The 56960-nt window shown below is 58.0% G+C and carries 56 protein-coding genes and 1 pseudogene (1 of these 57 running past the window's edge); 28 read left to right on the top strand and 29 right to left on the bottom strand.

The features are described from left to right. Positions 1–101: the 3' portion of a benzoate/H(+) symporter BenE family transporter gene (locus tag ACR0JB_RS19640; protein ID WP_170398880.1), read on the top strand. The gene continues 1063 nt to the left of window position 1, outside the view; the window shows 101 of its 1164 coding nt (coding positions 1064–1164); its start codon lies beyond the left edge, outside the window; it ends in the stop codon at positions 99–101. 33 nt (positions 102–134) lie between these two features. After that, the gene (locus ACR0JB_RS19635; RefSeq protein ID WP_170398883.1) at positions 135–467 is read left to right on the top strand and encodes a DnaJ family domain-containing protein; all 333 of its coding nucleotides are present in this window, start codon (positions 135–137) and stop codon (positions 465–467) included. On the opposite strand, the gene ACR0JB_RS19630 is transcribed toward ACR0JB_RS19635, so the two are convergent. Beyond that, on the bottom strand, positions 468–1250 hold the full coding sequence (locus ACR0JB_RS19630) for a crotonase/enoyl-CoA hydratase family protein (RefSeq protein ID WP_170398886.1): 783 nt from the start codon (positions 1248–1250) through the stop codon (positions 468–470). It lies immediately after the preceding gene. 130 nt (positions 1251–1380) lie between these two features. On the opposite strand from ACR0JB_RS19630, the gene ACR0JB_RS19625 reads away from it, so the two are divergent. Beyond that, on the top strand, positions 1381–2487 hold the full coding sequence (locus ACR0JB_RS19625; protein ID WP_170398889.1) for a pyridoxal phosphate-dependent aminotransferase: 1107 nt from the start codon (positions 1381–1383) through the stop codon (positions 2485–2487). Here the strand turns inward: ACR0JB_RS19625 and ACR0JB_RS19620 are convergent. The 6 genes from ACR0JB_RS19620 to ACR0JB_RS19595 all read right to left on the bottom strand — a co-directional run bounded on the left by ACR0JB_RS19620 (position 2420) and on the right by ACR0JB_RS19595 (position 11304). Further along, complete coding sequence (locus ACR0JB_RS19620; RefSeq protein WP_170398892.1) at positions 2420–3694, bottom strand: pyridoxal-phosphate-dependent aminotransferase family protein; 1275 nt, start codon at positions 3692–3694, stop codon at positions 2420–2422. The two genes, ACR0JB_RS19625 and ACR0JB_RS19620, sit on opposite strands and share 68 nt — an antisense overlap. Positions 3695–3745: 51 nt before the next feature. Further along, on the bottom strand, positions 3746–4378 hold the full coding sequence (eda, locus tag ACR0JB_RS19615; RefSeq protein WP_170398895.1) for a bifunctional 4-hydroxy-2-oxoglutarate aldolase/2-dehydro-3-deoxy-phosphogluconate aldolase: 633 nt from the start codon (positions 4376–4378) through the stop codon (positions 3746–3748). A 5-nt stretch (positions 4379–4383) separates the two neighbouring features. Continuing rightward, positions 4384–6189, bottom strand: coding sequence for a phosphogluconate dehydratase (gene edd, locus ACR0JB_RS19610; RefSeq protein WP_170398898.1), 1806 nt, complete (start codon positions 6187–6189; stop codon positions 4384–4386). Positions 6190–6191: 2 nt separating this feature from the next. After that, positions 6192–7637 (bottom strand): glucose-6-phosphate dehydrogenase, encoded by a 1446-nt coding sequence (gene zwf, locus ACR0JB_RS19605; RefSeq protein WP_170398901.1) that lies wholly within the window; start codon positions 7635–7637, stop codon positions 6192–6194. A gap of 138 nt (positions 7638–7775) precedes the next feature. Then, complete coding sequence (gene ptsP / locus ACR0JB_RS19600) at positions 7776–10019, bottom strand: phosphoenolpyruvate--protein phosphotransferase (RefSeq protein ID WP_170398904.1); 2244 nt, start codon at positions 10017–10019, stop codon at positions 7776–7778. A gap of 46 nt (positions 10020–10065) precedes the next feature. Then, the gene (locus tag ACR0JB_RS19595; protein WP_170351389.1) at positions 10066–11304 is read right to left on the bottom strand and encodes an aspartate kinase; all 1239 of its coding nucleotides are present in this window, start codon (positions 11302–11304) and stop codon (positions 10066–10068) included. A gap of 163 nt (positions 11305–11467) precedes the next feature. Here ACR0JB_RS19595 and ACR0JB_RS19590 point away from each other — a divergent pair, with 163 nt between their 5' ends. Then, positions 11468–11821 carry a hypothetical protein gene (locus ACR0JB_RS19590; RefSeq protein WP_170351390.1) on the top strand — a complete coding sequence of 118 codons (354 nt, stop codon included), beginning with the start codon at positions 11468–11470 and terminating at the stop codon, positions 11819–11821. On the opposite strand, the gene ACR0JB_RS19585 is transcribed toward ACR0JB_RS19590, so the two are convergent. From ACR0JB_RS19585 to ACR0JB_RS19565, 5 genes are all read right to left on the bottom strand, one after another. Continuing rightward, on the bottom strand, positions 11815–12453 hold the full coding sequence (locus ACR0JB_RS19585) for an SDR family oxidoreductase (RefSeq protein WP_480790212.1): 639 nt from the start codon (positions 12451–12453) through the stop codon (positions 11815–11817). The two genes, ACR0JB_RS19590 and ACR0JB_RS19585, sit on opposite strands and share 7 nt — an antisense overlap. Positions 12454–12456: 3 nt before the next feature. Beyond that, the gene (locus ACR0JB_RS19580) at positions 12457–12912 is read right to left on the bottom strand and encodes a DUF1178 family protein (protein WP_170351392.1); all 456 of its coding nucleotides are present in this window, start codon (positions 12910–12912) and stop codon (positions 12457–12459) included. Between the two features lie 71 nt (positions 12913–12983). Continuing rightward, positions 12984–13448, bottom strand: coding sequence for an NUDIX hydrolase (locus ACR0JB_RS19575; protein ID WP_170379122.1), 465 nt, complete (start codon positions 13446–13448; stop codon positions 12984–12986). Between the two features lie 119 nt (positions 13449–13567). Further along, positions 13568–14311: an EcsC family protein gene (locus ACR0JB_RS19570; RefSeq protein ID WP_226689806.1), complete on the bottom strand. Its 744-nt coding sequence runs from the start codon at positions 14309–14311 to the stop codon at positions 13568–13570. 53 nt (positions 14312–14364) lie between these two features. After that, positions 14365–14859, bottom strand: a complete 495-nt coding sequence (locus tag ACR0JB_RS19565; RefSeq protein WP_226689807.1) for a GNAT family N-acetyltransferase — start codon at positions 14857–14859, stop codon at positions 14365–14367. Positions 14860–14931: 72 nt separating this feature from the next. On the opposite strand from ACR0JB_RS19565, the gene ACR0JB_RS19560 reads away from it, so the two are divergent. Then, the gene (locus tag ACR0JB_RS19560) at positions 14932–15537 is read left to right on the top strand and encodes a flavin reductase family protein (RefSeq protein ID WP_170414317.1); all 606 of its coding nucleotides are present in this window, start codon (positions 14932–14934) and stop codon (positions 15535–15537) included. Positions 15538–15672: 135 nt separating this feature from the next. Here ACR0JB_RS19560 and ACR0JB_RS19555 read toward each other — a convergent pair whose 3' ends face one another. Continuing rightward, on the bottom strand, positions 15673–17307 hold the full coding sequence (locus tag ACR0JB_RS19555; protein ID WP_170351401.1) for a SulP family inorganic anion transporter: 1635 nt from the start codon (positions 17305–17307) through the stop codon (positions 15673–15675). Between the two features lie 206 nt (positions 17308–17513). Here ACR0JB_RS19555 and ACR0JB_RS19550 point away from each other — a divergent pair, with 206 nt between their 5' ends. Next, positions 17514–18386, top strand: coding sequence for an S-methyl-5'-thioadenosine phosphorylase (locus ACR0JB_RS19550; protein WP_170398917.1), 873 nt, complete (start codon positions 17514–17516; stop codon positions 18384–18386). Between the two features lie 6 nt (positions 18387–18392). Here the strand turns inward: ACR0JB_RS19550 and ACR0JB_RS19545 are convergent, their stop codons facing one another. Beyond that, the gene (locus ACR0JB_RS19545) at positions 18393–19256 is read right to left on the bottom strand and encodes an alpha/beta hydrolase (RefSeq protein WP_367648210.1); all 864 of its coding nucleotides are present in this window, start codon (positions 19254–19256) and stop codon (positions 18393–18395) included. Between the two features lie 227 nt (positions 19257–19483). On the opposite strand from ACR0JB_RS19545, the gene ACR0JB_RS19540 reads away from it, so the two are divergent. Together ACR0JB_RS19540 and ACR0JB_RS19535 are read left to right on the top strand one after the other, a co-directional pair. Next, positions 19484–20500, top strand: coding sequence for a DUF418 domain-containing protein (locus ACR0JB_RS19540; RefSeq protein WP_170398919.1), 1017 nt, complete (start codon positions 19484–19486; stop codon positions 20498–20500). Between the two features lie 51 nt (positions 20501–20551). Next, a complete protein-coding gene (locus ACR0JB_RS19535; RefSeq protein ID WP_170351407.1) occupies positions 20552–21181 on the top strand; it encodes a LysE family translocator in 630 nt (209 codons plus the stop codon). A 4-nt stretch (positions 21182–21185) separates the two neighbouring features. On the opposite strand, the gene ACR0JB_RS19530 is transcribed toward ACR0JB_RS19535, so the two are convergent. After that, positions 21186–21350, bottom strand: coding sequence for a hypothetical protein (locus ACR0JB_RS19530; RefSeq protein ID WP_170351409.1), 165 nt, complete (start codon positions 21348–21350; stop codon positions 21186–21188). A gap of 308 nt (positions 21351–21658) precedes the next feature. Between ACR0JB_RS19530 and ACR0JB_RS19525 the strand changes: the two genes are divergently transcribed. Continuing rightward, on the top strand, positions 21659–22198 hold the full coding sequence (locus ACR0JB_RS19525; RefSeq protein WP_170351410.1) for an adenine phosphoribosyltransferase: 540 nt from the start codon (positions 21659–21661) through the stop codon (positions 22196–22198). Between the two features lie 48 nt (positions 22199–22246). On the opposite strand, the gene ACR0JB_RS19520 is transcribed toward ACR0JB_RS19525, so the two are convergent. From ACR0JB_RS19520 to coxB, 11 genes are all read right to left on the bottom strand, one after another. Beyond that, positions 22247–23665, bottom strand: coding sequence for an FAD-binding oxidoreductase (locus ACR0JB_RS19520; protein WP_170398922.1), 1419 nt, complete (start codon positions 23663–23665; stop codon positions 22247–22249). 38 nt (positions 23666–23703) lie between these two features. Next, positions 23704–24522: an MBL fold metallo-hydrolase gene (locus tag ACR0JB_RS19515; RefSeq protein WP_170398925.1), complete on the bottom strand. Its 819-nt coding sequence runs from the start codon at positions 24520–24522 to the stop codon at positions 23704–23706. Between the two features lie 101 nt (positions 24523–24623). Beyond that, positions 24624–25208 carry a GNAT family N-acetyltransferase gene (locus ACR0JB_RS19510; protein WP_170351416.1) on the bottom strand — a complete coding sequence of 195 codons (585 nt, stop codon included), beginning with the start codon at positions 25206–25208 and terminating at the stop codon, positions 24624–24626. Then, positions 25208–26470: a M16 family metallopeptidase gene (locus ACR0JB_RS19505; protein ID WP_170398928.1), complete on the bottom strand. Its 1263-nt coding sequence runs from the start codon at positions 26468–26470 to the stop codon at positions 25208–25210. The genes ACR0JB_RS19510 and ACR0JB_RS19505 overlap by 1 nt, the downstream gene beginning before the upstream one ends. Continuing rightward, positions 26467–27855, bottom strand: coding sequence for a threonine synthase (gene thrC / locus ACR0JB_RS19500; protein WP_480790211.1), 1389 nt, complete (start codon positions 27853–27855; stop codon positions 26467–26469). Before thrC ends, ACR0JB_RS19505 begins: the two co-directional genes overlap by 4 nt. Further along, on the bottom strand, positions 27852–28529 hold the full coding sequence (locus ACR0JB_RS19495; protein WP_170398931.1) for an SURF1 family protein: 678 nt from the start codon (positions 28527–28529) through the stop codon (positions 27852–27854). Before ACR0JB_RS19495 ends, thrC begins: the two co-directional genes overlap by 4 nt. 169 nt (positions 28530–28698) lie before the next feature. Continuing rightward, entirely contained in the window at positions 28699–29514 is an 816-nt protein-coding gene (locus ACR0JB_RS19490) for a cytochrome c oxidase subunit 3 (protein WP_170351424.1), read from the bottom strand. 22 nt (positions 29515–29536) lie between these two features. Next, positions 29537–30112, bottom strand: a complete 576-nt coding sequence (locus ACR0JB_RS19485) for a cytochrome c oxidase assembly protein (protein WP_170351425.1) — start codon at positions 30110–30112, stop codon at positions 29537–29539. After that, positions 30112–30273: a hypothetical protein gene (locus ACR0JB_RS19480; RefSeq protein ID WP_170351427.1), complete on the bottom strand. Its 162-nt coding sequence runs from the start codon at positions 30271–30273 to the stop codon at positions 30112–30114. Before ACR0JB_RS19480 ends, ACR0JB_RS19485 begins: the two co-directional genes overlap by 1 nt. Then, positions 30270–31226 carry a heme o synthase gene (gene cyoE, locus ACR0JB_RS19475; protein ID WP_170398933.1) on the bottom strand — a complete coding sequence of 319 codons (957 nt, stop codon included), beginning with the start codon at positions 31224–31226 and terminating at the stop codon, positions 30270–30272. The genes ACR0JB_RS19480 and cyoE overlap by 4 nt, the downstream gene beginning before the upstream one ends. A 76-nt stretch (positions 31227–31302) precedes the next feature. Beyond that, the gene (gene coxB, locus ACR0JB_RS19470) at positions 31303–32214 is read right to left on the bottom strand and encodes a cytochrome c oxidase subunit II (RefSeq protein ID WP_170351431.1); all 912 of its coding nucleotides are present in this window, start codon (positions 32212–32214) and stop codon (positions 31303–31305) included. 176 nt (positions 32215–32390) lie between these two features. Here coxB and tldD point away from each other — a divergent pair, with 176 nt between their 5' ends. The 5 genes from tldD to ACR0JB_RS19445 all read left to right on the top strand — a co-directional run bounded on the left by tldD (position 32391) and on the right by ACR0JB_RS19445 (position 39380). Then, positions 32391–33812, top strand: a complete 1422-nt coding sequence (gene tldD / locus ACR0JB_RS19465; protein WP_480790210.1) for a metalloprotease TldD — start codon at positions 32391–32393, stop codon at positions 33810–33812. A 228-nt stretch (positions 33813–34040) separates the two neighbouring features. Beyond that, positions 34041–35168, top strand: a complete 1128-nt coding sequence (gene dprA / locus ACR0JB_RS19460) for a DNA-processing protein DprA (protein ID WP_480790209.1) — start codon at positions 34041–34043, stop codon at positions 35166–35168. Positions 35169–35329: 161 nt separating this feature from the next. After that, on the top strand, positions 35330–37948 hold the full coding sequence (gene topA / locus ACR0JB_RS19455; protein WP_480790208.1) for a type I DNA topoisomerase: 2619 nt from the start codon (positions 35330–35332) through the stop codon (positions 37946–37948). Positions 37949–38049: 101 nt separating this feature from the next. Then, a complete protein-coding gene (locus ACR0JB_RS19450) occupies positions 38050–38754 on the top strand; it encodes a CoA transferase subunit A (protein WP_170362511.1) in 705 nt (234 codons plus the stop codon). Further along, positions 38754–39380 (top strand): CoA transferase subunit B, encoded by a 627-nt coding sequence (locus ACR0JB_RS19445; RefSeq protein WP_170362510.1) that lies wholly within the window; start codon positions 38754–38756, stop codon positions 39378–39380. Before ACR0JB_RS19450 ends, ACR0JB_RS19445 begins: the two co-directional genes overlap by 1 nt. Before the next feature lie 41 nt (positions 39381–39421). On the opposite strand, the gene ACR0JB_RS19440 is transcribed toward ACR0JB_RS19445, so the two are convergent. Next, positions 39422–40288, bottom strand: coding sequence for a lytic transglycosylase domain-containing protein (locus ACR0JB_RS19440; protein ID WP_170351443.1), 867 nt, complete (start codon positions 40286–40288; stop codon positions 39422–39424). Positions 40289–40640: 352 nt separating this feature from the next. Here ACR0JB_RS19440 and ACR0JB_RS19435 point away from each other — a divergent pair, with 352 nt between their 5' ends. From ACR0JB_RS19435 to pdeM, 14 genes are all read left to right on the top strand, one after another. Further along, the gene (locus ACR0JB_RS19435; RefSeq protein ID WP_170351445.1) at positions 40641–40859 is read left to right on the top strand and encodes a Flp family type IVb pilin; all 219 of its coding nucleotides are present in this window, start codon (positions 40641–40643) and stop codon (positions 40857–40859) included. A gap of 455 nt (positions 40860–41314) precedes the next feature. Then, positions 41315–42190: a Flp pilus assembly protein CpaB gene (gene cpaB, locus ACR0JB_RS19430; protein WP_170362506.1), complete on the top strand. Its 876-nt coding sequence runs from the start codon at positions 41315–41317 to the stop codon at positions 42188–42190. A 192-nt stretch (positions 42191–42382) separates the two neighbouring features. Further along, entirely contained in the window at positions 42383–43789 is a 1407-nt protein-coding gene (locus ACR0JB_RS19425) for a type II and III secretion system protein family protein (RefSeq protein WP_170398943.1), read from the top strand. A gap of 16 nt (positions 43790–43805) precedes the next feature. Continuing rightward, positions 43806–44435 carry an OmpA family protein gene (locus tag ACR0JB_RS19420; protein WP_170398946.1) on the top strand — a complete coding sequence of 210 codons (630 nt, stop codon included), beginning with the start codon at positions 43806–43808 and terminating at the stop codon, positions 44433–44435. Positions 44436–44630: 195 nt separating this feature from the next. Then, positions 44631–45863 (top strand): CpaE/TadZ family protein, encoded by a 1233-nt coding sequence (locus ACR0JB_RS19415; RefSeq protein WP_170351455.1) that lies wholly within the window; start codon positions 44631–44633, stop codon positions 45861–45863. Positions 45864–45888: 25 nt separating this feature from the next. Beyond that, positions 45889–47322: a TadA family conjugal transfer-associated ATPase gene (locus tag ACR0JB_RS19410; protein ID WP_170351457.1), complete on the top strand. Its 1434-nt coding sequence runs from the start codon at positions 45889–45891 to the stop codon at positions 47320–47322. A gap of 11 nt (positions 47323–47333) precedes the next feature. After that, positions 47334–48302: a type II secretion system F family protein gene (locus ACR0JB_RS19405; RefSeq protein WP_170351459.1), complete on the top strand. Its 969-nt coding sequence runs from the start codon at positions 47334–47336 to the stop codon at positions 48300–48302. Positions 48303–48312: 10 nt separating this feature from the next. Next, positions 48313–49293: a type II secretion system F family protein gene (locus ACR0JB_RS19400; RefSeq protein ID WP_170398949.1), complete on the top strand. Its 981-nt coding sequence runs from the start codon at positions 48313–48315 to the stop codon at positions 49291–49293. 49 nt (positions 49294–49342) lie between these two features. Further along, entirely contained in the window at positions 49343–49882 is a 540-nt protein-coding gene (locus ACR0JB_RS19395; RefSeq protein WP_226689821.1) for a tetratricopeptide repeat protein, read from the top strand. A 30-nt stretch (positions 49883–49912) separates the two neighbouring features. Then, a complete protein-coding gene (locus ACR0JB_RS19390) occupies positions 49913–50764 on the top strand; it encodes a tetratricopeptide repeat protein (protein ID WP_170362504.1) in 852 nt (283 codons plus the stop codon). Between the two features lie 3 nt (positions 50765–50767). Beyond that, a complete protein-coding gene (locus tag ACR0JB_RS19385) occupies positions 50768–51313 on the top strand; it encodes a prepilin peptidase (RefSeq protein ID WP_480790207.1) in 546 nt (181 codons plus the stop codon). A 117-nt stretch (positions 51314–51430) separates the two neighbouring features. After that, on the top strand, positions 51431–52738 hold the full coding sequence (locus tag ACR0JB_RS19380) for a P-loop NTPase family protein (protein WP_170351466.1): 1308 nt from the start codon (positions 51431–51433) through the stop codon (positions 52736–52738). A gap of 40 nt (positions 52739–52778) precedes the next feature. After that, positions 52779–55190 (top strand): ligase-associated DNA damage response DEXH box helicase, encoded by a 2412-nt coding sequence (locus ACR0JB_RS19375; protein ID WP_170398953.1) that lies wholly within the window; start codon positions 52779–52781, stop codon positions 55188–55190. Between the two features lie 41 nt (positions 55191–55231). Further along, positions 55232–55894, top strand: a complete 663-nt coding sequence (gene pdeM / locus ACR0JB_RS19370) for a ligase-associated DNA damage response endonuclease PdeM (protein ID WP_170507554.1) — start codon at positions 55232–55234, stop codon at positions 55892–55894. A 6-nt stretch (positions 55895–55900) separates the two neighbouring features. Here pdeM and ACR0JB_RS19365 read toward each other — a convergent pair whose 3' ends face one another. Then, on the bottom strand, positions 55901–56650 hold the full coding sequence (locus ACR0JB_RS19365) for a LytTR family DNA-binding domain-containing protein (RefSeq protein ID WP_170398960.1): 750 nt from the start codon (positions 56648–56650) through the stop codon (positions 55901–55903). Positions 56651–56857: 207 nt separating this feature from the next. After that, positions 56858–56960: pseudogene (locus ACR0JB_RS19360) on the bottom strand (bifunctional methylenetetrahydrofolate dehydrogenase/methenyltetrahydrofolate cyclohydrolase); the annotation flags it as partial.

Raw genomic sequence — 56960 nt, 5'->3', positions numbered from 1 at the left:
CCATCACCGCTTCAGGTATCTCGGTCTTTGGTCTGGGCGCGGCAGTCTGGGGTTTGCTGGCTGGTGGCATTGCGTATCTGGTCACGAAGCGAATTCGCTAGCGGTGCTCACTCGACTTGGGATATAGTTTGACCATGCTCGGATCGCTTGGAAAACTGATCGAACGCCAGATCAAAAAGGCACAGGCCGAGGGCCAGTTGCAGGGGCTCGAGGGTGAAGGCAAACCTTTGCCGGATCGGTCGGGTGAGGCGCAGAGTGATCCGGCCATCGCCGCTGGGCACCGGATCATGGCGCAGGCCGGTGTGCTGCCGGAAGAGTTCGAGATCAGGAAAAAGCTTGATGCCGCCCGAAAGGATTACGCCGAGTTGACCGATGCAGATGCACGTAAAGCTGCCATGGCGCGCATCGCCGAGTTGGAGATGCGGTACAACATGGCCCGAGATGCACGACGGGCCTTTATGCGCTAGCTACTTGAATTCAGGTTTTCGCCCCTGCATCTGCGCCATCACAACCTCCATCTGATCAGGTTTTCCGATCAGTTCGACCTGTTCGGCGGATTCTTCCAACAGAACCTCGGCGCGGGTCTTGGTTTCGGCCACTTCGATCAGACGCTTGGCGGCGCGAATGGCCGAGGGGCTTTTGCCCGCGATGTCTTCGGCCAACGCCAATGCCTCGGTCAGTGGATCGTCTGACAGTTTCGTCACCAACCCCCAGTCCGCCGCCCGCTGCGCGCCGATGGGACGCGCGGTGTAGGTCAGCAGGCGCAGTACGTCCGAGCGCACCAGATGTGGCAGTAAAACCATCCCACCCATGTCGGGGATAATGCCCCACTTCATCTCCATCACCGCCAGCTTGGCGTCGGGGTGTGCGATGCGAATATCCGCGCCCAGCGCGATTTGCAGCCCGCCACCATAAGCAACACCCTGAATGGCGCAGATCACCGGAACTGGCACACGCCGCCAGATCAGGGCAAGTTCTTGCATTTCATTCGCATCCCCGTGGCTGCGGGTCATCAGCCACTCAGTCGGGTCCATATGCGCCATCTTGGCAAAGCTGGCCATATCAAGCCCGGCGCAAAAGCTCTTGCCCTCGCCCGACAGGACCACGGCGCGTGCGTCCGAGGCTGCGACCTCTTGCCCGGCAGACAGCAACGCCTTGATCATCGCGTCGTCCAGCGCGTTCATCTTGTCGCCGCGCGTCAGCGTGACATGGGCGATGTGGTCTTTGTACTCGACGGATACGCGGGTCATGCGGGCCTCCTGATCTTGTTGACCCAACCATGCCCGGAAGGTCTGCCAAGTTCCACCTCAACGTTGGGGCACTTCTGGCTGCGCGTCGCAGATGGTTGCCTGACGAGTGGGTATGGGGTTATCTCGCACCATGACTGACCCACGCTATACTCCGCTTGCCCTGTCACTGCCTGCAACCGTGCCCTTTGTCGGGCCGGAAACGCAGGAACGTCAGCGCGGCGCGCCCTTTGTCGCCCGGCTGGGGGCGAATGAAAGCATCTTTGGCCCCTCCCCCCGCGCTATCGAGGCGATGGCAGCAACGGACATATGGAAATATGGTGACCCCGAAAGCCACGACCTGCGACATGCACTGGCCGATCATCACGGTGTAAAGCCGGAAAACATCGTGGTCGGAGAAGGCATTGATGGCCTGCTGGGTTACCTCGTGCGGTTGCTGGTTGGCCCCGGCGATACAGTTGTGACCTCGGACGGGGCGTATCCGACCTTCAACTACCACGTGGCCGGGTTTGGCGGCGCGTTGCACAAGGTGCCCTATCGTGACGATCACGAGGACCCCGCGGCGCTGTTTGCCAAAGCCGTCGAGGTGGACGCAAAACTGGTCTATCTGGCGAACCCCGACAACCCAATGGGCAGTTGGCATAAAGGCGCGGATATCCTGGCCGCGATGGAGGCCCTGCCTGCGGGATGCCTGCTGGTGCTGGACGAAGCCTATGTGGAATGCGCGCCAGAAGGCACCGCAGCCCCGGTTTCAGCCGATGATCCGCGTGTGATCCGGATGCGCACATTTTCCAAGGTGTATGGCATGGCCGGGGCGCGGGTTGGCTATGCGATCGGCGCGCCGGGATTGATCGAAGCTTTCAACAAGGTCCGCAACCATTTCGGAATGAACCGGGCTGCACAAGCGGGGGCCTTGGCGGCCTTGCAGGATGCCAACTGGCTGTCGCAAGTTCAGGCACAGATCGCTAAGGCACGCGACCGGATCGGCCAGATCGCACGGGAAAACGGCTTGGTACCCTTGCCCTCGGCCACCAATTTTGTGGCGATTGATTGCGGTGGCGATGGAGCGTTTGCCAAAGCGGTGCTTGAGGGGTTAGTGGCACAAGGGATATTTGTGCGCATGCCCTTTGCCGCTCCGCAGAACCGCTGTATCCGCGTCAGTTGTGGTACGGTTACGGATCTGGATGCCTTTGCTGCAGCTCTGCCAAAGGCGCTGGCCACTGCGAAGGCCACGATTTGACCCGGGATTTGGAGGGTTCAGCGGCCAACGCGGCAGCAGCGGCCTCAAGCGCACCCGAGCCGCGCGGGATGTTCAGGGCGGCCATGGCGGTTTCCACCCCTCCCAGCATCGCCATGACCATCTGGCCGTTCACGTGGCCCATATGCCCCAGACGGAAACAGCTGTTCTGATCCTCCATGCCCAGCCCAATGCCAAGGGTCAGGCCCAGCTGGCGCTCGGTATACTGGCGCAGTGGTGTTCCCCGCCCATCGGTCAGACGCAAGGCGGTAACCGCGTGGCTGCGATGGGCGGGGTTGGCTACGTTTATCTCAAGCGCGCCACCTTCTGCCCAGACCTCGCATGCCGCCCAGATGGCCTTGGCGAGGTGATCATGGCGAGCCCAGACATTCTCGATCCCTTCAGCATGGATCATGTCGAGCGCTGCCCGCAGACCATACAGATGATGCGTCGGCGCTGTGCCGTTGAAGTATTGGTAAAACACCTGCGGGTTCACACGCGGCTGCCAGTCCCAGTATTGCGAGACGCGCGGCATCGTTGCCCGTTTGGCCTGTGCTTTGTCATTGAAGAACACAAAACCCACGCCCGCCGGGGTCATCAACCCCTTTTGGCAGGCCGACACCATGACATCGACGCCCCAGGCATCCATCTCGAACCGATCACAGCCCAGCGAGGCGATACAGTCCGCCATCAACAACGCCGGGTGGTTCAGATCGTCCAGCAACGCCCGCAGCCCCGGGATATCGTTGCGGATCGAGCTGGACGTGTCCACGTGAACCGCCAGCACGGCCTTGATTTGATGAGCCGTGTCAGCACGCAGGCTATCGGCGATGCGATCCATATCCCAAGGCGAGGATGCACCGAAATCGATCAGCTCGACCTCGGCGCCAACTCCGCGCGCCATCTCGGCCCATCCGTGGGTGAACAGGCCCGAGGCCGGGGCAAGCACCGTTTCCCCCGCTGCAATAACGTTGGACAGGGCGGCTTCCCAAGTGCCATGGCCGTTGGCAATATAGATGGCGACGTTGTGATCCGTGCCCGCCACGCGTTTCAGATCGCGTGTCAGGGTCGGCACCATCTCGATCAGCTCGCCGTCATAGATGTTGGGTGACGGGCGGTGCATGGCCTGAAGCACAGCGTCAGGCATGACTGAGGGTCCGGGAATCGCCAGATATTCGCGCCCCTGCGCAAGAGAGAGATGGTTTGTCATGGGATCAACCTGTTTGAATTGACGCCCAACCTAGCGCAGCAAAAAGCCGCGTCAATCCATCAGCTTTGAGGCGTCACGCGCAAGGGCTTCGATCCCGGCCCAATCACCGCTCTGCACCATCTGTTTGGGCGCAACCCAGCTGCCGCCAGCGCAGGCGACATTCGTCAACGACAGGTAATCGCTGGCATTGGCTGGCGAAACACCACCCGTCGGACAGAACGTGATCTGCGGCAGCGGCGCGCCGATGGCTTTCAACGCGGGCGCGCCGCCAGACGCCTCGGCGGGGAAGAACTTCAGCATGTCATAGCCTTTTTCCAGCAGGCGCATCGCCTCGCTGGCCGTGGCCGCGCCGGGCAGCAGAGGCAGGCCTTCGGCCTCACACGCCGCAATCAATACGTCTGTTGCGCCGGGCGAAACACCGAACTGCGCGCCCGCCTCTTTTGCGGCGCGTACGTCTTCGGGGGTGACCAGCGTGCCTGCGCCCACCACCCCACCGGGCACCTGCGCCATAGCCCGGATGGCATCCAGTGCCGCCGGAGTACGCAAGGTCACCTCCAGGGCGGGCAAGCCACCTGCCACCAACGCCTCGGCCAAAGGCCGGGCTTGCGCGGCATCATCGACGACCAGAACCGGAACGATAGGTGCAAGCCCGCAGATATCGCGGGTTCGTTGGGTTTTTGACATGAAGATTACACTCCGAAAATGCTAGCACCGGCGTCGGCGGACCCGACATTGTTGCGGAAAGCAGCGAACAGATCCCGTCCGACCCCGTGCTGATTGGCGGACAGATCCGCAGTGACCGGGGCGCGGTCCAGCACACCCGGAGTGAGGATTTCCAATTCGCCTTTCACTGCGTCAACGCGCAGCACATCACCATCCTGGAGATAGGCAATTGCACCACCCTCCAGCGCCTCGGGGCAGACATGGATCGCGGCGGGAACTTTGCCCGAGGCACCTGACATACGGCCATCCGTGACCAACGCCACCTTTTGGCCCCTGCCCTGGAGGATCGCCAGGATTGGCGTCAGTGAATGCAATTCGGGCATGCCATTGGCCTTTGGTCCCTGGAAGCGGACCACAACGATCACGTCCCCGGTGAATTCGCCCGCCTTGAAGGCCGCCTTGACCTCGGCCTGATCATGGAAAACACGCACGGGTGCTTCGACGATCTGATGTTCGGGCGCGACTGCGGAAACCTTCATTACGGCGGTGCCCAGATTGCCAGTCAGGCGTGACAGTCCACCTGTAGGCTGGAACGGGTCCTTGGCGGGGCGGACGATCTTGTCGTTCAGACTGTGGCCCGCGCCCTCTTCCCAAACCAGATCGCCGTCTTTCAGCTTGGGTTCCTTGGTGTAATTGTGCAGGCCCTGCCCTGCGACTGTCAGGGTGTCCGGGTGCAAAAGCCCATCGTCGAGCAGCGTGCCGATGCAATACCCCAAACCACCAGCCGCGTGGAAATGGTTCACATCCGCCAAACCGTTGGGATAGACCCGCGCGACCAGCGGGACAACGGCGGAAATGTCAGAAAAATCTTGCCAATCCAGCATGATACCACCCGCCCGCGCCATTGCGATCAGGTGGATCAGCAAGTTGGTCGAGCCACCGGTGGCCATCAGCCCGACGATGCCATTCACGAAGGCCCGCTCATCGAGAATCTGATAAACCGGTGTGTAATTGTTACCCAGCGCACTCAGCGACAACGCCCGGCGCGCACCCTCTTCGGTCAAGGCATCCCGCAGCGGCGTGTTCGGGTTAATGAAGCTAGAGCCCGGCAGGTGCAGGCCCATGAACTCCATCAGCATCTGGTTGGTGTTGGCGGTACCGTAGAAGGTACAGGTGCCGGGGCCGTGATAAGCAGCCATTTCGGCGGCCATAAGTTCATCGCGGCCAATTTCTCCGGCAGCGAATTTCTGGCGCACCTTGGCCTTTTCATCATTGGGCAGGCCGCTGGTCATCGGGCCTGCGGGCAGGAACACGGCGGGCAAATGGCCGAAGGCCTGCGCCCCAATTATCAGACCGGGAACAATCTTGTCGCAAACGCCAAGGAAAACAGCTGCGTCGTAGGTATTGTGGCTCAGCGCGACGCCCGTGGCCAACGCAATCACATCGCGCGAAAACAGCGACAGCTCCATCCCGGCCTCGCCTTGGGTGACGCCGTCGCACATGGCAGGTACACCACCTGCAACTTGCGCAGTGCCACCGGCAGTGCGGATCGCATCCCGGATCAGGCCAGGGTAGCGTTCAAACGGCTGGTGAGCTGAAAGCATGTCGTTATAAGCGGTAACAATACCAAGGTTTCCGGCGGCGCCGGTCGCCATCGCCTGTTGATCTGTCCCCGCCCCAGCATAAGCATGGGCCTGACCGCTGCAGGACAGATGCGCGCGAGCCGGGCCTTTGGATTTGGCCTGTTCCATCCGTTCCAGATGCGGGCCACGCAGGTCGGCGCTGCGGTCGATGATCCGCTGGGTGACGTCAGTGATAACAGAATGAACCATGGTTAACCTCCGATCTGACGCCAGCGACGTCCGTCGCGGTGCATCAGCATCAATGCTTCTTCGGGGCCCGAACTGCCCTGATCATAGCGTGCCGGGCGATCGCCGCGATCTTCCCAGCCTTGAATGATGGGATCGACCCAGGCCCAGGCGGCCTCGGCCTCGTCTCCGCGCATGAACAGGGTCTGGTCGCCACGTATGACGTCCATAATCAGCCGCTCATAAGCATCCGGCGCGCTGGCCTCGACGCCCAAAGCGTCGGCAAAACTCATGTCCAGCGCCACATCAGACAGGCGGAACCCGCCTGGGCCTGGATCTTTGATGGTGGTGCGTAGGGTGATGCCCTCGTCCGGTTGCAGGCGGATCACCAACACGTTCCCGTGCAGCGGGCCAACATTCGGAAAGATCGTATGCGGCGGGTCACGAAAGAACACGGCAATCTCGGATTCCCGCGCCCGCAGCCGCTTGCCGGTGCGCAGATAGAACGGAACACCCGCCCAACGCCAGTTGCCCAGATGTACCTTCAGCGCGATGAAGCTTTCCGTACGACTGCCGGGGTTGCCAACGTGATCGACATAACCACCCTGCCCGTGTTCGGCGCGGTATTGGCCGCGCGCGATATCTTTCTGCTCAACAGGCTCCAACGCTTCGATCACCTTGACCTTTTCATCGCGCACAGCGTTGGGCGCAAATTTCGACGGCGGCTCCATCGCCGTCAGACACAAAAGCTGTACCAAGTGGTTCTGAATCATGTCCCGCATGGCACCGGACTGGTCATAATAAGCGCCGCGCCCTTCAACACCCACAGTTTCAGCAACCGTGATCTGTACGTGGTCAATATGGGTCGAGTTCCATAGCGGTTCGAACAGGGAATTGGCAAAACGCAGGGCCATCAGGTTCTGAACCGTCTCTTTACCCAGATAGTGGTCGATCCGGTAAATCTGGTGTTCTTCGAAGCAGGTACGCAGCCCCTCGTTCAACGCTTTGGCGGATGCCAGATCATGACCAAAGGGTTTTTCCACCACGATGCGGCTGTCTGATGTGGCCAACCCGTGTTGGTTCAGCCGGTGCGCAATGCCCGAAAACAAGCCAGGCCCCACCGACAAATAGAACGCACGAACGACGTCAGGGCGCAATGCCTTGGCCAAATTCGACCAGCCGGCATCGCCTGACGCATCAACAGGGACATACGAGACGTGGCTTAGAAAGCGATCCAGAACGTCCTTTTTGAATTCCGGCGCAAACTCCGCCATCGAGGCGCGTATCTGATCGCGAAACGCATCACTGTCCATGTCCGATCGCGCCGAGCCGATGATGCAGGCGTCCTCGGGCATCTGCCCGACCTCAAAGCGGTGATATAGGCCCGGTAGAATCTTGCGTTGCGCCAGATCGCCGGTCGCACCGAACAGCACCAGATCGAACGGGTTAACCGGAATTACGCGTGAAACCATCGAAGGGCTCCTTCAGTTCTACCTCTGCCAACATAGCACCAGAAAGTCGCAGCACTTGTGGTTTGAGCGATGTTAACGCTAACATTTGCAAATGGCATAGGCAATGCAGATGCAGAAAGCAAGCCCGGATTTGGGATGTCAGCCCTGATTGCGCAGCCACTCCATGACGGCGGGGCGCACCGATTGCTCACCCCGGTGCCGCGCATCCGCGATGATCTTGCGCAAAGATTGCAGATCGGCCCGCAGCAACACGCTTTTGACCGGGCCGATCGAGGCCGGACGCATGGACAGTGTCCGAATACCCATCGCGGCCAGGCACAGCGCCTCAACCGGGCGACCGGCATCCTCGCCGCAGAACGAAAGCGGCGTATTGGAGGAGTTGCAGCGCTCAACGATCTGCGCGATGAAACTCAGAAAGCTGACATTCAGCGTGTCATAGCGACGACGCACCAGTTCATTTTCACGGTCAGCAGCAAAGAAGAACTGCTTCAGATCATTGCCTCCGACCGAGACAAAATCGACCTCGTCAAAGAACTTTTGGGGCGCAAAGGCCAGCGATGGGGTTTCCAGCATCGCCCCAACCTCAAGCGTTTCGGGCAGGATATGACCCAGACGTTTTTCACGCTCGATGGTTTTATTGACCTCCCAGCGGGCCTCGTAAAACTCGTCGGCTTGCGCCACGAAGGGGAACATGATCGACAAGGGGCGGCCATTGGCGGCACGCAAGAGGGCCTGCAACTGCATCCGCATCACGCCGCGTTTGTCCAGACCGACGCGGATTGCGCGCCAGCCCAGCGCCGGGTTCGGTTCCGCCACGTGCTTCATGTAGGGCAAAACCTTGTCGGACCCGATATCCAACGTGCGAAAGATCACGCGCTTGCCTTCAGCAGCGTCCAGAACCCGTTGATATTGTGTCACCAATTCTGACCGCTTGGGCATCTGGTTGCGGATCAGGAACTGCAGCTCGGTTCGGAACAGGCCCACGCCCTCGGCCCCTGAATTATTTAATGAGGGTAGATCGGCCATCAGCCCTGCATTCATTACCAGATTGATCCGCTCCCCATCCCGCGTCACTGTCGGGGTTTCACGGATTGAGGCATAGCGTTCCTGCGCCTTGGCCTGCATCGCGATTTTATCTCGCACAGCGTTTGCCACGGTGTCTTCGGGACGCAGATGGACAATGCCCTGATCCCCATCTACCAGGATATGGTCGCCGTTCAGCGCCTCGGTCGTGATCCGGCCCACATGTACCACCAACGGAATAGCCAACGCACGTGCCACGATAGTGGCATGACTGCCGACCGAGCCTTCCTCAAGCACGATGCCTTTCAGTGATCGTCCGTATTCCAGCAGGTCTCCGGGACCGATATTGCGGGCGATCAGGATCGGATCAGGTGGCAGGTCAGCGCCATTTGTATTGCCTTGGCCTGTCAGAATGCGCAGCAACCGGTTGGACAGGTCATCCAGATCAGCCAGCCGTTCACGCAAATACGGATCGGTTACCTGCCCCATCCGCGCGCGGGCCTGCGATTGTTCTTTTTCAACCGCTGCCTCGGCGCTTAGGCCCAGGGCGATGTCCTCTTCCATCCGGCGCATCCAGCCTTTGGAATTGGCAAACATGCGATAAGCCTCAAGGACTTGAAGCTGTTCCTTGTCGCCGCCCTGCGAGATTTCAAGCATCTTGTCGACTCCAACGCGCAGCTCTTCGACCGCTTCATTCAGGCGTTCACGTTCGCGATGTGGATCATCGGCAATCGGGTTGGTGACCACGACGCGGGGCTCATGCAGCCAGACATGACCTTCGGCGTATCCTTCCTGTGCGGGACCACCGCTCAGCTGTACTGATTGCTGGTGCAGGGGCGACAGGGCCGCACCCTCGCCGATAAAGGCGCCCAGCTCGGCCATCTCGGCCAGAACCATGGCGACGACCTCCAGCGCATAAACCTCATCCGCCGAAAACTGGCGCGCCTCGCGGGATTGCACCACCAGAACGCCCAGTTTTTCACCCAGCCGTTGAACCGGCACGCCCAGAAAGGACGAAAACCGTTCTTCGCCGGTTTCCGGCATATAGCGGAAGCCTTTGGCCGACGGCGCGTCAGGGGTATTCACGACCTTGCCAGATTGGGCGACGCGGCCAACCAGACCTTCGCCCATACGCATCCGGGTCTTGTGCACCGCTTCGGGTGCCAAGCCTTCAGTGGCGCACAGCTCCAACGTGTCTTCGTCGCGAAACAGATAGACCGAGCAGACCTCGGCCCGGATGCTGTCGGCGATCAGATGCGTAATCCGGTCAAGACGTTCCTGACCGGCGGCTTCGCTCGCCATTTCTTCGCGCAGCCGCCCCAGCAGCTTGCGGGATTCTGTTTCGGTGCCGTCCGCCATGGCCCAACCAAATTATTGTGTCAGGCGAAATCCTTGGCTGAAATGCTCAGGCCGCCTTGTCCAGTTCAAAGGCATCATGCAGTGCCTGAACCGCAAGTTCCATGTATTTCCGATCCACAAGGACGGAAATTTTTATCTCAGAGGTTGTAATGACCTTAATGTTGATCCCCTCATCCGAGAGTATCTTGAACATTTTGGCCGCAACACCCGACTGAGAACGCATTCCGATGCCCACCACCGAGACCTTGCAGACATCTTCGTCCGCAACCAGTTCGGCATAGTTCAGCTCACCCGCGTCCTTGATCGCCAACAACGCTTTCTCGGCACGCGCGACCTGATCGGTCGGGCACGAGAAGGTCATGTCGGTGCGCCCCTCGTCCGAAATATTCTGAACGATCATGTCCACGTTCACGCCCTCATCGCTGAGCGCGGTAAAGATGATCGAGGCGATACCGGGTCGGTCCGCCACCGAAACGACGGTCATCTTAGCCTCGTCACGGGAATAGGCCACACCGGCCACAACATTGGATTCCATGATATCCTCCTCGTCAACGACCAGCGTACCAGCCTCGTCGGATTGTTCCTCGAAACTTGAGAGAACGCGCAGTTTCACCTTATACCGCATCGCCAACTCGACCGAGCGGGTTTGCAGCACCTTGGCCCCCAACGAGGCCAGTTCGAGCATCTCTTCGAACGAAATACGGTCCAGTTTGCGCGCTTTTTCACAGATGCGCGGGTCGGTGGTATAGACGCCGTCTACATCCGTATAAATATCGCAACGCTCGGCGCCGAACGCGGCGGCAAAGGCCACGGCGGTGGTGTCCGAACCGCCCCGGCCCAGCGTGGTGATGCGCCCTTCGGGGCTGATGCCCTGAAAGCCTGCGACAACGGCCACTTTCATGCCTTCGTCGAATTTTTGGGTCAGATTTTCGGTCGGAATTTCTTCGATCCGGGCCTGACTGTGGGCACTGGTAGTCATCAGCGGCACCTGCCAGCCCTGCCAGCTGCGCGCGGGAATATCCATTTCCTGCAACGTCAGCGCCATCAGACCAGCGGTCACGTTCTCGCCCGAGGACACCACGGCGTCATATTCACGCGCATCAAACAGGGGCGAGGTTTCGTTGACCCATCCCACCAGCTCATTGGTCTTGCCCGACATTGCCGAGACAATGACGATCACGTCATAGCCCTTGGCCACCTCAACACCGATGCGTTTCGCCGCGCGGCGGATACGGTCAAGGTTGGCAACCGACGTGCCACCGAATTTCATTACGAGTACGGGCATGGGGGTGGTCTCTCCGCGCCTTGGAATTCAGGTTCCGTGCGTCTTATGCGAGGGGGGCCGCAAGGGCAAGGGTTCAAAACCGCTCCGAATGCCGCATGGGGCTGCTTTACATCCGGCAGCGAGGCTGTCAGCCTTAGTCATCGAATTTTCCAAGAGGTTTTCCATGTTCCGCCTTGCCCTCGCAGTTGTCCTGCTGTCTTCCCCTGCCCTTGCACAGGTTTCAACTCTGGCCGCAACTGACGGCAAGAATGCTTTGGGCACTGTGCCCTGCGCCTCGGGCGGCGCACCGCTCGACAGCTGCCATGCCGAATTGCGCCACCATGACGACGGCACGACGACGTTGGCTGTGTCATTGGGCGGCGGTGAAGTGCGCAGCATCTATTTCACCGATGGCGTGCCGAATTCCAGCAGTTCACCTGCCAAGATCAGCCATGAAACACGTGGCGACCTGACCGTGATTTTCATCGACCCGGATGAGGTCTACGAAATCCCCACCGCAGCGTTGATACGTCAGTAAGCGTGGGGGCGACCGTCCCAGTTTTCGAAACAACCCGTTGTTTCCAGTGACAACGCATCGAACCTTTCAATCAGGCCCTCTGCGGCCTGATCCAGGGTGATATCGGCTTCGGGCCCGCCCATATCGGTCTGCACCCAGCCCGGGTGATAGATACCTACGGCGATTCCATCATCGCGCAAATCCGTGGCCAGATTGCGTCCCAGACTCAAGGCTGCGGCCTTTGATGCGCGGTAGATATAGCTGCCCCCCGGCGCGCGGGTGTGCGAGGCCATCGTCGATGAAATAATCGCAATCTTTCCTCGTGCGGCCCGCAAGTTTGGCAACAATGCCTGAACGGTTAGAAACACGCCTGTCACGTTGATGGCAAAGCTTTGCGCCCACATGTCGGCGGGATAGCCGTCAATGCTTTGCCCTTTGTCCAGATATACCCCGGCGTTGCAGATCAGCAAATCGACGGGTTGATTTGCCAGATACGTGGCCACGTCGGAATGTTGCGAAGGGTCGGTAACATCCAGAACCACCTGCGCACTGCCATCCCGCGCGGTGCCGGTCAGCTTGTCCCCGCGGGCCCGGTAATTGTCGGCCAGCGTTCGGCCAATGCCACGATTGACCCCCGTAATAACTACATGCACGGCTTAATTTGTCTTTCTGCTGGGAACAAAAGGCAAAGGTGCCACTGGAACCCCATCGTCGATCAGGGCCTGCGCTTCGTCCGGCTTGGCCTCACCATAGATCGCACGCTCGGGCGCATCACCAAGGTGGATTTTGCGCGCTTCGCTGGCAAAATCCTTACCCACATAGTCCGAGTTCTCTTCGACCTTGCGGCGCAGCTCGGCCAGCACCTTTTCAATGTCTGGCGCAGGGGCGGCCACATCTATCGTTTCAGCCTCGGGCATGGGGGCGATGGTCTTTGCCACGGCCTCACGGGCCGGGCGGACACGTGGGGTCATGATAGCCTTTTCAACATCCGCACATCCACACACAGCGCAAGTCACCATGCCCGTGGATGCCAGTTTGTCGTAAGCGGCGGCCGATTGGAACCAACTGTCAAATGTATGGCCGTTGCTGCATTTCAATGCGTATTGAATCATGATCCGTCCAAATGTCGGTTGTCGAATTGATAACCACAGACATGGCAATATCAAGCCCTACCAGAGGCATCTTAGCGCATGATTGGCTCAAGTTTTTGAAACATTTGCCCAAGTTCGGGGAAATTGACGTGAACTGCGGCTTTTTTCGGCACAAACCATTGTCTCTGCCGCTGTTTGAATTCGGGAAAACACGCAGCAACCGATGTCACCAATAACGGAAAGACATCCACGACGCACAATACTGCGCCTTTTTTCTGATGACGTTTTCGATAGCAAAACTGCCCCATTGCCTGCGTGTCACACTCTCCTCGAATACCGGCCTCTTCCCACGCCTCCTGGCCTGCGGTCTGAGACGCAGTCAGCCCATCAATCAACCACCCTTTGGGAATGATCCAACGGCGTGATTTGCGCGTTGTGATCAACAGCACTTCTGGTTGCCCTTGCTCGACACGATAGCACAAAGCCGCCGATTGCTGCAGCACCGGCAGGTGCCGGGCATTGTTGGAAACATGAGGCGAAAGCCTTGCGTCAATCACGCCGAGCCGCCTTTCATATGGATATTTGCCTGTTTGCCCGCGTTGTTTTCGCTTATATGGCGGACCCTCAGACCATCAATACCATATGCGGTGAAATTCTCCAAGCCTTTGAAGAAAAATCACATTCGGGCGGCCAGTTTCCGCACCAGTTCATCGTGGGGAATATCGGCATCGACCGCCAAACGGCGCAGGCCGAAATGCACGCGGGCAATCTGCTGGTAATACCGCGTGTAGACATAGTTGGTGCCGCCTCCGGCGATGGCACCCAACACGGGCACGGACTGCGCCGCCAATTTCTGCCCCAACACAACTGACAACCGCGGAGCGACCGCTGCGATCAGTTTTTGCATGGCAGGTCCTGTCAAGGTCAACCTGACCGAGAAGAACCCCAGATCGGCGCCGTCGTCATTGGACAAAGGCCCGGCGGCGGACAGGACACGCACGCAATCAAATTTCACACCATCTTCCGACGGATCAAACCCTTCGCGCGCAGCCGCACCCTGTATGGCACGCAGCAGCATCGCGGTCGTCGCAGGTAGTTCCATCAAAGCAGTGGACATGCCGCCCAACCCTCCGGCTGCACCCATGGCCGTTGTTACTGCGGTGTTGACCCAGGGATGCTGGTCCGGAACAGCCCGTCGTGACCCTTCGGCGGCTCGCATCGCCAGCCACAGGGCCTGTTCCGTCGCGCCCGTCAGGCCCTGCCTGATCGGTTCTGGCAATTGCTCCAACAAGGATTCCGCCGAACCACCCAAATTATTCAACAGCTTGACGCCCGGCCCTCCGGCCGTTCGGTAATACCTAGCCAATCGGTCCAGTTCCGCCTCGGCATCCAGCTTTTCAACAAGAACCACGTCCTGCATAAAAACCCTCCTGCCCATAAGACATCGGGGTTTATAGCCAAGGTTTCAATAGTTCAGCGGGTCCAACGGGTGACAAGCCCATCCACTCCGTCCCAAACACCCGAGGATAATTCCAGCCCCAGAATTCGGTCCGGGTTGGTCGGAGGGGGCATTTCAACCCCATTCAGACGGGAAAACCCGAACCGGGCATAATAAGGTGCATCACCAACCAACATGACCCGATCCCAGCCCATCACCCGGCCAGCTTCGATACCTTCGTGGATCAGAAAGCCCCCAAGACCCTCGCCTTGATGGGTCGGGTGTACGGCTACCGGCCCCAGCAGCAAGGCATCGTGATCACCCACGTGCACCGGCCAGAACCGTATGGCCCCAGCCAGAATGCCCTGCCCGTCACGCGCAACCAGAGACAAGCCTGAAACCGGCGGCACATCATCGCGCAGACGATAGGAAGACAGCGCTTCGCGCCCGGGCGCAAAGCACAGGTCATAGAGGGCTTCGACCTCCCACCAATCATCCGGCTCTTCCGGCCTGATCCCGAACTGCTGCACCTCAGCCCTCTTTTCCTTGCTGGCATTCGCCCTAGCACTTCGCTACGCCTTGGGCAAACGCTTGGAGTAGAGATGTTCTATCGACCCGAAGACGGCCACGGTCTGCCGCACAATCCATTCAACGCTGTCATTACCCCCCGTCCGATCGGTTGGATATCCACCCGCAGCCCCGATGGGATCAACAATCTGGCACCTTATTCCTTCTTCAACGGGGTCGCCTACACGCCCCCACAGGTGATGTTCGCTTCAACGGGCACCAAACACGATCAGGACGGTGGCAAGGACAGTGTTTCGAACATCGAAGCAACCGGAGTGTTCTGCGTGAACGTGGTGGCACACGCACACCGCGATGCGATGAACGCCAGTTCCGCAGGCCTGCCCAAACATCACGACGAATTCGAACATGCTGGCCTGACGCCGGTTGAATGCGAAACCATCCCCTGCGCTCGAGTCGAGGGCGTTCCGGCTGCTCTGGAATGCAAATTGACCAAGATTGTCGATCTGCCGGGCGAGGCAAATCGGGTTGTTTTCGGAGAAGTAACCGGTGTCCACCTGCGAGACGATTGTTTGAGGGATGGAATATTCGACGTGACGACCTTCAACCCGCTCGCCCGGCTTGGATATCGGGACTATTCAGTCGTAACCGAGTTGTTCTCGCTTAGTCGCCCAGACGATTAGGAATTACAGGGGGGGCGCTGCCCCGCCGCCCTTTGGGTGCCTCCCCCGAGATATTTTCAGCCAGATGAACCAGGGGATCCTGTATTCATCTGGTCACAAATACCTCGGAGCGCGAGGCAGAGCCTCGCAAAATACTCAGTGGCCGCCCAGAATGCCGGTGCGAACAGAATAATCCACCGCCAGTTGGTAATCGGGGTCATCATCGCTGTCGACCATCAGATGCCCTGCTTTGTTCAGCAGCTTGTGGCAATCGCGGCTGAGGTGGCGCAGCATGACGCGTTTGCCTGCGGCCTCGTATTTCGAAGCGACGTTTTCGATGGCCTGCAAGGCCGACTGGTCGACAACCCGGCTTTCTGCAAAATCCACGATCACCGTGTCAGGATCGCTTGGCACATCGAACAACTCGACAAAACCCTCGGAGGAACCAAAGAACAGAGGCCCTTGGATTTCGTAGACTTTTGCGCCTTTTTCGGTTTCCGATTCACGCGTGATGGCATGGATACGCTTGGCGTTGTTCCACGCATAGGCCAGCGCGGAGACGATGACACCAACCACAACCGCGACCGCGAGGTCTTCCATCACCGTCACCACAGTCACCAGAACGATAACGAATGCGTCCGTCAATGGCACCTTGCGCATGATCTTGAACGAGTTCCAGGCGAATGTACCGATCACCACCATAAACATCACCCCAACCAGTGCGGCCAGCGGGATTTGCTCGATCAGCGGTGAGGCAAACAAGATGAACACCAGCAGGAACAGCGCCGCCGCGATACCGGCGATACGGGTCCGGCCACCGGACTTTACGTTGATCATCGACTGACCAATCATTGCGCAGCCGCCCATGCCACCGAAGAAACCGGTGGCGACGTTAGCAACGCCTTGCGCGATGCATTCCTGCGAAGCCCCGCCGCGCTTACCGGTGATCTCTCCAACAAGGTTCAACGTCAGCAGGGATTCGATCAGGCCGATTGCGGCTAGAATGACGGCATAGGGCAGGATGATTTCAAAAGTTTCCCAGGTCAGCGGCACCATCGGGATGTGGAACGGCGGCAAACCTCCCTCGATAGACGCCAGGTCACCGACGCGAGGCACGTCCAAACCAAAGCCAATCACCAGCGCGGCAACAACAAAAATACCGGCCAGCGGCGCAGGAATGATGCGCGTGATACGCGGCATGACCCAGATCACCGCCATGGTCAGAGCGACCAGGCCCAGCATCGTGTAAAGCTGCAGACCCGAAAGCCATTCGCCGCCACCGACGCCATGGCCGGTGTTTTCCATGGTGCCAGGCACTTTGAACTGACCCAACTGCGCCAGAAAAATCACGATAGCCAGACCATTCACAAAGCCCAGCATCACCGGATGCGGCACCAGCCGGATGAACCGGCCCCAATGCATGGCCCCGGCGATCACTTGCAGGATACCCATCAAAACCACGGTCGCGAACAGGTATTCAACCCCGTGTTGGGCCACCAGCGCCACCATCACAACGGCCAACGCCCCGGTCGCGCCCGAAATCATGCCCGGACGGCCACCGATCAGCGCCGTGATCAGACCGACCATAAAGGCCGCGTACAGACCAACCAGCGGATGCACCCCGGCAACAAAGGCAAAGGCCACTGCTTCGGGCACCAACGCCAGCGCCACAGTCAGACCGGACAGCAGTTCGATCCGCAGGCGCGAGGCAGTCAGCCCTTCGTCCGGCACCCAACGAAGATCGGGTTTAGCTATACGATTGGCAAAGCTTGCCAGCATGGCTCGGGGCATGGGACGGTCCTGTTGGTATTTTGGGTTCGCGCGAAAGGGGTCTTTTAGCGGTCAATCCCCGCAGGAGATACCGCGCCAGGTGGGACCCAGATATGCAACAGACGCATACCGCGCCTTCAGCCAACACAAACCGTTGAACCCACTTGCCAAATCCTCCGCTGCCCCTCAGACAGTCTGCATCGTATTTTTTCATTCGGAGCGCAGCCATGACCCAGACGAAAATCGCAATCATCGGCGGATCAGGTATCTACGATATCGACGGGCTGGAAAAGGCGGAATGGGTTACGGTTGAAACGCCGTGGGGTGCACCTTCGGACCAGATTCTGACGGGGGCTTTGAATGGGGTCGAAATGGCCTTCCTGCCCCGTCACGGGCGTGGCCACGTTCATTCACCGACCGAGGTGCCCTATCGCGCCAATATCGATGCGCTGAAACGGCTGGGGGTTACGGACGTGATCTCGGTTTCCGCCTGCGGGTCGTTTCGCGAGCATATGGCGCCGGGGGATTTCGTCATTGTCGACCAGTTCATTGACCGGACATTTGCGCGCGAGAAGAGCTTTTTCGGCACTGGTTGCGTCGCCCATGTCAGCGTGGCGCATCCCACCTGCCCGCGCCTGTCGGACGCTTGTGAGAGCGCAGGCAAGGCGGCAGGTATCACCATCCATCGCGGTGGCACCTATCTGGCGATGGAGGGGCCGCAGTTCTCATCTCTGGCCGAATCCAAGATGTATCGCGAGCATTGGGGATGTGACGTGATTGGCATGACTAACATGCCCGAGGCGAAACTCGCCCGCGAAGCCGAACTTTGTTATGCCTCGATCGCCATGGTGACCGACTATGACAGCTGGCACCCGGATCACGGCGAGGTCGACGTAACCGCCATTATCGCCACCCTAACCGGGAATGCGGAAAAAGGCCGGGCGCTGGTCAAGGGCCTGCCCGATCTGTTGGGGGCTGAACGCGCGCCCTGCCCGCATGGCTGCGATCGGGCATTGGAGTTTGCGATCCTCACTGCGCCCGAAAAACGCGATCCGGCGTTACTGGCCAAGCTGGATGCGGTCGCAGGCCGGATTCTTTAAACCACGCTACTGCGCAAGGGTCTGCTGCACCTCGTCCCACAAGCCATACGACCAGAGGTCGTTGTGGGTGCCGTTGTGGATGACATGAAGTTTGGCGGTGTCGCCCGACATCGCCGCCAGCGCTTGGCCGTGATGCACCGGAACGGTTTCATCCTCGGTTCCGTGGAAGATCAGCGTTGGCACCGTAACATCGCCGATAAAGTCACGGGTTGCGAACTGATCCTTCATCAAGGCCGAAACCGGCAGAAACGGATAGCGCTCGGACGCGACATCCACAGTCGCGGTGAAGGGGGCCTCTAGCACCAGTAACTGTGCATTCGGACGCTGTTGGGCGACAGCAGCCGCCACGCCGGTGCCAAGGCTTTGACCGTGCAGGACGACGGCTGCACCCTCAGAGTCCAGTTGGTCAAACATGTGAACCCCATCTGAGATCAGCGCCAGTTCCGAGGGCTCGCCGCCACTGCCTGGAAAACCGCGATAACTGGGGGCGAGCAGGCCAAAACCACTGTTCAGGATTTCCCGCAGCCGGTCGGCCCGTTCACCCAGATTGCCGCTTTGACCGTGGAAAAAAAGAACGGTCGGCGCATCTTCAGTGGCCGGTGGCGCGGACCACGCCGTCAGCACAACCCCGTCGGACATGGGCAGAGAGATCACGTCGACATCGGCCAGCCCAACATCATTGGGGGCGGGCAATTCTCCGGACGGTTTGTATAGCAGCTCATCCTGATTAGCGTACATGTACCCCACGATCCCGGCGTAAATCACGACGCTAATCAGGATCAGAAGGATCAGCACACGTTTCAACCGCCCGTCGTTTGAGCGGGACATGTCCTTGAACGCTTTTGTATAGTCGGGATGTGTCTGCGTCACCTTCGCCTCCGATCCTTTGATATGCCCTAGGTTGTAGGGCCAGACCGGCGTTTCAAGGACGGTACGCACGCTTTAACGCAATCTTTAACTTACTCAACCCGGGTACATTGTGACCGTTGGGGGTGGTAAGGACACCCAGACCCTCGCAAATTGTTTATTTCAAACACGCCACTGAACCGCATTTGTGCCAAAAATTCATTTCAGTACGCCCCAAACAGAGGAGCACCATGAAACGACTCGAAGCCCTAGACGCCGCCCGCTTTTTTGCTTTCTGCGGCATGGTGCTGGTGAACTTCCGCATCGCGGCGCAAGTTGCGCCGGGCCAAGACTGGGCGTCAAACCTTGTCGACGCATTGGAGGGGAGGGCCGCCGCACTGTTCGTCATTCTGGCCGGTGTAGGATTGGGTCTGTCGAGCATCCCCGCTGGTGTGCTGCTGCGGCGCGCGGCCTTTCTGTTCGTTCTCGGCCTGATCAACATGACCGTGTTCGACGCTGACATTCTGCATTTCTACGCATTGTACTTTGTGGTGGGGGCTGTGTTTCTTTCGGCCTCGGGACGCATGTTGTGGCTGGGGGCGTTGGGGATTGTTGCGCTGGCCGTTTTGGCCAACCTTATCTTTGACTATGAGCGGGGCTGGGATTGGTCCACGCTCAGCTATACCGACCTCTGGACCCTACCCGGCTTTTTACGAAATGCAATTTTCAACGGTTGGCACCCGGTTTTACCTTGGGCTGCTTTCCTGCTGATCGGTATGGCCATCGGGCGATCACAGCTTCACACGATCTGCATTCAACACCGCCTGATCATGTGGGGATTTGGCGCTGCCGTGTTGGCCCTGTTTCCACAAAGGTTGGTGTCCGAACCGGAATTGGTTGCCTATCTGGGCACTGCGTCGATTCCGCCAGGGCCGTTCTATATCCTGGCCAGCACCGGATCGGCGTGCGTGGTGATCGGACTGTTGCTGAAGCTATGGCCAAAGATCGAAAAACTGCGCCTTGGCTCTGCCCTGACCGCTCCGGGACGGCAGAGCCTGACCCTCTATGTGGCGCATATCCTGATCGGGATGGGATTGCTGGAGGAGCTTGGTTTGCTGAATGGCACACTCAAACCAACACAGATCGTGGTTTACGCGCTTGGGTTCTGCGCTTTGTCCTCGGGTTTTGCCCTGTTGTGGTTCCGCCGGTTCAAGCGTGGCCCACTTGAGGCATTGATGCGTCGCGTCACCGAGCCACGAAAGGCTTGACCTCACCGTCGCGGCGGGGCTTGGTGAGGGCGAAACCAAACGGGTAACCCCATGTCTTTTGAACTTTGGCTGGCTTTCGTGGCCGCATCGACCGCCTTGCTGCTTATCCCCGGCCCGACTGTGTTGCTGGTGCTTAGCTATGCCTTATCAAAAGGGCGCAGCGTCGCCGTGGCCTCGGCCACAGGGGTGGCGGTAGGGGATCTGGTTGCAATGACCGCTTCGCTACTGGGGCTGGGGGCGCTGGTGCTGGCCTCGGCTACTTTGTTTTCTGTGCTGAAATGGGTGGGTGCGGCCTATCTTGTGTGGCTGGGAATCAAGCTGCTGCGCAGTGCGCCCTCGGGCGGGTTAGAGGCGCCAGCGACCGGGCGAAACGTCACCGCACAAAGTGTCTTTGGCCATGCCGCCGCCGTTACGGCGCTGAACCCGAAATCCATTGCCTTTTTCATCGCCTTCGTACCGCAATTCCTGCGTCCGGCGGACCCATTGGGCCCGCAATTCGCTATCCTGATCGCGACTTTCGTGGGTCTGGCCTGGCTGAACGCACTGGCCTATGCGCTGCTGGCTGACCGGCTGCGCCGGATGATCGGACGCGCCGAGGTAATCACTGCGATGACCCGGTTCGGAGGGCTGACTTTGATTGGAATGGGGGTTGCAACCGCTGTGCTGCGCCGCCCGGCCTGAGGGTTCAGCTCGCTTCGTGTTCTTTCATGAACCCACGGATAAAACGTCGTATTTCGCGAGCGGCTGATGTATCCAGTTCCCTGCACAATTCAACAAATGCGTCCCGTTCATCCTTGTCCAGGCGCAGGACCAACTGGCTGTTTTTCTTGGCAGATACCTTGCTGTCCATCTTTCCCGCACACCCTGTTCAATGCCTAAATCCACAAGCGATACACTGCATATACAATGCATAGCAATTTCAGGTACCGGCGACCTACCAACAAAACAGAGTTTTGGCAATCAACCTTCCCGCGACTCAGGCATTCCATTTACCAGTCCGGCGCGTCCATCGTGGCCACCTACCGCACAGCATCGCTATTTCGTATTATCAAAGCTCAATTCCGCTCCCTGTCGGGAAGTCAGCGATAATCTTTCCTTGCAAGGCTGTCCCCAATGGGCCAAATACGCCCGCGTGTTTTGACGTCAGAGGGATTGGCAATGTCCAGAAACAAGTCGGTCAAGGATTACATCCGAACCATCGTCGATTTCCCGCATGAGGGGATCATGTTTCGCGACGTCACCACACTGTTCGCTGATCCGCGCGGTTTTCGTATGGCAATCGACCAGATGTTGCACCCCTACGCGGGTGAGCAGATCGACAAAGTCGTGGGCCTCGAGGCGCGCGGCTTCATACTGGGCGGTGCCATCGCCCATCAGCTGAGTGTTGGCTTCGTGCCGATCCGCAAAAAGGGCAAACTGCCCGGCACCACCATCAGCCAGGATTACAAACTGGAATATGGTGAGGCCATCGTCGAGATTCACGATGACGCCATTCAACCGGGCGAGAAAATCCTTGTCGTCGACGATCTGCTGGCAACGGGCGGCACCGCCGCTGCCGGGATCAAGCTGATTGAACGGCTGGGGGGTGAGATCGTATCATGCTCGTTCATTGTCGACCTGCCGGAACTGGGCGGCCGCAAGGCGTTGGAAGACATGGGTATGGATGTGCACGTTCTGTGCGAATTCGAAGGGCTGTAAACGCCCGTCATTCAATTTCCCAAAGGCAAGGCGCGGGAAGCGGCACGATCAATCCGCCCTCAAAACCGCACCCGGATTCATGATCCCCTGCGGGTCCAGCGCAGCTTTGATGGCACGCATTGCAGACAGCTTTGTCGCGCCGCCATAGCGCTCAAGATCATCGACTTTCAGACGCCCTACCCCATGTTCGGCACTGACCGAGCCACCAAAGGCCTCCACCAGATCATGCACAGCGTGTTTGACGGCCTGTCTCTCGTCATCAAACTCCGAACGGCTGTGGCCCAAGGGCGGGAACACGTTGTAGTGCAGATTGCCATCACCAACGTGACCAAAACAGTTGATGCGGAACAACCCAAGCGCGGCCACGACCTCGGCCCCGCGTTGAATGAATTCGGGAATTCGGGAAATCGGGACCGAGATATCGTGACTGGACACCGACCCGATCAGCCGGTTGGCCTCGGGGATACGCTCGCGCACGGCCCATAGGTCCATACGCTGCGCCTCGCTTTGCGCAATAACCGCCTCCCCGACGAGGCCAGCTTTGTCCGCTTCGATATACAGCGTTTCCAGCGCGTCGGCGGGCGAGTGCCCCGCAAACAATCCAAGTTCGATCAGAACGCACCATTCGGGCTGTGTTGCAAATGGCTGGCGCACATCTGGCAAAACCTCGGTCAGGAATTGCAGCCCCTGCTTGTGGATCAGCTCAAAGGTGCTGACCGCTTCACCCAGTTGGTGGTGGGCCAATGATAGTAAATCGATCGCCGCTTGGGGCGAAGCGACCTGAACCATCGCGGTTCCGACCGCCTCGGGCCGCGGAGAAAGTTTCAACGAGGCGGCGGTGATGATCCCCAATGTACCCTCCGCACCTATCAGCAGGTTACGAAGATCATAGCCGGTGTTGTCCTTGCGCAACCGGCTGAGCCCGTGCCAGATTTCACCGCTGGGCAGAACCGCCTCAAGCCCCAAACAAAGGTCGCGCGCATTACCATAGCGCAACACGTTGACCCCACCCGCATTGGTGGCAAGGTTGCCCCCGATCCGGCACGATCCCTGCGCTGCAAGAGCCAGAGGGAATAACCGGTTCGCCTCTTCCGCGGCGGTTTGCACATCAGCCAGAATGGCACCTGCCTCGGCAATCAGAATGTTTTCGGTCGGGTAAACCGCCCTGATCGCGGTCATCCTCTCTAACGAGATCAAGAGGGGCGCTGGCCCGTCCGGCATTACCTGTCCGCCTACCAGCCCTGTGCCACCACCGTAAGGCACTACCGGTACCCGCCTATCCAAGGCCAATCGCACCAGCGCTGCTACTTCATCAACCGTTCGCGGTAAGGCCAACAAACCGGCATGTCCGGTAAAACGACCCCGTGGCTCTTCCAGATAGCGTTCCGTGACCGGGCGCAAAATATCTTCACCCAGATCAGCCCGGATCAGACGGGCCAGGTTCTCATCGGCAGGATTCAGTGTCATGCCACCTCATTGCCCAAGCGAGCGCGCCCGGACAAGCCCTATTCTAGTTCGATCAGATACTGCGGCTCCAGCACGACCACTGTTGGCTGACTTGGCAGGGTACGCAGCGACACGGTGATTTCGGTCGCTCCCTTGCGTTCAACCGGAAAATCATTGCGGATATCGACCAAAAACCGGTCCAGCGAAAAGCCCGAGAACCAGTGCATCGGGATGATAACGGAACTTTTCAGCCGCTTGAGGACCGAGATCATCTCGGGCAGAGGCATCGTCGTTCCCCCATCCACCGCCGCCATGACAACATCCAGCCGTCCTAGTGCGGCGAATTGATCGTCGGATGGTATATGGTGCAAATGGCCCAGATGGCCGATGCACAGCCCTTCCACCTCGAACACAAAGATCGAATTGCCGCGCTCTTCCACGCCGCCATACGCAGATCGGATATCGGTCGAGACATTGCGTACCAGCATCTCGCCCAGATCAAGGTAATGATCGATCCCCTGCCCAAACTCGCCCCACCCCGGCAACACATGCGGGATTGCAGGATCGGGATGAGCGGTCCAATGGGTGTTGTGAGCGTGGTTCATGGTAACCACGTCCGGGATCAAATCGGCGCTACCGATAAAGCCGGTGAAATCCGTCACCGCGTTCAACCCGCCCTGTGTCTGGATCAGGAAAGAGGCATGGGCGATATAGCTGATCCGCACGGAAAATTCCCGGATCGGGTCCTGCCACGCCGCCTTGTGAATATACTCAATCCCCGGCGCGGCATCCGCGATGGCGATACAATGGCTCGGCCGCCGCTCCTGCGCCACAGCCCCGCCCGAGATCACCATCAATACCGCAACAATCCAGCGCATGGGGCAAGTGTAGCGCAGAACGCCAACAAGTCATGCCCCTTGTTCATCTGGCCAAAAATATCTCGGGGGAGGCGCGGCTGGCCGCGCCGGGGGTAAAGCCCCTAGCCCGCGTCCGTCTTGCCGCGCCGATCCGACCGCAGGCTGGCATACAGGACATGCGTCCGCCACCGCCCGTTGATCTGCAGATAAGACTGCGCCACGCCCTCATATTTAAAGCCCGAGCTTTCCAGCAACCCGCGCGAGGGCTTGTTTTCGGGCAGGCACGCGGCCTCGATCCGGCTCAGATCCAGGCGGGTGAAGGCATAATGGACAATCGCGCCTATCGCCTCGCGCATATACCCGTTGCGGGCAAAGGTTTGACCGGTCCAATACCCCAGCGTACCGGCCTGCGCCGGGCCGCGGCGCACGTTGTCCAGCGTGATCGCCCCCAGAAGCACATCATCGGATCGACGGAATAGGAACAAAGGAATCGCTGTGCCACTGGCCACTGAACGCTGCGCCCAGTAGACGCGATTGGTGAAAGATTTGCGCGTCAGATGATCCTTAGCCCAGATCGGCTCCCACGGGGTAAGGAATTCTTGGGACGCTCTCCGCAGCGCCGCCCAATCGTTGAAATCAGAGTGAACGGGCGGGCGCAGGCTTAGGCGCTCGGTCTCGAGTTTCAGCTTGCGTCTGCCCAACAGCATCACGCCGCACGCCTCTCCTGCAATTCTGCCAGCGTGGGCGCGGCGGAAACTGGACCGTAGAGCGCCAAGGCCGCCGGCGCCTGAAGCGCCATCTTTTCTGCAAACGCACGAACATCCCCGGTGCTGACCGCATCGATCTTAGCGACCGTATCCTCAAGCGACGGCACCCGGTCCCAAATCTGAACCAGACGCGCCAGGCGTTCCGCCCGGTTTGATGGGCTTTCCAGCCCCATCAGCATCCCGGCTTTCATCTGTGCGCGGGCGCGGGCAACCTCTTCGGCGCTCATGTCTTCGGCGGCACGCTTCATCTCATCGATGGTAATCGTGGCCAGCTCTGCGACCTGATCCGCCGAAGTGCCTGCGTAAATCGTTGTTGTACCGGTATCAGCATAGGCCCCGGTCTGCGCAAAGATCGTGTAGCATAGGCCACGTATCTCGCGCACCTCCTGAAACAGGCGCGAGGACATGCCGCCACCCAAAGCGGTGGAGTAAATCTGTGCCGTATAGATCTCATCGTCGCGGTAGCCGGGGCTTTCCAGCGCGAGTGCGAAATGGGCTTGTTCCAGCTCTTTCTCTTGTCGCGCTTCGCCACCGGTGAAGCGGGCCGTTTCAGGAACCAGCCCTTTGCGCGGTTGCAGATGGCCAAACATCTCTTCGGCCATTTTCATCAGCGCGTCGTGATCCACCGCGCCCGCGGCAGACAAGATCATCTGTTCCGGCCCGTAGTGCTCAGCGACAAAACCCGACAAGTCCTCGCGCGAGAAGGCGCTGACCCGCTCAGTCGGGCCCAGAATGGTGCGGCCCAGCGGTTGATCGTGATAGCTCTGCTCTTGCAACCAGTCAAAAATCACGTCGTCCGGCGTGTCATAAGCCTGGCCGATCTCTTGCAGGATCACGCCGCGCTCGACCTCGATCTCGCGCGGGTCAAAGATAGGGTTCAGAACGATGTCACCAATCACGTCCATCGCCAGCGCCACATCGTCTTTCAGAACGCGTGCGTAATAGGCCGTCACCTCGCGCGAGGTATAGGCGTTGATATACCCGCCCACATCCTCGATCGCTTCGGCGATCTGCAGCGCAGACCTGCGCTCAGTTCCCTTGAACGCCATATGTTCAAGGAAATGGGCAATACCGTTCTGCTCGATCCGTTCATGCCGCCCACCGGCGGTTACCCAAATGCCGATGGCCGCCGATTGCAGCCCCGGCATATGTTCACTGACGATACGAAAGCCGTTCTTCAGTTGGTCTTGTCTGACAGTCACTCAGCAATATGCCTTTTGATATGATCCTCAATGGCACCCAGATCATTGGCGATGCGGGTCACCCGTTCCGGACGTTCATACAGATCAGACATGCGAGAGGGAAGAGGCGGATGTACGTCACTCGCCTTCTCAACCGCCGCCGGGAATTTCGCCGGATGAGCGGTGGCCAAAGTGATCATCGGAACGTCAGCCGCACGGTGATCTTCGGCGACCTTGATACCGACCGCGGTGTGTGGGCAAACCAGCTCGGCGCTGTGGGCCAATGCGGATTTGATGGTGGCCAGTGTTTCATCCTCGGACACGCGGCCCGAGTCGAAATTCTCGCGCAGTGCTTCCATCGCGCCCTGACTGACATTGAAGCCGCCATTCTTCAGCTCATCCATCAACTGCGATACACCGCTGCCATCCTCGCCATAGGCATAGTACAGCGCACGTTCAAAGTTCGAGCTGACCTGAATATCCATCGACGGGCTGATCGAAGGAATGGTGTCGCCCTTGAAGTACCCCTGCCCCGAAAGGCAGCGATGCAGAATGTCGTTCTGATTTGTGGCCACAACCAACCGATCAATGGGCAGCCCCATGCACTTGGCGATATAACCGGCAAAGATGTCACCGAAATTGCCGGTAGGCACAGTGAAGCTGACCTTGCGATGCGGTGCCCCCAGGCTGGCCGCAGCCGAGAAATAGTAGACCACCTGCGCCAACACGCGGGCAAAGTTGATCGAGTTCACGCCCGCCAGTTTCACCCCATCGCGAAATTCGAAATCGTTGAACATGTCCTTCACGGCAGCCTGACAATCGTCAAAGTCGCCATCAACGGCCAATGCATGCACATTGCTGTCTGCCGGCGTGGTCATCTGGCGGCGTTGCACCTCGGACACACGACCATGGGGGAACAGAATGAACACGTCCACGGCATCCAGCCCCCGGAACGCCTCAATCGCGGCCGAGCCCGTATCGCCGCTGGTTGCGCCCACGATGGTCACACGTTCACCGCGCCGCTTCAGGGCCACCTGAAACAGTTGCCCGATCAGTTGCATGGCAAAGTCTTTGAACGCCAATGTCGGACCGTGGAACAACTCCAGTAGGAAGTGGTTTTCGTTCAGCTGCTTCAGTGGCGCACGGGCATCATGACCAAAGCCTTCGTAGGCGCGGGCGATGATCGCCTTGAACTCATCCTCGGCAAAGGACCCGCTGACATAGGGCCACATCACGCTGAACGCGATTTCCTCATAGGGCAACCCTGCCAATGCTGCGATCTCTTCCTGGCTCATAACCGGAATTTCGGCAGGCAGGTACAGGCCACCATCGCGGGCCAGCCCGGTCAGCATCGCCTCTTCAAAGGTCAGTTCAGGCGCTTGGCCACGGGTCGAGATGTATTTCATTGCTCTTCACTTTCAGAAGGGGCGCGATTGCGCCACAGGAAATAACCGGTCATCGCGGCCCAGACCAGAGCCAGACCAAACCATGTGATTGCATATTGCAGGTGGTCATTGGGAATACCCGCAGAGTCGACAGGCAGGGGCGTCACGCCCGGGTCAGTTTGCGTCCGCGCGATTAACAGCACAGGCTCCGCCTCCAAGGCGGCCGCCAGCTTGGGGACGTCGCGGGCAAACCAGATATTGCTTTCCATGTCCGGTTCGGGTGTGTACCCGTCGACCTCATCGGGCCAATGCAGATTACCCGTTACCTCCATCTGACCCACTTGCCGTTCAGCCTGCTTGGCAGTGGTCGGAACAAACCCTCGGTCTACAAGAATTGTTCGGTCTTCAGTGCTGAAACGCTGAATAATGCGGTAACCTGCGCCGACAAGTTTGACCGAAACCAGAACATGGATTTCCCCGGGCACCATCTCACCAGAAATCGTTACCGGCAAGTACTTGTCATCCTCAGGAGAAACGCTGTCGGGTAAGGCAACCGGTGCTGCCGTGATGCGGGTATCAATCTCGGACAGAACACCCTGTTTCCATGTCAGTCGCTGCATCTGCCAGAAGCCCAGAGACAACAGGATCGCCAAACCGGCAATACCAAAAATCAGCAGGAACAGGATGCGGCGCATATCAGGACCAGATTTCGTTACCTAAAGGCTCGGGTTGAACCGGCGCCTTGTTAAGGGTGCCACGTGCAAGATTGCAACCACGCAATTGTATCGGGCGCAATCTTGCGCCTCGGAAAGAGAAAAAGCCGCCCCTTGGGGCGGCTTTTGCAATTGGATCGCCTGACCGGCGTTAAATCAGCGGAGCCTGACCCCAGATGTAGACAGCGAAGAACAGGAACAGCCAGACGACATCCACAAAGTGCCAGTACCAGGCTGCCGCTTCAAACCCGACGTGTTTTTCAGGGGTAAAGTCACCGCGTAGCGCCCGGATCAGGCAGACCGACAGGAAGATGGTACCGATGATCACGTGGAAACCGTGGAACCCGGTGGCCATGAAGAAGTTCGAATAGAACTGATCGTCGCCGAATTTCCAGCCTTCGTGCGCCAGCAATTCATAATATTCAAAGCCCTGCAGGGCGGTAAATGCGATACCCAGTACGATACCGATAGCCAGACCGTTGATCAGCGCCTTGCGGTCATTGTCATGCACCAGCGCGTGGTGCGCCCAGGTGATCGCACAGCCCGACAGCAACAGAACCAGCGTGTTGATCAGCGGCAGGTGGAAGGGGTCAACCGCGTGAATATCCGGCTGGATGTACTCGGTGCCAGCATAGTCGTACATCGGATACATGCGGTGTTTGAAGAACGACCAGAACCAGGCAAAGAAGAACATCACCTCGGACATCACGAACAGGATAAAGCCGTAACGCAGACCGATGCGCACAACCGGCGTGTGGTCGCCAGCGCGGCTCTCGGCCACAACCTCGGACCACCAGGCGAACATGGTGTAAAGAACGGCCACCAGACCGGCCCAGAACACAAACGGTGTAACACCGTGCATCCAAAGGACGGCTCCGAACAGCATCACAAAGCCACCGATCGCGCCGATCAGCGGCCAGATCGACGGGGCCAGAATGTGATAATCATGGTTTTTTGCGTGTGCCATCAGCGTCCCTCACCTACAGGCGTTAGTTCGTATTTGTATCTGCCTGCTCATCCAGGGCTGCGTAGCCCTCGGGCAGGTCTATTTCGTAGAATGTATACGACAGAGTAATCGTATGCACATACTTGGCTTCCAGATCCTCGACGATTTCCGGGTCGACGAAGAAGGTTACCGGCATCTGCACCCGCTCACCGGGTTGCAGCACCTGCTCTTCAAAACAGAAACAGGCGATTTTCTGAAAATACCCACCGGCCGAATACGGCGCGACGTTGTAAGACGCCTGCCCGGCAATCGGACGGTCGGTCGGGTTGTGGGCTTCGTAAAAGGCCAATCCGGTCTCACCGATGCGCACTTCCATCTCACGCTCGACCGGTTTGAACTCCCACGCCATGCCTTTGGCTTTCGAGGCGTCAAAGCGGACAGTGACCTTGCGGTCCAGAATATCCTCGGGCGCGGTTTCGGCCACACCAACCGTACCGCCAAAACCAGTGACCCGGCAGAACCAGTCGTAAAACGGCACCGCCGCCCAGGCCAAACCGCCCATCAGCACGACCACACTGACCGTCTGCATCACTGTTTTTTGCGGACCGGACAAGGCCATCAGTTCTGAACCTCTTGTGTCGGCTGACCCAGGCCAGTGCCCGAGACTTTTACGATCGTTAGCCCAAAGATGATCACTATGAAGGCAGCCAGCGTCAGACCCACCCCCAGATTGCGGTTGAACCGGCGCTGGTGCAGTTCATGGCTTTTGCGCAGACTCATGACCAACCTCCCAATCCATAGGGTTTCAACAACGCCTCAGTCAAAATTGCACCGAAGTGCAGGAACAGGTAGAGCAGTGACAGCTTAAAGAATGAGCGCTCGACCTTGAAGTTATCTGCCTCTGAGTCATCCTCGGTGCGGCGCGAGATCTGCCACGCTCCGCGCAGGAACAGGGCGTTCATCACAACAGCAACGGTCAGATAGATCGGGCCACCGATGCCCGAGAAGGACGTGCCAACCGCCAGCAGCGCCAGCAGTACGGTGTAAACAAGAATGTGCCAGCGCGTCGCGCGGCGGCCGTGTGTCACGGTCAGCATCGGCACACCCGCATCGTCGTAATCCGAGCGCATGAACAGCGCCAGAGCCCAGAAATGCGGTGGGGTCCACATGAAGGTCAAGGCAAACATCAGCCACGGCTCAAGCGTCATCGACCCCGTGGCCGCGACCCAACCGATTACCGGGGGGAAAGCCCCTGCCGCACCACCGATCACGATGTTCTGCGGCGTCGAACGCTTTAACCACATCGTGTAAACCACGACATAGAAAAAGATGGTGAAACCCAGGAAGGCTCCGGCAAACCAGTTCGTTGCCAGACCCAACATGATCACCGACAGGCCAGACAGCGCCAGCCCAATGGCCATGGCCTCACCCGCCTCGACCTTGCCGGACGGAATCGGACGGCCTTTGGTGCGCTTCATCACCTTGTCAATGTCAGCGTCCCACCACATGTTCAGCGCACCCGAGGCACCACCACCGATGGCAATGAACAAGATGGCGCAGAAGCCGACAAAGGGATGGACTGGCACTGGCGCCGCCAGCAGACCGACAAGCGCCGTGAACACCACCAACGACATGACCCGCGGCTTCAGCAGGGCGAAATAATCGCCAAAGCTGGCCTCGTCCGCGCGGGTCTGCGCGGTCACGGTGCTGGCATTGAAGCTTGCGTCGCTCATGTCGGGTCCTTTTGGGGCGAAAGCTGCGCGATCACCGCGCAGCCTGCATCATGTATTTATCCGGCCAATGCCCGGATCAGTTCGAGGCAACCTGATAGGCCGCAGGCTGACCTGCGTACTCTTCCAAAGCGCCTTGCAGCCATTGCTCATAGGCCTCTTCGCTGACAACCTTGACGGTGATCGGCATGTAAGCGTGGTCCTTTCCGCACAGTTCGGAACACTGACCGAAATAGATGCCTTCCTTGTCAGCCTGGAACCACAGCTCGGCCAGACGGCCCGGTACGCCGTCCTGCTTTACGCCAAAGGACGGGATGGTCCAAGAGTGGATCACGTCCGACGCAGTCACCTGCATAACGATGATCTTACCGACCGGCACAACAACGGCCGTATCGGTGGCCAGCAGCCACTCATCATCGCTGTAACCGGAATCGGCCAGCTTAGCGCGCATCGCATCATCCAGAACGAACGGCGTTACGTCGGCATCCGCCGGGCGGGCACCTTCGTCCAGAGTTGCGGGGTGACCCAGCAGATAGCTGTCGAACGCAAAATCGTGATCAACATATTCGTAGGTCCAGTACCACTGGTTGCCCACCACCTTGATTACTACGTCACCTTCGGGAATTTCTTGCTGTTTGAACAGAACCGGAAGTGAGAACGCACCGATAAAGACCAGAACCAGGATCGGCCCCAGGGTCCAAGCAATTTCAACCGGGGTATAGTGCGAGAATCGCGCCGGTGTCGGGTTTGCGCGCTGATTGTAACGCATGATGCAGTAGACCAGTAGGCCCGCGACCAGCAGACAGATGACGGTGATGATCACCAGAATCATCGCGTCCAGTCTGTGAATCCCCACGGCAAGGTCTGTAGCTGCAGGCTGGAAATTTACACCGCCGGCAACCGGCTTGCCAATAATCTCAAGCTCCTGAGCCATGGCGGGAAGGCTGGAGAGGGCTGTTGCAAGCCCGGAAAGCATCAAAGCGTTCTTCATTTTCTGTCCTGATCGTCTGATCTTAGCTTCTCTGGCGAAAAGGTGTGAATCAGTCGCACCTCTCCCGTTGTCTTTGGCCGCGTTAAAAACCATATTCCGGCGGGTAGATAAAGCAAAATGCTTGCGTCAAACAGACGCTATTTTTGATCTGGATCAAACTCGAAAGGTCCCAACCGATGCCCAACGACCCGTTTCGCCCATTTGAAAGCGTTCTTCCGCAGGACGAAGCGCTTGCAGTTTTGCAGTCGGCCACCGCCGGGGCCGTGGATGGCGAGCTGTTTGTCGAGCGGCGAAAATCCGAGTCTCTGGTCTTTGATGACGGGCGTTTGAAGACGGCGTCCTATGATGCTTCCGAAGGATTCGGCCTGCGTGCTGTGCAAGGAGAGGTGGCGGGCTATGCACATTCTACCGACGTTTCGATCCCGGCATTGAAGCGCGCCGCTGAAACCGCGCGTCTGGCTGTTGGCGACGGCGGCGGCACCTTGGCCGAGGCGCCCCGCGCCACCAACACGCGGCTTTATACGGACGAAGACCCGATCGAATCGGCAAGTTTCCCGGTGAAAATTGAAACCCTGCGCGAAATCGACGCCTTTTCCCGCGACCTCGACCCTCGCGTCGTGCAAGTCAGCGCCACGATCGCCGCCGCTGTGCAAGAGGTCGAGATCCTGCGCCCCGACGGGGTTCTGGTGCGCGATGTGCGTCCGATGACCCGCCTGAACATCTCGGTCATTGTTGAACAGAACGGCCGCCGTGAAAGCGGCTCGGCCGGGGGTGGTGGACGCGTTGGTCTGGATGGCCTCATCGACCCGACAGACTGGCAGGACAAAGCACGCGAGGCGCTGCGGATCGCTTTGGTCAATCTGGACGCCATCCCTGCCCCGGCGGGCGTGATGGAGGTGGCCCTGGGCCCCGGCTGGCCCGGTATCTTGCTGCACGAGGCCATCGGACATGGGCTGGAAGGCGACTTTAATCGCAAGGGCAGCTCGGCCTTCGCGGGCCTGATGGGACAGCAGATCGCGTCAAAAGGCGTCACCGTCGTGGATGACGGCACGATCCCCGATCGTCGCGGTTCGATCACGCTGGATGACGAAGGCACGCCAAGTTCGCGGACTGTTTTGATCGAGGATGGCGTTCTGACTGGTTATATGCAGGACCGTCAGAATGCGCGTCTGATGAATGTTGCGCCCACCGGAAACGGGCGGCGGCAAAGCTATGCGCACAAGCCCATGCCACGAATGACCAATACGGTGATGTTGGGCGGCAACGCCGATCCTGCTTCGCTTGTGGCCGAAATCAAAGACGGTATCTGGGCCGTGGGCTTTGGTGGTGGGCAGGTGGATATCACCAACGGCAAGTTCGTGTTTTCCTGCACCGAGGCGTACCGCGTTGAAAACGGCAAGATTGGCGCCCCGGTCAAGGGTGCAACCCTGATCGGCGACGGACCCTCCGCCCTGAACCGCATCCGGGGATTGGGCAATGATATGGCGCTTGATCCGGGTATGGGCACCTGTGGGAAAGACGGCCAATGGGTGCCGGTAGGTGTCGGCCAGCCAACCGTTCTGATGGATGGCCTGACCGTCGGCGGATCTGCTGCCTGACACAGAATCGGTCACCGACAAGGTTAACGCCACGTGTGGACGATCAATCAATATTGATGCCTGCCTGAGAAATTCCATCGGGCAGGCGTTTTATTTTCCTGTTTGTTATCTGACGGTTACACCAAACACGCTATCAATTCTGGGAAATTTTCTGAATAATTTGACAAGATTTACAAGCTGTTAACCCCCTCAGTCGTAAACCAGTTCTGCAATCAGGCGGAGCAACGGATGACCGAAGAGCAGCTTTCTTCCTATCACCCCACACTCCCACCCACCACGGAAGAGGACCGGTTCTCCTGGCTTCGTCTGTTGCGCTCGCGCAAGGTCGGCCCGGCGACGTTTCATCGGCTGCTGCGCGAACATGGCTCAGCGCAGAATGCGCTGGCCGCGCTGCCTGAAATGGCACGTGCCGCCGGAATTAAAGGGTATGAAATTTGCCCGCCTGGCGTGATTGAGGCGGAGCTCAAGGCCGCAAAAGCCGCAAACGCGCGGCTATTGTGCCTTGGGTCCGCTGATTTCCCCAAAGCCCTGAACGATCTTTCCGATGCCCCACCGATGCTTTGGGCCATTGGCGACGTATCCGTGTTGCGCAAGCCCTCGATTGCGATGGTCGGTGCGCGCAATTGCTCGTCTTTAGGGGCGCGGATGGCGCGTGGCCTGGCAACCGACCTCGGAAAACAGGGATATGTCGTGGTCTCGGGCCTGGCCCGCGGGATTGACACCTCGGCGCATTTGGCGGCGCTGAATACTGGCACGGTGGCGGTCATGGCCGGCGGCGTAGATGTGATTTATCCTGCGGAAAACACCGATCTGGCAAGGGACATCGCCCAATCTGGCCTGCGCCTGTCGGAACAGCCCATGGGCGTGACACCGCAAGCCCGGCACTTTCCCCGTCGCAACCGCATTATCTCGGGCCTGGCACAGGCTGTTGTGGTGGTTGAAGCGGCTGCAAAATCCGGCAGCCTGATCACCGCACGCGACGCGCTGGATCAAGGGCGCGAGGTCCTGGCCGTACCCGGCCACCCATTCGATGCCCGCGCGGCCGGGTGCAACCTGCTGATCCGCGACGGGGCCACTCTGGTGCGGTCCGCCGAAGACGTTATCGAAGCGTTGCCAAAACAACAGCCCGAAATATTTGAGGTCCCAGTTCCCGAAATAGCACCCGAACCGGCCGCGTTGGGTGCCACACTGCATCGCGAAATTCTGGCCCGACTTGGCCCGTCGCCTATCGCCGAGGACCAGTTGATCCGCGACATCGCAGCCACGGCAGGCGAGATTGGTCCGGCGCTGGTTGATCTGGAATTGGACGGGCGCATCCAACGTCAGCCCGGTGGGTTGCTGTCGTTGACGGCCTGAGCAAGCGTCTCACGCCCCGCGCTGATTTTTTGAAGGCTATCGCGCTGAAATCGCCGTAAAATTCACGTATTTAAAGGAACGCATTGACAATTCGCTCTTGCCCTACACATCTTGCACGATCATAGAAGGCGCCCAATCCGTCGAGCGAGGTTTCCCATTAAATGCCTGTTGTTGTTGTAGAATCCCCGGCCAAAGCCAAAACAATCAACAAATACCTTGGCCCTGATTACACTGTCCTGGCATCTTATGGTCATGTTCGCGACCTGCCCCCCAAGGACGGTTCCGTCGACCCCGAGCATGAATTTGAGATGAAATGGGAGGTCGGCAACGACAGCCGTAAACATGTCAAAGCCATCGCCGACGCGCTGAAGGAAGACAATGCCCTGATCCTTGCCACTGACCCCGATCGTGAGGGTGAGGCGATCAGCTGGCACTTGCAAGAGGCGCTGACCAAGCGCCGTTCGATCAAAAAGGATACGCCCGTCAGCCGCGTGACCTTCAACGCCATCACCAAAGACGCGGTGACCGAGGCGATGCAGAACCCGCGTGAGGTCGACATGCCGTTGGTCGAGGCGTATCTGGCCCGCCGCGCGCTGGACTATCTGGTCGGGTTCAACCTGTCTCCGGTTTTGTGGCGTAAACTGCCCGGCGCGAAATCGGCAGGACGTGTGCAATCGGTCTGTCTGCGCCTGATCGTCGAGCGCGAGATGGAGATCGAAGCGTTCAAACCTGTCGAATACTGGTCGGTACGTGCCCTGTTTGAAACGCCACGTGGTCAGACCTATGAGGCACGCTTGGTCACTCTGGCGGGCAAAAAGCTGGACAAGCATGACTTGGCCAATGCCACTCAGGCGGAAATGGCGGTTCAGGCGATCACCAGCCGCGCGCTCAGCGTTACTTCGGTCGAAGCCAAGCCCGCCGCGCGCAACCCCAGCGCACCGTTCATGACCTCGACCTTGCAACAGGAAGCCAGCCGCAAGTTTGGCATGGGTGCCCGCCATGCCATGCAGGTGGCGCAACGGCTGTATGAGGCGGGTTACATCACTTATATGCGGACGGATGGTATCGATATGGCGCCCGAAGCCGTGGCCGCCACCCGCGATACAATTGCCGACCGGTATGGCGCGGAATATGTGCCGGACAGCCCACGCATGTATAAGAACAAGGCCAAGAATGCACAGGAAGCGCACGAGTGTATCCGCCCAACGGACATGGCGCGGGATGCCAAGGCACTGAAGGTTACGGATGAGGATCAGCGCAAGCTGTATGACTTGATCTGGAAACGAACCATCGCCTGTCAGATGGCTGCTGCGCGATTGGAGCGAACTACAGTTGAGGTAGGCAGCGCCGATGGCCAGGTTGGCCTGCGTGCCACCGGTCAGGTGGTGCTGTTTGACGGCTTCATGCGCGTGTATGAAGAGGGCCGCGATGATGTGGCCGATGACGACGAGAAGCGCTTGCCGCAGATCATGCAGGGTGATCCAGCACCATTTGCCAAGACATCGCTGAAAGATCAGTGCGCCAAGGCTGAGGACAAGGCCGCCATCCTGTCCGACAACGAATCCGTTCTGGCCCTGCAACACCACACCCAGCCGCCGCCGCGCTATACCGAGGCCACCTTGGTCAAGCGGATGGAAGAGCTGGGGATCGGGCGCCCCTCGACCTATGCCTCGATCGTGACCACGATTCAGGACCGGGAGTATGTACGCAAGGACAAGAACCGTCTGATCCCCGAAGAAAAAGGCCGGATCGTTACGATCTTTCTGCTGAACTTCTTTCGACAATATGTGGGCTATGAGTTCACAGCCAATCTGGAGGAACAGCTGGATGATGTCAGCGCCGGTGGCCGCGACTATAAAGAACTGCTGGGCAAGTTCTGGCGTGATTTCTCAGCCGCCATTGGCGAGACATCGGAATTGCGTATTTCCGAGGTGTTGGACAAGTTGGATGAGGCACTGGCGCCGCAATTGTACCCCCCGCGCGAGGATGGTTCTGATCCGCGTATCTGCCCGAAATGCGGTGTGGGCCAGTTGCACCTGAAAACCTCGCGCACCGGCGGGTTTGTGGGTTGCGGCAACTATCCCGAATGCACCTATACCCGCCCCATCGCGGGCGAAGGGGCCGAAGGCGACGAACGTCTGCTGGGTGAGGATGCGGGCGATGAGATTTGGCTAAAATCCGGCCGGTTCGGTCCTTATGTTCAGCGCGGCGAACCCACGCCCGAGAACAAGAAGCCGCCGCGCGCGTCCCTGCCCCGCGGGTGGAGCAAGGATGACATGGATCTGGACAAGGCGCTGACGTTGCTGTCCCTGCCCCGCCAGATCGGCGAACACCCCGAGGGCGGTATGATCAGCTCGAATTTTGGGCGGTTTGGACCGTATCTGATGCACCAGCTGCCCGAGGAAGCGAAACCGGTCTATGCCAACCTCAAGGACCCGAACGATGTGTTCGAGATCGGCATGAACCGCGCAGTTGAAATGCTGGCCGAGAAGCGCGCCAATCCGGGGCGCGGACGCAGGGCCGCTGCCAAACCGCTCAAAGAGCTGGGCGAGCACCCCGATGGCGGCGCAATGCAGGTTCTTGATGGGCGGTATGGGCCATACGTGAAGTGGGAAAAGGTCAATGCCACCATTCCCAAGGATATCAAGCCCGAAGACGTGACGCAGGAAATGGCCATTGAGCTGGTCAATGAGCGGGCTGCCAAGAAGGGCACCAAGAAAAAGGCCCCACCCAAGAAAAAAGCGGCAGCCAAGAAAACAACCAAGAAGGCGGCCACCTAACGGTGGCTAGGTAGAAATACCACCACCCCCTTGGATTCGTTGACTTCCCCGTGACGTGGCGGCACAACCTGCCCATCACCATGTCATTGGGGGAGTTTTCCATGAAGAAAGTCTATGCCAATGCCACCGAAGCGCTTGATGGGGTGTTGTCGGATGGCATGATGATCGCAGCAGGCGGGTTCGGCCTGTGCGGTATTCCTGAATTGCTGTTGGAGGCGATCAAGGAGTCGGGCGCTCAGGACCTGACCTTTGCCTCGAACAATGCGGGCGTCGATGATTTCGGCATCGGCATCCTGCTGCAAACCAAGCAGGTCAAGAAGATGATCAGCTCATATGTCGGCGAGAACGCGGAATTCATGCGTCAGTACCTGGCGGGTGAGTTGGAATTGGAATTCAACCCGCAGGGTACTTTGGCTGAGCGTATGCGTGCTGGTGGTGCAGGAATCCCCGGCTTCTATACCAAAACAGGTGTGGGCACCGTGATCGCTGAGGGTAAGGAGCATAAGGACTTCAACGGCGAAACCTATATCATGGAAGAAGGCATCTTTGCCGATCTGGCCATCGTCAAGGCATGGAAGGCCGACGACACCGGCAACCTGATCTTTCGCAAGACCGCCCGCAACTTTAACGTGCCCGCAGCGACCTGCGGCAAGGTCTGCATCGCCGAAGTCGAAGAGATCGTGCCACGCGGTTCGCTGGATCCCGACCAAATCCACTTGCCCGGCATCTACGTGAACCGGATCATTCAGGGCGATCACGAAAAACGCATCGAACAGCGCACCACCCGCAAGAAGGAGGAAGCATAATGCCCTGGGACCGCAATCAAATGGCCGCCCGCGCGGCGCAAGAGCTGGAAGACGGCATGTATGTGAACCTCGGCATCGGGATTCCGACGCTGGTGGCGAACTATGTGGGTGATAAGGACATCACTCTACAATCCGAGAACGGCATGCTGGGCATGGGCCCCTTCCCGTTCGAAGGTGAAGAAGACCCCGACCTGATCAACGCAGGAAAACAGACGATCACTGAATTGTCGCGCACGTCCTATTTCGACAGCGCCACATCCTTTGCCATGATCCGGGGCGGCAAGATTGCTGCAGCGGTTCTGGGCGCTATGGAGGTTGATGAGGAAGGTGATCTGGCCAACTGGATGATTCCAGGCGTTCTGGTCAAAGGCATGGGCGGCGCGATGGATCTTGTGGCCGGTGTTGGCCGCGTGATCGTTGTGATGGATCACACTAACAAGCACGGCAAGTCCAAGCTGCTGAGGAAATGCACCCTGCCCCTGACTGGAAAACAAGTGGTGGATCGCATCATTACCAATCTGGGTGTTCTGGATGTGGTCGACGGTGGCCTGAAGATCGTCGAAATCGCCGAAGGTGTAACCGAAGACGAGATTCGCGCCGCCACCGAGGCCAAGATCGTCAACTAATCCACTAGATTGAAAAGGCCCGCCAGTTCTGGCGGGCCTTTTCAATTCAATGTCTGGAACACACAGCCATCCGAAATCAGCTCGGGCGGGGTTGAACAAAGGGCCTTGGCGATCTGAAAGGCCGCAAGGACTTTGGGCACGTAATCCCGCGTCTCGGCATAAGGGGGAACTCCGCTGTGCTTGCGCACAGCACCTTCACCCGCATTATATCCAGCCAGCACTAGGATCGGATCATTTCCAAATTCTTCCATCAACCAGTTCAGGTATTTCACACCGCCCGAGATATTCTGAGACGGCTGCAAGCTGTCCTTAACACCAAATCGTTTGGCGGTGGCTGGCATCAACTGCATCAACCCCTGCGCCCCGGCTGAGCTGACCGCATTCTCACGACCTGCAGATTCAACCGAAATCACGGCCAGCACCAAAGCCGGCGATACATTTGTTCCTACGGTCGAGCGCAGAATCTCGATCCCTTGTTGTTGCGCAATGTTCTGCAGCGTCTGCAAACGCGGTGAGGCCACATTGGTCGCGGCCAGCGCGTTTATGGCTGCATCCAACCGCCAGGCTCCTGCTTCGGCCAAAGCAGGTGAGATTTTATCCCAGAAAGCCTTGTAAGACCCGACCGGCTTGTTTTGCGATCCAGTCCCTGGAACACTTGGGGGTACAACCTTGGCGCGTTTGACGATCTCGGGAATAACGAGCTCGGCCCCGGTGCTGGGCGCGAAGGGCGCCGATGCATGTTCTTCGGGCGAAATCTGAACAGTTATCTTGGGTCGTGTCCCCGGTTTGGGGGGCTTTACTCTTTTATATACGCCCCTGGGTTCAACTTCATTCGCGATAGCGGGCAAGGGCCCTGACATCATCAAAGCCAACGTGCCGGCGCAGATCATTGCGTCCCGGAGTTTCATTTTGCCTGCCTCATGTTTTTTCTTTTACGGGATTTGAACCGCGAATCCCGTTGTAAAGCCAGAGAAACACGTCGAAATGGGGCAATTTCGCCTCATTTGGCGCAATTTTGCATCGGCAACACAGAACACCCCAATCGGTAACGAACTTTTATTTGTTTATTTTCAATAGCCTGAAGGAAAAACTACCAAAAAGTTAAGCGGAAAAGAAAAAAAATGGTGTTTAGCCCAATTCCTGCCACGCCTGACAGGCAATCATAGTGCCATACCGAGACGGTCGGGAGCGGACTGAGAGAGAAAGCTCTGATAGACCCCGAGGTTTATTTGACTTTTGATCCTTTAGGAGGGACGTAACATGATCAAGTTCATCAAGAACTTCCGCAAAGACGAAGACGGCGCCGTAACAGTTGACTGGGTCGTTCTGACTGCAGCTATCGTTGGCCTGGCCGCAGTTGCTTACAGCGCGATCGGTGATGGCACCGCAGCTCTGTCAGGCAAAATCGGTACCGAAATCAACGGCACCACGGTTGAAGACATCAAAACCAAGTTCGGCACGACGACCTCCGGCGGCTAATAGAAACGCCAGTAGAGATTTATATGGTGGGGCCATGCTTGCTTAGGCTTGGCCCCTCTTTTTATGCAATATCCCTAAAGTGGTACTCCTATGCTGAAGAGACTTGCAAAATTTTCTCACCAAGAGGACGGGGCCGTAACGGTTGATTGGGTCGTGCTGACAGCCATGCTGGTTGGCTTTGGCTCTTTCATCGGTCTTTACATCGCAGATCCTGTGCAAAACCTGGACGCAAAAAATGGTGCCGCAGTCTCTGCGGTTGAGGTTCAAGACATACGCACAAAGTTTTCCGCCACCAGCCCCTGATGCGGAAACGCCTCAGAATGAGTGCGGAATTACAATCACGAAATTAATCGAGATTGTCCCCCTTTTCGACACAATTTAACATTACGAAGAAATGGACTTCGTCGTAATGTCGCGGCGAACAAACCAAAATAGAACAATACGAGGGGACGTGAATGCGTGCAGTATTTGGACTTGTCCTGATTGTCGGGGTGGCTTTGGCCGGAGGCGCCGTCTATTTGGCGCGCGACTACATCGCACAGCATCAGGACCAACTCGCCCGAGAACGCCTGGCCGCGCAACAAGCGTTGGAAAATGCCGCCCTGGAAGGAACCACTGGCGTTCTCGTATCCAACCGAGCCATGAAATACGGAGAGCGCCTGACCAAGGAAGACGTTCGCGTGGTCAACTGGCCTGACGAAGCAATCCCGGAAGGCAGCTTCGTGGACATGGCAGTTTTGTTTCCCGAAGACGCAAAAGGTGACCGATTCGTCCTGAGAGCGATGGAAAAAGACGAGGCCCTCATGGAGGTCAAAGTCACCAATCCTGGGGAGGCTGCAGGTCTGACCTCACGGATAGAAAAAGGTAAACGCGCATTTGCGATCAGCGTTGATGTTGCGTCTGGTGTTTCTGGCTTTTTGCGCCCTGGTGATAGTGTAGATGTGTATTGGACCGGAACCGTTAACAGCAACCTTCAGGCTGGAGTCGGCGAAATCACCCGCCTGATTCAGACCAACATCGAATTGGTCGCGATTGACCAGTCAGCGGGATCAGATCTGACGGGCACAACAATTGCGCGTACTGTGACAGTGGCCGCCACCCCAGAAGAAATCGCGGCTTTGGCCCAAGCACAGAACACAGGTCGCTTGTCATTGGCCTTAGTTGGGGTGCAGGACGACACAATCGCAAGTGCGGTTGAAGTGGACCAGCGAAAACTGTTGGGAATCAAAGAAGCAGCCCCCGCCCCGGTTCAGGCTGAAGAACGGAAATGCTACACGAGAGTTCGACGTAGCGGAGAAATTGTGCAAACCGAAATTCCTTGCACAAACTGACGTTAAATCAGAGATTTACCAATACAAGCCGCGCTAACTGCGCGGCTTGTTTCGTTATGCATGTTGCGCATTGTCCACATAAGGAAAATTCCAGAAACCCTTGATTATTGCAATAAATTCGTAATTCGCGCAGTGTTACCTGACATAGGGCATAGACCCAAAAAACGAGGCGTGATCGGAGAGGCAGGTCACATGACAATACGTACTTGGATCAGCGCAACCCTTATGGGGTTGGCGCTTATAGTTGGTCCGGTCGGCCATACGGCCTGGGCTGAAACTTTGCGCGTGGTGAAAAACGGTTCAGCGGAAACGCTGGATGTTCCGATGAACCGCGCAATTGTGGTGGAAAGCGAAGAACCTTTCGCCGAACTTAGCATTGCGAATGCCGGCATCGCCGATATCTCGTCGCTTTCGGATCGCACTATTTATGTGCTGGGTAAGGCTCCGGGCCTGACCACGCTGACCCTGTTTGACGGCGCGGGCAACCTGCTGGCGAACGTTCGGGTTCGCGTATCTCCGGATGTATCTGAATTTAAAGAGCGCCTACTGCAGATTTTGCCGGGTGAACCGATCGAAGTACGCACAGCCAATGATGGTATTGTACTTTCGGGAACGGTTTCCAGCGGTGCAAAACTGGCGCGCGCACTGGAACTGGCCGAGCGTTACGCGCCCGAGCGTGTTTCGAACCTGATGTCAGTCGGGGGCGTACAGCAAGTCATGCTGAAAGTACGTTTTGCCGAGATGAACCGCTCGGTGGCCAAAAGCCTGACCGCTTCGCTGGGCTTTGGCGGCGGTGACGTGACAGGTGGTTTCAACACCCTCAACAATGCGGGTGCTCTGGCCAACGCACTGAACGACAACATCCCCATACTTCAAACAAATACAGGCGCCATCCTGTTCGGCTTTGGGGCCGGATCGACGCAGGTGCGTTTGCTGCTGGAAGCATTGGAGGCCAAAGGTCTTGCCCGCAGTCTGGCAGAGCCAAACCTGTCTGCCCTGTCGGGTCAGGAAGCAACCTTCCTTGCCGGCGGTGAAGTTCCCATTCCGGTGCCGCAAGAAGATGGTGTTATTGCCATTGAGTACAAGACGTTCGGCGTTGAAATCGACTTTATTCCACGCGTTGTGGATGGCGATCTGATCAATCTTGAGCTTGCCGCCGCCGTGTCCAGCATTGACACCAGTTCAGACTTTACTATCCAAGGCGATACAGTTCCTAGCTTTGTCACTCGTCAGACCAGCACGACGGTTGAATTGCGAGATGGTGAGAGCTTCGCAATCGCGGGGTTGATTCAAGATGACTTTGCAGACCTGAACAGCCAAGTTCCTTGGGTCGGTGATATTCCGGTGCTGGGAGCGTTGTTCCGCTCTGCGGAATACCAGCGCCAACAAAGCGAACTGGTTATCATAATCACTGCGCATCTGGTTTCGCCGACACGTGGTGAAGCGCTGGCATTGCCAACAGATCGGGTCAAACCGCCCAGCGAATTTGATCTGTTCGTGAACGGCAAAGTCGGTCGTACAACGCGCCCGGGTGCCGGCGCAGCCTCGGAAGTGGCCAAGCAGGACTTTGGCAGCTCCTACGGCTACGTTCTGGATTGATAGGAGGATAGGACCAATGCAGAAGTGGATAATCACACTGGGTCTTTCGGTTGCTGTCACCGCTTGTACGCGTGAAGCCGGGTATGAAGTTGATCAAGGTGCTTTCGGGAATGCGACCCTGAACAACACCCAGGTCATGAACGGCGAACTGACCTATGCCCAAATCCTGGGTCAGCGGTTCGCGGCCGAGGTTCCGACGCAGATCAACTTTGCCTTTGACAGCGCAAAGCTGGACGAAACGGCTCAGCGGGTTCTGTTGCGGCAGGCTGCGTGGATCAAACAGTTCCCCGAAGCGCGGTTCCGGGTCTATGGCCATACGGACGCCGTCGGTTCGACAGGTTACAACAAGGCACTGGGTCAGCGACGCGCCAATGCGGCAGTTGCCTTCCTGACGCAGCAGGGCATCTCGCGCTCACGACTTGAGGCTGTTGTTTCCTTCGGCAAGTCACGCCCACTGATCGATACTCCGAATCGCGATCGGCGCAACCGCCGCACCGTGACCGAGGTTTCGGGCTTTGTGGATCGCAACCCGCTGGTTCTGGACGGCAAGTATGCCGCCATCGTCTATCGCGAATATGTACAAAGCGCGACGTACGAGGGGCAACTGCGTAGCCAGACCCGAGTTGGCGATACAACCGAACAATAAGTCGGATTTGGGCGACATCGTCGCCCATTTCCCTACAATTGGTTCTTTTGCGCCTAAATCTTGCCTAAGTTCCAAGCCAAATTTTCAACAATTAGGTGACCTGCGGCCAAATCTGGCCGCGACGGGGCAAGAGCGAACCAGACAGAATCTTCGGGTTCTCTGGGTTGGTCGGCTCTCGCGACAAGGATTGTGTTAATGACGAGCGCATCGCCACAAGATGATAAAAATGCCATTCTGGCCTGCACCATCAGCCGTGACGTCCAGAATTTCGACCTTCTGATCGAGGATATGGAGGTTGCATTGGGAGAACGATGGGGTGATCTCGGTTTTGCCGAAGCTCTGGCATTCTTCAGCCAACCTGATGCCGATTCTTTAGAGTTTGTCGCCTTAGCGATTGACGGCGAAGATGAGGACAACTTGTCCTTGATGGGTGAGATCATCACGCGAGCCAAAGAAAAGAAGATCAAAATCGTCCTGATCGCCGAAGACGTCACTCCTGCGTCTCTGCACCAACTGTTGCGCAAGGGCGCGGACGAGTTCGTCCCCTACCCTCTGCCCGAAGGCGAATTGCAGGAAGCTATCGCCCGGATGAACCAGCCCGATCCAGTTGCAGTACAGCAAGCCGCTGCACCTTTGGCGCAAGGTGAATCGAAAGAAGGGGCCCTCTTTGTGGTCCACGGACTTGCCGGAGGCGTCGGTTCCACCACTATGGCAGTCAATCTGGCCTGGGAATTGGCCACCGTATCGGACAAAGACGCGCCATCAGTCTGTCTGTTGGATCTGGATCTGCAATTCGGCACAGTTTCGACCTATCTGGATTTACCACGGCGCGAAACTGTCTTTGAAATGCTTTCGGACACATCGCTGATGGATGACGACGTATTTTCTCAAGCGTTGCAAACCTATGAAGAGAAACTGCAGGTTCTGACAGCGCCATCGGACATGGTGCCGCTGGATCTGATCACACCCGAAGATATTCAGCGCGTGATCGAAACGGCTCGTCGGAACTTTGATTATGTGATCGTGGACATGCCCTCGACGCTGGTTCACTGGTCTGAAACCGTTCTTCAGGCCGCACATGTGTATTTCGCCATGATTGAACTGGACATGCGCTCGGCTCAGAACGCGCTGCGCCTGAAACGTGCGCTGCAGGCCGAGGAATTGCCTTTCAACAAATTGCGCTTTGCTCTGAATCGGGCGCCGAAATTTACCGATCTGAACGGCAAAAGCCGGGTCAAACGGATGGGTGAAAGCCTGGGTATCTCCATTGACCTGCAATTGCCGGATGGCGGCAAGCCGGTCATGCAGAGTGGCGACCACGGACAACCGCTGGCCAATGCAGCCGCCAAGAATCCGCTGCGTCGCGAAATCGCGAAGCTTGCGAAATCGCTTCATAGTTTGGGCAGCAGCGACGCTGAGGCCGCGTAACCAGTCCTAAAGGGAGAGAGCCGCCGTGTTTTCACGTTACAAGAAACAGCCCGAAGCGCAGCCGGTTCAAACTCCGGCCGCGACGCCTGAACCTGTCGCAGAAAAAAAGCCCACAGCTAATGCCGTCGCTCGACGGCCCGTGCAGAAAAAGGCGGCCGAACCGGTGGCCGGAGATCGCGATCGCAAGCGCAAGGAACGCCTCGGCGAAATCAAGATCGAACTGCATCGCGAACTGTTGGAAAACCTGAACCTAGCGGCGCTCGAAAATGCAGGCGAATCTGAATTGCGCGCGGAAATCAGCTCGATTGTCAGCGAAATTTTGGAAACCCGGAACATTGTTCTGAACCGCGAGGACCGCTCGCAGTTGAACAAGGAACTGTATGACGAAGTGACGGGTCTTGGCCCGCTTGAGACCTTGCTGCAGGACGATACCGTCAACGATATTCTGGTCAACGGTCCGCAACAGATCTTTGTGGAACGCGACGGTAGGCTGGAAATCAGCGACATCACGTTTAAAGACGAAAAGCACCTGATGCGGATCATCGACAAGATCGTGTCCGCTGTGGGACGTCGTGTCGATGAATCCAACCCTTACGTTGACGCTCGCTTGGCTGATGGTTCGCGTTTCAATGCGATGGTGCCACCGATTGCCGTGGATGGATCGCTGGTCTCAATTCGTAAGTTCAAAAAAGACAAGCTGGGCATCGATGACCTGGTGAATTTTGGTGCCTTTACCGAAGAAATGGCCGCTTATCTTCAGGCCGCCGTGTCAACCCGTCTGAACATCATCGTTTCAGGTGGTACGGGTTCGGGTAAAACCACCACACTGAACGCCTTGTCCAGTTTCATCGATGACGCAGAACGCATCCTGACAATCGAAGATACGGCGGAACTTCAGCTGCAACAGACCCATGTAGGTCGGATGGAAAGCCGTCCGCCCAACGTCGAAGGCAAAGGTGAGGTCAGCCCGCGCGACTGTTTGAAAAACGCCCTGCGTATGCGTCCTGACCGCATCATCGTGGGTGAGACGCGTGGCGCCGAGGTGATCGACATGTTGCAGGCCATGAACACCGGCCACGACGGTTCGATGACCACGATCCACGCCAACTCGGCGCGCGACGGGATTTCGCGCCTGGAAAACATGATCGCGATGGCCGGTATCGAAATGCCAATCAAAGCGGTAAGAAGCCAGATTTCGTCAGCTGTGAACCTGATCGTGCAGGCCAGCCGTTTGCAAGATGGTTCGCGTCGGATGACCTCAATCACCGAGATTACGGGCATGGAAGGCGATGTGATCTCAATGCAGGAAATCTTTAAGTTTCAACGCGTTGGGCTAACACCGGACAACAAAATCATCGGTCACTTCACAGCGACCGGCGTGCGCAGTCACTATTCTGAGCGCTTCCGCCTGTGGGGCTTTGACCTGCCCGCTTCGGTTTATGAACCAACGAATATGTAGGAGATCTGGCAATGCAACTGCCTGTTGAGGCGCTCATCTATGTCGTGATCTTCGTCGCGGTGTTCGCCCTAGTCGAAGGCATCTATCTGGTGGCTTTCGGCAAATCCATCAGCCTGAACAGCCGTGTAAACCGGCGTCTGGATATGCTCGACAAAGGTGTCGGGCGGGAACAAGTGCTGGAACAGCTGCGCAAGGAAATGCAGCAGCATATGAAAACGCAGAGCATCCCGCTCTATTCACTGTTGGCTGACAAAGCGCAGAAGGCAGCTATTGCCTTCACCCCGAAACAACTGATCATGGTCATGATCCTATTGTCAGGCTTTGCTTTCGTCGGCCTGAGCGTCGGCACCGCAACGGAAATGGTTCTGCGGGTGGCATTGTCGGTCTTTATCGGTGTTGGCGGTGTCTACACCTGGGTGAGCCGGAAGGCCGGTAAACGCATGGGCATGATGGAAGAGCAACTGCCTGACGCGGTTGAATTGATGGTCCGATCCCTGCGCGTGGGCAACCCATTTGTGTCGTCCATTCAGATTGTCGCAAACGAAGTACAGGACCCACTGGGAACCGAGTTCGGTGTCATTGCCGACGAATGCGCCTATGGCCGGGACGTGGGTGAGGCGCTGAGTGATCTGGCTGAACGACTGGACATGCAGGACCTTCGCTTTCTGGCGGTGGCCGTGGGTATCCAACAACAGTCAGGCGGTAACCTTGCTGAAATTCTGGCTGGTCTGGCCAAGGTGATCCGCGCCCGTTTCCGCCTGTTCCGGCGTGTAAAGGCGATCACCGCCGAGGCAAAATGGTCCGGCAAGTTTCTGTCAGGGTTTCCCCTTTTCTGCCTGCTGTTCATCATGGTGACAGATCCCAATTACTATGACGACGTGGTTGATCATCCCCTGTTCATCCCGGCCTGTTTCTTCGTGGGCATCATGCTGACGCTGAACCTGATCGTGATGCGCGTTCTTACCAACATCAAGGTCTGAGGGAATTGCAATGGAAGTTCTGGCCCCAATCAACGACCTGATCAAACAGTACCTTGGCGAATTCGGTCCACTTATCGTGATCGGCGTTTTGGGTCTGGCGATGATCTTAATCGCTGTTACTCTGATGTTGAACCAACCAGAGGACCCTCTGAAAAAGCTGCAAAAATCCACTGCCGCACCAAAACACGATAAGAAATCCAAAAAGGACAAGCTTCGCAACACCAGCCGCAACGAGCAGCTTGAAAAGTTCGCAACATTCCTTGAGCCGCAAAACGAAGCCGAACTGTCGGCAATGCAGCTAAAGCTGCGGCAAGCCGGATATCATTCAAAGGATTCTGTGCGTTTCTTCCACTTTGCACAATTTGCGCTGGGTATTATCGGCATTCTGGTCGGCGTCATGTTGGTTACCGTACTGTCGGGCGGCCAGGAATTCACCGGTCAACAGATGGCTCTTAGGGTTCTGATTCCGGCAGGTGCAGGATATTTTCTGCCGCGCTACTGGATCACCCGGCGTGTTGCCGAACGTAATGAAGCAATTGTCGCCGGTTTTCCCGATACGCTGGACCTTATGCTGGTCTGCGTCGAGGCCGGACAATCTCTGGATCAAGCCATTGTACGGGTTGCGCGTGAGATGAAGGCCTCCTACCCCGATATCGCGCAAGAGTTCGAAATTGTCGCTTATGAATTGAAGGCCGGTAAGGACAAGGACACGGTTTTGCGTGACTTCGGAACCCGCTGCGGCGTGCAAGATGTCAGCTCATTCGTGACCGTCATGATCCAGTCCGCGACGTTCGGCACCTCGATCGCCGAAGCGCTTCGGGTCTACGCTGGCGAAATGCGCGACAAACGGGTCATGCGCGCCGAAGAAGCCGCGAACAAGTTGCCAACCAAGATGACTCTTGCCACAATGATCCTGACGGTGCCGCCTTTGCTGGTTATTCTGGTCGGACCTTCGGCAAAAGGAATCGCTGATTTTGCGGCGGGTAATTAATAACCCAAATTTAGTAGGCTTCAGGCGCATCCACAACGGTATACGCCACATGCTAAAGGCCGCCATGGTGATCGCCATGGTGGCCTCTTGCACTGAGACAGGGTCGTCAGATGATCTGGACGTCCCCGGAATTGACCCTAAAGGTCAAAGGGCGGACGAAATTACGGTGGGAAACCGGTTGATGGCCGCCGGGGAATACGAGCTGGCGCTGGATTCTTTTGCCCGCGCCGCATTGGATCAGGGGATGACAACACAAATCCTGACGGCGATGGGCACGGCCAATCTGGGACTCAGACGTCTAGGACAGGCCGAAACCCTACTGCGACGGGCCGTCAAGGACAATCCTGACTGGCCAGTTGCTTGGAACAATCTAGGCGTGGTGCTGGTCGAAAAGGGCGAATATCCCGAGGCCGCGCAGGTTTTCAAGCGGGCCTTTGCGCTGGACAATGGCGAAAGTGACGCAATCCGGGACAATCTGCGCTTAGCGCTCGCAAAAATGGAAAATCCTGTTAATACTACGGCAGAAGAACAAGAATATACGTTGGAGCAGCAAGGCGACGGGCAATTCAAGCTGCGCAAGCTCCCGTAAAACAGGCAAGAGCAGTAAGGGACGCAAAAAATGCGCCAACAATTCTTGATTGCGCCAATCGTGATGTGCGGGCTGATCCTTTCTGCCTGCGAAAAAGAAACCGAGGAAGAAAAGGTCGAGCGTACCTATCAGGAGGTCAACGTCATTGACGAGACCAACCTGAACGAGGTCTTGTTGACCGCCGCCGATCCAAATGAGGCGGTCACCTACTTTCAAGGCGCCGCCGCCAAAAATCCGGGTCGGATTGACCTGCAGCGGGGACTGGCGATTTCCTTGTCTCGTGCGAAACGGTCGACCGAAGCCGTCGCCGCCTGGAAAAAGGTGACGACGATGAAAGGTGCCGGAAACGTCGACAAGCTCGAATATGCTGACGCGCTTGTCCGCGCCGGCAATTGGGGGCAGGCCAGATCGGTTCTGGATACCATTCCACCCACTTATGAAACCTTCAAACGGTATCGGCTTGAAGCGGTGGTCGCAGACTCCAAACAGGATTGGAAACGCGCAGACCACTTTTATGAAACAGCGGTCGGCCTGACCACCCGCCCCGGTGGTGTCATGAACAATTGGGGTTATTCCAAGCTGACACGCGGCCAGTTTGCCGAAGCCGAACGGCTGTTTACCGAGGCGATCCGTCAGGACAAATCCCTGTTCACCGCCAAGAACAATCTGGTTCTGGCCCGAGCTGCGCAAGGAAATTACAGCCTGCCGGTTGTTCCCATGACACAGGTGGAACGCGCCAGGCTGCTGAACACGATGGGTATCTCTGCGGTCAAGCAAGGGGATGTGGCGACAGCCAAAAACCTGTTCCGCGAAGCCATCGCCACCCATCCACAGCATTTTGACGAGGCTGTCCGCTCGCTGCGCGCGCTTGAGGATGCCTGATTGATGAGTATTCCCGCGTTTGCTGCGCTGTGGTTTCTTCCGTTTGTTCTGCCGATCTGCTTTTACGTGGCGTTCACAGACTTGCGGGACATGCTGATCAAGAACCACGCCGTTGTTGCGCTGGCCGTCATTTTCGCCATTGTCGGGTTGTTTGTGCTGCCCCCGTGGTCCACCCAGTGGACCTCACTAACGATCTGGTCGTTCTCGGTGACACTTCCCCCTTATGTCTGGCACTTGCTGCATATTGTGACCGTGCTGGTCTTGGGTATTCTGTTTAATGCCGCTGGCGTTTTGGGTGCCGGGGATGCCAAGTTCATGGCCGCCGCCTCACCTTTTGTCTGGTCTGGGGATTGGGTTCTGGTGATGTTTATTCTGGCAGCCACCACGCTTGCTGCCTTTGTCACGCATCGACTGGCCATGCATACCGCGTTGCGCAACGTTGCGCCAAATTGGGAAAGCTGGAACAGGAAGAAGCACTTTCCAATGGGCCTGCCTCTTGGTGGCAGCCTGGCTATTTACCTGATCTTAGGCACTGTTTACGGCTCGTAAACTATCATTAACGCGCCTTGTCGCCGCCTTGGTACTGCCACAAAGCCGGGCCAGATTTCCCCTAAGCGGCCCTTTTTGGGGCCATTGGCGTGAATACTGGATAGACGGGCGACGCTCATGAATATGCAGACAACTTCGGTAATGGCCCCCCCTGCCCCAAAGGGTTTGGGCGAAATGAGACTGCCCATCGTCATGATGCGCGACATCATGTTGAAAACGATCTTTCGCAAGAACGTAGACACCGTGTCCGAGATCGCCGTGGCGATTTGTCTGCCGGGCTCCGTCACGCAGGAACTGATCGACATGGCCCGCGAGCAAAAGCTGATCGAGGCCACCGGCACCCTGAATGCCAACAGCGGCAACGAGATGGGTTATCAGCTGACTGATGCCGGCAAGGCCCGCGCACTGGACGCGTTGAGCCAGTCAGAATATTTCGGCGCCATGCCCGTACCGCTGGACGTCTACCGCGAACAGGTGAAACGCCAGTCGATCCGCAACATTCAGGTGACCCGCGACCAGCTGATTGGCGCAATGGGCCACTTGGTTCTGCCCGACAGCTTGCTGGATCAATTGGGCCCGGCGGTCAGCGCCGGTCGCTCGGTTCTGATGTATGGCCCTCCGGGCAACGGTAAATCCTCGATTTCAAACGGGATTCGCGATGCACTGGGCGATAATGTCTATGTGCCTTTCGCCATCGAATATGCCGGTCAGGTGATTACGGTTTATGACCCGATCGTTCATACTGCGATTGAACAGGAGCCAGACGATCCCAACAGCCTGCGCCGCCGCAAACGGTTCGACACACGCTATGTTCAGTGCGAACGTCCAACCGTGGTTACAGGTGGTGAATTGACGCTGGGTATGCTGGATCTGGTTTATAACCCCACAGCGCGAACCTATCAGGCCCCTTTGCAGTTGAAATCGACCGGCGGTATCTTCATCGTGGACGACCTTGGCCGTCAGCAGGAACCGCCGCAGGCCCTGATTAACCGTTGGATTGTTCCGCTGGAAGAGAACAAGGATATCCTTGGCCTGCAGTCGGGTGAAAAGTTCGAAGTTCCCTTCGACACGCTGGTCATCTTCTCGACCAACTTCCATCCGAATGAAATCTTCGACCAAGCGGCCCTGCGCCGGATCTTCTTCAAGATCAAGATCGACGGCCCAAACCAGGAGAACTTCCTGAAAATCTTTGCCATGGTGGCGCGCAAACGCGGCATGCCGCTTGACGAGGCTGCTCTGGTCCATCTGTTGAAGGTTAAATACCCGACCATCAACAATATCTATGCGAATTATCAGCCGATCTTCCTGATCGACCAGATGATCTCGATCTGCGAGTTTGAGGGCATCCCTTATCAGATGAGCCCTGACCTGATCGACCGCGCTTGGTCAAACATGTTCGTCAAGGACGAGACCATCGTCAAATAACGCCGTGCCATTTCGGTAAAGGGCCGGGTAATCTGCGCGTATGACGCAGATTCCCGCCCGGATCGCATCTTGGTTTGCCGCCAAGGGCTGGTCCATTCACCCCCATCAATACGATATGTTCAACCGGGCCTTGGACCCGGCCACGTTGCTGATCGCGCCGACCGGGGGCGGTAAGACAATGGCCGGGTTTTTGCCGACATTGGCGGAACTTGCAGATGGCACGCATGAGGGGTTGCACACGATTTATGTGTCTCCGCTCAAGGCACTGGCCGCTGATATCCGCCGCAACCTGCGCGGCCCTGCGGATGAGATTGGCCTACACATTCGGATCGAAGACCGCACCGGCGACACCTCGGCTACGCAGAAAAAGCGGCAGCGTGTAGACCCACCCCATATTTTGCTGACCACCCCTGAAAGCTTGGCCCTGCTGACCTCATACGAGGACGCGCCTCGGATGTTTGCGGGAGTGCAACGGGTGATTGTCGACGAAATCCACGCATTGGCCGAAAGCAAGCGAGGAGATCAACTGATGCTGGCCTTGGCGCGGCTGCAAACCCTGTGCCCTGACCTGCGCCGGGTCGGTCTTTCAGCTACGGTCGAGGACCCGCAGGCCATCGCGCACTTTCTGGCCCGGCACCCGGACCCTTGTCAGATTGTGCAGGCCGACCCCGGACCTGATCCGGATATCCGCATGCTGGAAACGCAGGAAATGCCCCCCTGGTCCGGCGGTGGTGCAGCTTATTCGATCCCGGCGGTGCTCGAGCAGATCAAACAACACAAAACGACGCTGATTTTCCACAACACCCGCGCACAGGCCGAGATTTTCTTTCACAATCTGTGGCTTGCCAACGATGACGGCCTGCCCATCGGCATTCACCACGGCAGTCTGGACCGGCAGCAACGCGAGCGGGTCGAGGCCGCCATGGTGCGGGGCGACCTGCGCGCCATAGTATGTACCGGCAGCCTGGACCTTGGCATCGATTGGGGTGACGTGGACCTTGTGATCCAAATTGGTGCGCCTAAAAATGTCAAACGACTGGTGCAACGGATCGGGCGGGCAAACCACCGCTACAACGCGCCCTCCAAGGCCCTGCTGGTACCTGCCAACCGCTTTGAGGTGGTGGAATGCGTCGCGGCACTTGAGGCCGCCAGAGCGCATGATCTGGACGGTGAACCGCGCGGCTCTGGCCCCCGCGATGTGCTATGCCAGCATATCTTGATAGCGGCTTCGGCAGGCCCGTTCGACGCCAGCGCGCTTTTTACGGAAATGACCAAAGCGGGGCCATACGCGCACCTGTCACGCGATGAATTCGACGCCTGTCTGGAATTCTGCGCGACCGGAGGTTACGCCCTACGCGCCTATGATCGCTGGCAGCGCTTGCAACAGCGCGCAGACGGACAAATGCAGCTGCGCGACCCGCGCGCAGCGCAGCGTATCCGCATGAACTTGGGCACCATTCAGGACACCGACACGCTGAAGGTACGTTTGAAACGCAACCGCGGAGGCAAACCGCTGGGTGAAGTGGAAGAGGCCTTTGCCGCCTCGCTAACGCCCGGAGATACCTTTCTGATCGGGGGGCAGATTGTCCGCTATGAGGGCCTGCGCGAGATGGTGGTTGAGGTCAGCCGCCGTGCGGACAGAAAACCGAAAGTTGCTGTTTTTGCGGGCACGAAATTCGCCACCTCGACGCAGTTAAGCGACCGGATTCTGCGGATGTTTGCCCAGCCGGATTGGCCGCAACTGCCTAAACACACTGCCGACTGGCTGTCTCTACAGCGCGACATGTCTCGCCTGCCTCAACGCGACCGGCTGCTGATCGAAAGCTTTCCGAATGACGGGCGCGAGAATCTGTGCGTCTACGGTTTCGCTGGCCGCAACGCACAGCAGACGCTGGGCCTATTGCTGGCCAAACGTATGGAGGAAACCGGGCTCGCCCCGCTGGGTTTTGTCGCAACCGATTATGCCACACTAATCTGGGGGCTGGATGCAGTGACCGACCCGCGGCCACTGTTTCAACTGGATGCCCTGCGTGACGGGCTTGAGACTTGGTTGGCCGGAAATGCCGTGATGAAACGGACCTTTCGCGCCTCGGCCACGATTGCTGGGCTGATCGAACGGAACATGGGCGGTCAGCGCAAAAGCGGTCGTCAGGCGACGTTCTCGTCGGATATCCTTTATGACACCTTGTTGAAATACGACCCGGATCATTTGTTGATGCAGATCACCCGCGAAGAGGCCATGCGCGGGCTGGTGGATTTCGGGCGGATCGAAGCGATGATCGCTCGGATCGGAGACCGTATTGATCTGCTGCGGCTGGATCGCGTGTCGCCTCTTGCCGCCCCTTTGTTTCTTGAGGTCGGCAAGGTTCCGGTCAAGGGCGCGGCCGAAGAACGCCTACTGGCAGAAGAAAGCGCGCGGTTGATGCAAGCCGCCGGGTTAACACCTGATTGATACGGCTTGCGTCCGGAGGTGAAACACGCAAAGAACGGATCATGAACGAAGTGGCGTTTTCTTTTGCGGGACAGACCCTGAAGGCATTGGGATCTGGGGCCTTGTGGTGGCCGGATCAGCAATTGCTGTGCGTATCCGACCTGCATCTGGGCAAGTCTGAGCGCATCGCTCGGAGGGGCGGCCCGAGTCTGCCGCCTTATGACAGTCAAGAAACCCTGAACCGGCTGGCTGTGGATATTGCCAGAACCAATCCTGCCACCGTGATCTGCCTGGGCGACAGCTTCGACGATCTGAAAGCTTCGGCCGCAATGCAAGCGGAAGAACAGCGTGATATCACGGCCCTGCAGGCTGGTCGGCGCTGGATCTGGATCGAGGGTAATCACGACCCCGGTCCGATTGATCTGGGCGGTACGCATCTGTCCGAGTGTAAGATTGCCCCGCTGACTTTCCGCCATATCGCGCAGGAACCAGCGCAAGCCGAGGTGTCAGGCCACTACCACCCCAAAGCACGTCTGAACGCGCGGGGTCGAACCATCACCCGGCCCGCCTTTTTGGTGGACAAGACGCGGCTGATCCTACCGGCCTACGGCACATATACTGGCGGGTTACGCAGTTCGGATCATACATTGGACGCTTTGATGGATGGTCAGGCCATAGCCATACTCACCGGATCGCATCCTCGGGTCATTCCAATGCCCAGATAGAGTGGCTTAGATAAGGCCGTCTAGCTCTAGCCCCGGTTTGTATTTTCGGCTGATCGGAACCAGATCGGTGTTCTTAAGACGCAAGAGAGTTTTTCCGTCCAGCTTTTCAACGCCGACAATGGCATCGTCTGCCACCCAATGGGAACGATGCGTACAGTGGCCGGGTACCGGTTCCATCTCGGCGATCGCATCAGTCAGGCGGGATCGGATGGTGAATGTCCCCGCTGAAGTCACCACATCAACCGCATGGTCGCGGACTGTCAGTCGATAGATCTGACCGGAAAACGACTCTGGCAAACGCTTGGTCAGGCGTGGCGAGGGTGGCTCGATCTGATCCTGCACCGGCTCATCAACGTGGCTATACCCGCGCACCAGGACCAGCCCGGTTGCAAACAGGGCACCATAAGGGGCCACCGCCAGAACATCCGGCGCCTGTTGCCCCCCGGCAGAGAACAGCAGATATGACATAAGCCACATAGATGGCACGAACAGAACCAGAATGAAGAAAACCAGCGCAATGTCACGCCAGCTGAAATGGGCTTCTGCGAAAAATTTCCGGCTCACGCGTCTGACGATCCAGGTCACGCACAGGGCCAATCCCAGTACACCGATCCAGAAAACAAGCCGCTGGGGATAGGTCAGGTAGATGGCCGGAAAAGGCTGGAACGCACTGGCCAACAAAGGCGGGAAACCAACGCCTGCAATCACTCGGCGTAACGTGAATTCGGCCAGAATTGGTCTGGGCACTTCGGTCATACATACTCAACAAACAAGACTACAGGTTCCAGCCCAACACCACACGGCTCTCACCAATCTCTCGTAACCGGCTGGAATAGCTTACTTATCACCAATTTACCGGACATTCAAACCCGGCCCTTGAAACTTAATTCAATCTTCAGAAAGCAAATGGACCAAAAAGCGTTTGCTCTTTGGTCCATTTGTTCAGCTTTATTTTCCCTTGGATCAAGCTGTCAGGCCTTCGGGCTCTGGCAAGGCATTGGCGCGGCAGCAGGCGGTCAGCGTGTTGGCCAGCAGGCAGGCGATGGTCATTGGTCCGACGCCACCG

The sequence above is a fragment of the Ruegeria sp. BI7 genome, from assembly GCF_056537925.1.
Note: the sequence above shows the minus strand (reverse complement) of the source record. Positions and strands in the feature narration are given on the sequence as shown.

What these genes read in the sequence shown, in the direction of transcription:
- tldD (WP_480790210.1), top strand. Translation starts at nt 32,391, where the DNA reads ATGCCCAACGACCCGTTTCGCCCATTTGAAAGCGTTCTTCCGCAGGAC.
- ACR0JB_RS19395 (WP_226689821.1), top strand. Translation starts at nt 49,343, where the DNA reads ATGCTAAAGGCCGCCATGGTGATCGCCATGGTGGCCTCTTGCACTGAG.
- zwf (WP_170398901.1), bottom strand. Translation starts at nt 7,637, where the DNA reads ATGGTTTCACGCGTAATTCCGGTTAACCCGTTCGATCTGGTGCTGTTC.
- ACR0JB_RS19535 (WP_170351407.1), top strand. Translation starts at nt 20,552, where the DNA reads ATGTCTTTTGAACTTTGGCTGGCTTTCGTGGCCGCATCGACCGCCTTG.
- ACR0JB_RS19540 (WP_170398919.1), top strand. Translation starts at nt 19,484, where the DNA reads ATGAAACGACTCGAAGCCCTAGACGCCGCCCGCTTTTTTGCTTTCTGC.
- cpaB (WP_170362506.1), top strand. Translation starts at nt 41,315, where the DNA reads ATGCGTGCAGTATTTGGACTTGTCCTGATTGTCGGGGTGGCTTTGGCC.
- ACR0JB_RS19445 (WP_170362510.1), top strand. Translation starts at nt 38,754, where the DNA reads ATGCCCTGGGACCGCAATCAAATGGCCGCCCGCGCGGCGCAAGAGCTG.
- ACR0JB_RS19635 (WP_170398883.1), top strand. Translation starts at nt 135, where the DNA reads ATGCTCGGATCGCTTGGAAAACTGATCGAACGCCAGATCAAAAAGGCA.
- ACR0JB_RS19515 (WP_170398925.1), bottom strand. Translation starts at nt 24,522, where the DNA reads ATGCGCTGGATTGTTGCGGTATTGATGGTGATCTCGGGCGGGGCTGTG.
- ACR0JB_RS19415 (WP_170351455.1), top strand. Translation starts at nt 44,631, where the DNA reads ATGACGAGCGCATCGCCACAAGATGATAAAAATGCCATTCTGGCCTGC.
- thrC (WP_480790211.1), bottom strand. Translation starts at nt 27,855, where the DNA reads ATGAAATACATCTCGACCCGTGGCCAAGCGCCTGAACTGACCTTTGAA.
- pdeM (WP_170507554.1), top strand. Translation starts at nt 55,232, where the DNA reads ATGAACGAAGTGGCGTTTTCTTTTGCGGGACAGACCCTGAAGGCATTG.
- ACR0JB_RS19580 (WP_170351392.1), bottom strand. Translation starts at nt 12,912, where the DNA reads ATGATTCAATACGCATTGAAATGCAGCAACGGCCATACATTTGACAGT.
- ACR0JB_RS19495 (WP_170398931.1), bottom strand. Translation starts at nt 28,529, where the DNA reads ATGCGCCGCATCCTGTTCCTGCTGATTTTTGGTATTGCCGGTTTGGCG.
- ACR0JB_RS19625 (WP_170398889.1), top strand. Translation starts at nt 1,381, where the DNA reads ATGACTGACCCACGCTATACTCCGCTTGCCCTGTCACTGCCTGCAACC.
- ACR0JB_RS19485 (WP_170351425.1), bottom strand. Translation starts at nt 30,112, where the DNA reads ATGGCCTTGTCCGGTCCGCAAAAAACAGTGATGCAGACGGTCAGTGTG.
- ACR0JB_RS19510 (WP_170351416.1), bottom strand. Translation starts at nt 25,208, where the DNA reads ATGCTGTTGGGCAGACGCAAGCTGAAACTCGAGACCGAGCGCCTAAGC.
- ACR0JB_RS19450 (WP_170362511.1), top strand. Translation starts at nt 38,050, where the DNA reads ATGAAGAAAGTCTATGCCAATGCCACCGAAGCGCTTGATGGGGTGTTG.
- ACR0JB_RS19570 (WP_226689806.1), bottom strand. Translation starts at nt 14,311, where the DNA reads ATGCAGGACGTGGTTCTTGTTGAAAAGCTGGATGCCGAGGCGGAACTG.
- ACR0JB_RS19620 (WP_170398892.1), bottom strand. Translation starts at nt 3,694, where the DNA reads ATGACAAACCATCTCTCTCTTGCGCAGGGGCGCGAATATCTGGCGATT.
- eda (WP_170398895.1), bottom strand. Translation starts at nt 4,378, where the DNA reads ATGTCAAAAACCCAACGAACCCGCGATATCTGCGGGCTTGCACCTATC.
- ACR0JB_RS19560 (WP_170414317.1), top strand. Translation starts at nt 14,932, where the DNA reads ATGTTCTATCGACCCGAAGACGGCCACGGTCTGCCGCACAATCCATTC.
- ACR0JB_RS19375 (WP_170398953.1), top strand. Translation starts at nt 52,779, where the DNA reads ATGACGCAGATTCCCGCCCGGATCGCATCTTGGTTTGCCGCCAAGGGC.
- ACR0JB_RS19530 (WP_170351409.1), bottom strand. Translation starts at nt 21,350, where the DNA reads ATGGACAGCAAGGTATCTGCCAAGAAAAACAGCCAGTTGGTCCTGCGC.
- dprA (WP_480790209.1), top strand. Translation starts at nt 34,041, where the DNA reads ATGACCGAAGAGCAGCTTTCTTCCTATCACCCCACACTCCCACCCACC.
- ACR0JB_RS19420 (WP_170398946.1), top strand. Translation starts at nt 43,806, where the DNA reads ATGCAGAAGTGGATAATCACACTGGGTCTTTCGGTTGCTGTCACCGCT.
- ACR0JB_RS19390 (WP_170362504.1), top strand. Translation starts at nt 49,913, where the DNA reads ATGCGCCAACAATTCTTGATTGCGCCAATCGTGATGTGCGGGCTGATC.
- ACR0JB_RS19555 (WP_170351401.1), bottom strand. Translation starts at nt 17,307, where the DNA reads ATGCCCCGAGCCATGCTGGCAAGCTTTGCCAATCGTATAGCTAAACCC.
- edd (WP_170398898.1), bottom strand. Translation starts at nt 6,189, where the DNA reads ATGGTTCATTCTGTTATCACTGACGTCACCCAGCGGATCATCGACCGC.
- ptsP (WP_170398904.1), bottom strand. Translation starts at nt 10,019, where the DNA reads ATGGCGGACGGCACCGAAACAGAATCCCGCAAGCTGCTGGGGCGGCTG.
- ACR0JB_RS19435 (WP_170351445.1), top strand. Translation starts at nt 40,641, where the DNA reads ATGATCAAGTTCATCAAGAACTTCCGCAAAGACGAAGACGGCGCCGTA.
- ACR0JB_RS19630 (WP_170398886.1), bottom strand. Translation starts at nt 1,250, where the DNA reads ATGACCCGCGTATCCGTCGAGTACAAAGACCACATCGCCCATGTCACG.
- ACR0JB_RS19595 (WP_170351389.1), bottom strand. Translation starts at nt 11,304, where the DNA reads ATGCCCGTACTCGTAATGAAATTCGGTGGCACGTCGGTTGCCAACCTT.
- ACR0JB_RS19480 (WP_170351427.1), bottom strand. Translation starts at nt 30,273, where the DNA reads ATGAGTCTGCGCAAAAGCCATGAACTGCACCAGCGCCGGTTCAACCGC.
- ACR0JB_RS19490 (WP_170351424.1), bottom strand. Translation starts at nt 29,514, where the DNA reads ATGGCACACGCAAAAAACCATGATTATCACATTCTGGCCCCGTCGATC.
- ACR0JB_RS19525 (WP_170351410.1), top strand. Translation starts at nt 21,659, where the DNA reads ATGTCCAGAAACAAGTCGGTCAAGGATTACATCCGAACCATCGTCGAT.
- ACR0JB_RS19405 (WP_170351459.1), top strand. Translation starts at nt 47,334, where the DNA reads ATGCAACTGCCTGTTGAGGCGCTCATCTATGTCGTGATCTTCGTCGCG.
- ACR0JB_RS19520 (WP_170398922.1), bottom strand. Translation starts at nt 23,665, where the DNA reads ATGACACTGAATCCTGCCGATGAGAACCTGGCCCGTCTGATCCGGGCT.
- ACR0JB_RS19425 (WP_170398943.1), top strand. Translation starts at nt 42,383, where the DNA reads ATGACAATACGTACTTGGATCAGCGCAACCCTTATGGGGTTGGCGCTT.
- ACR0JB_RS19380 (WP_170351466.1), top strand. Translation starts at nt 51,431, where the DNA reads ATGAATATGCAGACAACTTCGGTAATGGCCCCCCCTGCCCCAAAGGGT.
- cyoE (WP_170398933.1), bottom strand. Translation starts at nt 31,226, where the DNA reads ATGAGCGACGCAAGCTTCAATGCCAGCACCGTGACCGCGCAGACCCGC.
- ACR0JB_RS19440 (WP_170351443.1), bottom strand. Translation starts at nt 40,288, where the DNA reads ATGAAACTCCGGGACGCAATGATCTGCGCCGGCACGTTGGCTTTGATG.
- ACR0JB_RS19385 (WP_480790207.1), top strand. Translation starts at nt 50,768, where the DNA reads ATGAGTATTCCCGCGTTTGCTGCGCTGTGGTTTCTTCCGTTTGTTCTG.
- ACR0JB_RS19365 (WP_170398960.1), bottom strand. Translation starts at nt 56,650, where the DNA reads ATGACCGAAGTGCCCAGACCAATTCTGGCCGAATTCACGTTACGCCGA.
- ACR0JB_RS19550 (WP_170398917.1), top strand. Translation starts at nt 17,514, where the DNA reads ATGACCCAGACGAAAATCGCAATCATCGGCGGATCAGGTATCTACGAT.
- coxB (WP_170351431.1), bottom strand. Translation starts at nt 32,214, where the DNA reads ATGAAGAACGCTTTGATGCTTTCCGGGCTTGCAACAGCCCTCTCCAGC.
- ACR0JB_RS19400 (WP_170398949.1), top strand. Translation starts at nt 48,313, where the DNA reads ATGGAAGTTCTGGCCCCAATCAACGACCTGATCAAACAGTACCTTGGC.
- ACR0JB_RS19590 (WP_170351390.1), top strand. Translation starts at nt 11,468, where the DNA reads ATGTTCCGCCTTGCCCTCGCAGTTGTCCTGCTGTCTTCCCCTGCCCTT.
- topA (WP_480790208.1), top strand. Translation starts at nt 35,330, where the DNA reads ATGCCTGTTGTTGTTGTAGAATCCCCGGCCAAAGCCAAAACAATCAAC.